This window comes from Gemmatirosa kalamazoonensis (assembly GCF_000522985.1).
In the GTDB taxonomy this organism is placed as follows: domain Bacteria; phylum Gemmatimonadota; class Gemmatimonadetes; order Gemmatimonadales; family Gemmatimonadaceae; genus Gemmatirosa; species Gemmatirosa kalamazoonensis.
On record NZ_CP007129.1, the window covers coordinates 905,536 to 963,206 of the forward strand.

Annotated in this window: 48 protein-coding genes (2 of these 48 only partly in view); 14 read left to right on the forward strand and 34 right to left on the reverse strand. The window is 72.2% G+C overall.

What is annotated here, in order from left to right:
- The 3 genes in view from J421_RS27165 to J421_RS27175 are tightly spaced (at most 37 nt apart) and all read left to right on the forward strand, a layout consistent with a single transcriptional unit that may run on beyond the window.
- On the forward strand, positions 1–73 hold the 3' portion of the coding sequence (locus tag J421_RS27165; RefSeq protein WP_148306574.1) for an alpha/beta hydrolase family protein. 1,334 nt of this gene lie to the left of the window's left edge; only the last 73 of its 1,407 coding nucleotides appear in the window; its start codon lies off the left edge, out of view; the stop codon is at positions 71–73.
- 37 nt (positions 74–110) lie between these two features.
- Positions 111–1,151 (forward strand): sensor histidine kinase, encoded by a 1,041-nt coding sequence (locus tag J421_RS27170; protein WP_025414266.1) that lies wholly within the window; start codon positions 111–113, stop codon positions 1,149–1,151.
- Positions 1,152–1,166: 15 nt separating this feature from the next.
- On the forward strand, positions 1,167–1,901 hold the full coding sequence (locus J421_RS27175; protein WP_104023417.1) for a LytR/AlgR family response regulator transcription factor: 735 nt from the start codon (positions 1,167–1,169) through the stop codon (positions 1,899–1,901).
- A 10-nt stretch (positions 1,902–1,911) separates the two neighbouring features.
- On the opposite strand, the gene J421_RS27180 is transcribed toward J421_RS27175, so the two are convergent.
- Positions 1,912–2,646 (reverse strand): SDR family oxidoreductase, encoded by a 735-nt coding sequence (locus J421_RS27180; protein WP_025414268.1) that lies wholly within the window; start codon positions 2,644–2,646, stop codon positions 1,912–1,914.
- A gap of 70 nt (positions 2,647–2,716) precedes the next feature.
- On the opposite strand from J421_RS27180, the gene J421_RS27185 reads away from it, so the two are divergent.
- Together J421_RS27185 and J421_RS27190 are read left to right on the forward strand one after the other, a co-directional pair.
- Positions 2,717–3,070 carry a PadR family transcriptional regulator gene (locus J421_RS27185; RefSeq protein WP_025414269.1) on the forward strand — a complete coding sequence of 118 codons (354 nt, stop codon included), beginning with the start codon at positions 2,717–2,719 and terminating at the stop codon, positions 3,068–3,070.
- 1 nt (position 3,071) lies between these two features.
- Entirely contained in the window at positions 3,072–5,777 is a 2,706-nt protein-coding gene (locus tag J421_RS27190; protein WP_025414270.1) for an ABC transporter permease, read from the forward strand.
- A 412-nt stretch (positions 5,778–6,189) separates the two neighbouring features.
- Here J421_RS27190 and J421_RS27195 read toward each other — a convergent pair whose 3' ends face one another.
- The 5 genes from J421_RS27195 to J421_RS27215 all read right to left on the reverse strand — a co-directional run bounded on the left by J421_RS27195 (position 6,190) and on the right by J421_RS27215 (position 11,565).
- Positions 6,190–7,260, reverse strand: coding sequence for an NAD(P)H-dependent flavin oxidoreductase (locus tag J421_RS27195; protein ID WP_025414271.1), 1,071 nt, complete (start codon positions 7,258–7,260; stop codon positions 6,190–6,192).
- Positions 7,261–7,508: 248 nt separating this feature from the next.
- The gene (locus tag J421_RS27200) at positions 7,509–7,955 is read right to left on the reverse strand and encodes a DinB family protein (protein WP_025414272.1); all 447 of its coding nucleotides are present in this window, start codon (positions 7,953–7,955) and stop codon (positions 7,509–7,511) included.
- A gap of 104 nt (positions 7,956–8,059) precedes the next feature.
- Positions 8,060–8,935: a helix-turn-helix transcriptional regulator gene (locus J421_RS27205; protein ID WP_025414273.1), complete on the reverse strand. Its 876-nt coding sequence runs from the start codon at positions 8,933–8,935 to the stop codon at positions 8,060–8,062.
- Positions 8,936–9,004: 69 nt separating this feature from the next.
- A complete protein-coding gene (locus tag J421_RS27210; protein WP_025414274.1) occupies positions 9,005–9,481 on the reverse strand; it encodes a peptidase associated/transthyretin-like domain-containing protein in 477 nt (158 codons plus the stop codon).
- A gap of 53 nt (positions 9,482–9,534) precedes the next feature.
- Complete coding sequence (locus J421_RS27215; protein WP_025414275.1) at positions 9,535–11,565, reverse strand: M13 family metallopeptidase; 2,031 nt, start codon at positions 11,563–11,565, stop codon at positions 9,535–9,537.
- Positions 11,566–11,713: 148 nt separating this feature from the next.
- Here J421_RS27215 and J421_RS27220 point away from each other — a divergent pair, with 148 nt between their 5' ends.
- The 3 genes from J421_RS27220 to J421_RS27230 all read left to right on the forward strand — a co-directional run bounded on the left by J421_RS27220 (position 11,714) and on the right by J421_RS27230 (position 15,044).
- Positions 11,714–12,502: a sialate O-acetylesterase gene (locus J421_RS27220; RefSeq protein ID WP_025414276.1), complete on the forward strand. Its 789-nt coding sequence runs from the start codon at positions 11,714–11,716 to the stop codon at positions 12,500–12,502.
- Between the two features lie 182 nt (positions 12,503–12,684).
- Positions 12,685–13,305 (forward strand): response regulator, encoded by a 621-nt coding sequence (locus J421_RS34195; RefSeq protein ID WP_025414277.1) that lies wholly within the window; start codon positions 12,685–12,687, stop codon positions 13,303–13,305.
- Positions 13,290–15,044: a sensor histidine kinase gene (locus J421_RS27230; RefSeq protein ID WP_025414278.1), complete on the forward strand. Its 1,755-nt coding sequence runs from the start codon at positions 13,290–13,292 to the stop codon at positions 15,042–15,044. The genes J421_RS34195 and J421_RS27230 overlap by 16 nt, the downstream gene beginning before the upstream one ends.
- Here the strand turns inward: J421_RS27230 and J421_RS27235 are convergent.
- Positions 15,019–15,480, reverse strand: a complete 462-nt coding sequence (locus J421_RS27235) for a hypothetical protein (protein ID WP_025414279.1) — start codon at positions 15,478–15,480, stop codon at positions 15,019–15,021. The genes J421_RS27230 and J421_RS27235 overlap by 26 nt on opposite strands.
- Positions 15,481–15,624: 144 nt before the next feature.
- On the opposite strand from J421_RS27235, the gene J421_RS27240 reads away from it, so the two are divergent.
- Positions 15,625–18,039, forward strand: coding sequence for an ABC transporter permease (locus J421_RS27240; protein WP_025414280.1), 2,415 nt, complete (start codon positions 15,625–15,627; stop codon positions 18,037–18,039).
- A gap of 189 nt (positions 18,040–18,228) precedes the next feature.
- On the forward strand, positions 18,229–18,669 hold the full coding sequence (locus J421_RS27245; protein WP_025414281.1) for a hypothetical protein: 441 nt from the start codon (positions 18,229–18,231) through the stop codon (positions 18,667–18,669).
- A gap of 18 nt (positions 18,670–18,687) precedes the next feature.
- On the opposite strand, the gene J421_RS27250 is transcribed toward J421_RS27245, so the two are convergent.
- The 14 genes from J421_RS27250 to J421_RS27315 form a co-directional block, all read right to left on the reverse strand.
- Positions 18,688–19,023, reverse strand: coding sequence for a hypothetical protein (locus tag J421_RS27250; RefSeq protein WP_025414282.1), 336 nt, complete (start codon positions 19,021–19,023; stop codon positions 18,688–18,690).
- Complete coding sequence (locus J421_RS27255; protein ID WP_025414283.1) at positions 19,020–19,937, reverse strand: homocysteine S-methyltransferase family protein; 918 nt, start codon at positions 19,935–19,937, stop codon at positions 19,020–19,022. The genes J421_RS27250 and J421_RS27255 overlap by 4 nt, the downstream gene beginning before the upstream one ends.
- Before the next feature lie 48 nt (positions 19,938–19,985).
- Positions 19,986–21,197: a hypothetical protein gene (locus tag J421_RS27260; RefSeq protein WP_025414284.1), complete on the reverse strand. Its 1,212-nt coding sequence runs from the start codon at positions 21,195–21,197 to the stop codon at positions 19,986–19,988.
- A complete protein-coding gene (locus J421_RS27265) occupies positions 21,194–22,915 on the reverse strand; it encodes an ASKHA domain-containing protein (RefSeq protein ID WP_025414285.1) in 1,722 nt (573 codons plus the stop codon). The genes J421_RS27260 and J421_RS27265 overlap by 4 nt, the downstream gene beginning before the upstream one ends.
- A gap of 145 nt (positions 22,916–23,060) precedes the next feature.
- Entirely contained in the window at positions 23,061–24,032 is a 972-nt protein-coding gene (locus J421_RS27270; RefSeq protein WP_025414286.1) for a corrinoid protein, read from the reverse strand.
- Between the two features lie 104 nt (positions 24,033–24,136).
- Positions 24,137–25,207: a uroporphyrinogen decarboxylase family protein gene (locus tag J421_RS27275; RefSeq protein ID WP_025414287.1), complete on the reverse strand. Its 1,071-nt coding sequence runs from the start codon at positions 25,205–25,207 to the stop codon at positions 24,137–24,139.
- Positions 25,208–25,261: 54 nt separating this feature from the next.
- The gene (locus J421_RS27280) at positions 25,262–26,371 is read right to left on the reverse strand and encodes a mannonate dehydratase (RefSeq protein WP_025414288.1); all 1,110 of its coding nucleotides are present in this window, start codon (positions 26,369–26,371) and stop codon (positions 25,262–25,264) included.
- Between the two features lie 41 nt (positions 26,372–26,412).
- The gene (locus J421_RS27285; protein ID WP_025414289.1) at positions 26,413–27,225 is read right to left on the reverse strand and encodes an SDR family oxidoreductase; all 813 of its coding nucleotides are present in this window, start codon (positions 27,223–27,225) and stop codon (positions 26,413–26,415) included.
- Between the two features lie 63 nt (positions 27,226–27,288).
- The gene (locus tag J421_RS27290; RefSeq protein WP_025414290.1) at positions 27,289–30,108 is read right to left on the reverse strand and encodes a glycoside hydrolase family 2 TIM barrel-domain containing protein; all 2,820 of its coding nucleotides are present in this window, start codon (positions 30,106–30,108) and stop codon (positions 27,289–27,291) included.
- A 164-nt stretch (positions 30,109–30,272) separates the two neighbouring features.
- Positions 30,273–32,825, reverse strand: a complete 2,553-nt coding sequence (locus tag J421_RS27295; protein ID WP_025414291.1) for a glycoside hydrolase family 2 TIM barrel-domain containing protein — start codon at positions 32,823–32,825, stop codon at positions 30,273–30,275.
- Between the two features lie 224 nt (positions 32,826–33,049).
- Complete coding sequence (locus J421_RS27300) at positions 33,050–34,891, reverse strand: DUF4838 domain-containing protein (RefSeq protein WP_158508924.1); 1,842 nt, start codon at positions 34,889–34,891, stop codon at positions 33,050–33,052.
- A 38-nt stretch (positions 34,892–34,929) separates the two neighbouring features.
- Positions 34,930–36,531, reverse strand: coding sequence for a RagB/SusD family nutrient uptake outer membrane protein (locus J421_RS27305; RefSeq protein WP_025414293.1), 1,602 nt, complete (start codon positions 36,529–36,531; stop codon positions 34,930–34,932).
- A 10-nt stretch (positions 36,532–36,541) separates the two neighbouring features.
- Positions 36,542–39,499 carry a SusC/RagA family TonB-linked outer membrane protein gene (locus tag J421_RS27310; protein ID WP_158508926.1) on the reverse strand — a complete coding sequence of 986 codons (2,958 nt, stop codon included), beginning with the start codon at positions 39,497–39,499 and terminating at the stop codon, positions 36,542–36,544.
- Between the two features lie 91 nt (positions 39,500–39,590).
- A complete protein-coding gene (locus tag J421_RS27315; RefSeq protein ID WP_104023339.1) occupies positions 39,591–40,322 on the reverse strand; it encodes a FadR/GntR family transcriptional regulator in 732 nt (243 codons plus the stop codon).
- A gap of 137 nt (positions 40,323–40,459) precedes the next feature.
- On the opposite strand from J421_RS27315, the gene J421_RS32350 reads away from it, so the two are divergent.
- The 3 genes from J421_RS32350 (at position 40,460) to J421_RS32360 (ending at position 42,389) form a co-directional block, all read left to right on the forward strand.
- Positions 40,460–41,158 carry a hypothetical protein gene (locus J421_RS32350; RefSeq protein ID WP_148306576.1) on the forward strand — a complete coding sequence of 233 codons (699 nt, stop codon included), beginning with the start codon at positions 40,460–40,462 and terminating at the stop codon, positions 41,156–41,158.
- Complete coding sequence (locus tag J421_RS32355; protein ID WP_025414297.1) at positions 41,158–41,403, forward strand: hypothetical protein; 246 nt, start codon at positions 41,158–41,160, stop codon at positions 41,401–41,403. The genes J421_RS32350 and J421_RS32355 overlap by 1 nt, the downstream gene beginning before the upstream one ends.
- Before the next feature lie 86 nt (positions 41,404–41,489).
- Positions 41,490–42,389, forward strand: a complete 900-nt coding sequence (locus J421_RS32360) for a copper resistance D family protein (RefSeq protein ID WP_025414298.1) — start codon at positions 41,490–41,492, stop codon at positions 42,387–42,389.
- Between the two features lie 36 nt (positions 42,390–42,425).
- Here the strand turns inward: J421_RS32360 and J421_RS27325 are convergent, their stop codons facing one another.
- From J421_RS27325 to J421_RS27340, 4 genes are read right to left on the reverse strand one after another with little or no spacing between them, the layout of a single operon-like run.
- On the reverse strand, positions 42,426–43,091 hold the full coding sequence (locus tag J421_RS27325) for a response regulator transcription factor (RefSeq protein WP_025414299.1): 666 nt from the start codon (positions 43,089–43,091) through the stop codon (positions 42,426–42,428).
- On the reverse strand, positions 43,088–44,173 hold the full coding sequence (locus J421_RS27330) for a sensor histidine kinase (RefSeq protein WP_025414300.1): 1,086 nt from the start codon (positions 44,171–44,173) through the stop codon (positions 43,088–43,090). Before J421_RS27330 ends, J421_RS27325 begins: the two co-directional genes overlap by 4 nt.
- Positions 44,170–44,838 (reverse strand): carbonic anhydrase, encoded by a 669-nt coding sequence (locus tag J421_RS27335; RefSeq protein ID WP_236646350.1) that lies wholly within the window; start codon positions 44,836–44,838, stop codon positions 44,170–44,172. The genes J421_RS27330 and J421_RS27335 overlap by 4 nt, the downstream gene beginning before the upstream one ends.
- Before the next feature lie 19 nt (positions 44,839–44,857).
- On the reverse strand, positions 44,858–46,462 hold the full coding sequence (locus J421_RS27340) for a SulP family inorganic anion transporter (protein ID WP_025414301.1): 1,605 nt from the start codon (positions 46,460–46,462) through the stop codon (positions 44,858–44,860).
- Between the two features lie 274 nt (positions 46,463–46,736).
- Here J421_RS27340 and J421_RS27345 point away from each other — a divergent pair, with 274 nt between their 5' ends.
- Positions 46,737–47,027, forward strand: a complete 291-nt coding sequence (locus J421_RS27345; protein WP_025414302.1) for a hypothetical protein — start codon at positions 46,737–46,739, stop codon at positions 47,025–47,027.
- A gap of 16 nt (positions 47,028–47,043) precedes the next feature.
- Here the strand turns inward: J421_RS27345 and J421_RS32365 are convergent, their stop codons facing one another.
- The 9 genes in view from J421_RS32365 to tssH are tightly spaced (at most 59 nt apart) and all read right to left on the reverse strand, a layout consistent with a single transcriptional unit that may run on beyond the window.
- On the reverse strand, positions 47,044–48,255 hold the full coding sequence (locus J421_RS32365) for a hypothetical protein (RefSeq protein ID WP_025414303.1): 1,212 nt from the start codon (positions 48,253–48,255) through the stop codon (positions 47,044–47,046).
- A 17-nt stretch (positions 48,256–48,272) separates the two neighbouring features.
- Positions 48,273–48,707: a hypothetical protein gene (locus J421_RS27355; protein WP_025414304.1), complete on the reverse strand. Its 435-nt coding sequence runs from the start codon at positions 48,705–48,707 to the stop codon at positions 48,273–48,275.
- A 23-nt stretch (positions 48,708–48,730) separates the two neighbouring features.
- Complete coding sequence (locus J421_RS27360) at positions 48,731–49,318, reverse strand: imm11 family protein (protein WP_025414305.1); 588 nt, start codon at positions 49,316–49,318, stop codon at positions 48,731–48,733.
- Positions 49,315–50,214 carry an AHH domain-containing protein gene (locus tag J421_RS27365; protein ID WP_104023342.1) on the reverse strand — a complete coding sequence of 300 codons (900 nt, stop codon included), beginning with the start codon at positions 50,212–50,214 and terminating at the stop codon, positions 49,315–49,317. The genes J421_RS27360 and J421_RS27365 overlap by 4 nt, the downstream gene beginning before the upstream one ends.
- A gap of 18 nt (positions 50,215–50,232) precedes the next feature.
- Positions 50,233–50,613 (reverse strand): DUF4150 domain-containing protein, encoded by a 381-nt coding sequence (locus tag J421_RS27370; RefSeq protein WP_025414307.1) that lies wholly within the window; start codon positions 50,611–50,613, stop codon positions 50,233–50,235.
- Positions 50,614–50,667: 54 nt separating this feature from the next.
- Positions 50,668–51,744, reverse strand: a complete 1,077-nt coding sequence (locus J421_RS27375) for a beta-ketoacyl synthase N-terminal-like domain-containing protein (protein ID WP_158508928.1) — start codon at positions 51,742–51,744, stop codon at positions 50,668–50,670.
- A 13-nt stretch (positions 51,745–51,757) separates the two neighbouring features.
- Entirely contained in the window at positions 51,758–52,846 is a 1,089-nt protein-coding gene (locus J421_RS27380; RefSeq protein ID WP_025414309.1) for a DUF2169 family type VI secretion system accessory protein, read from the reverse strand.
- A gap of 18 nt (positions 52,847–52,864) precedes the next feature.
- Positions 52,865–55,021 carry a type VI secretion system Vgr family protein gene (locus J421_RS27385; RefSeq protein WP_025414310.1) on the reverse strand — a complete coding sequence of 719 codons (2,157 nt, stop codon included), beginning with the start codon at positions 55,019–55,021 and terminating at the stop codon, positions 52,865–52,867.
- 59 nt (positions 55,022–55,080) lie between these two features.
- Positions 55,081–57,671, reverse strand: partial view of a type VI secretion system ATPase TssH gene (gene tssH / locus J421_RS27390; protein ID WP_025414311.1) — the 3' portion only. 181 nt of this gene lie beyond the right edge of the window; the window shows 2,591 of its 2,772 coding nt (coding positions 182–2,772); its start codon lies beyond the right edge, outside the window — the gene reads right to left on this strand; its stop codon occupies positions 55,081–55,083.

Below are 57,671 nucleotides of genomic sequence, written 5' to 3' on the forward strand. Positions count from 1 at the left end.
CACGCCGCCCATCGTGCACGAGACACTGCTGGATTTCCTGCGAGAGGCCGGAATGATGGGCGACGGGCGTTGATCGTGTGACCACATCGCAGCAGCCTGGCCCTCGCCTCGTGCCGCCGTTCTGGCTCCTGCAGACCGGTGGCTGGATCGCGTTCTCCGTCGCGATGGCGCTGTCGCGGCTCGGCATGTACCCGCTCGTGTACATGGTCGCGACGAAGACGCTGCTGGCAGTGCTCGGCGTCGTGGTGTCGCTCGGGCTGCGCGCGCTGTACCGCCGGCTACTCCCGGGCGAGCCGGGCGTGGGGCGGACGATCGTGGTGTGCGTGGTGGCGTCCTACGTCGCGGCCGCGGTGTGGACGGCGGTGTACAACGTCGTCGACGCGCCGCTCGCCACGGCGATGCTCGGCCGACGCATCCACGTCGACAACGCGCTCGAGCTGCTCGCCGGCACCGTGTACCACGCGTTCGCGCTGCTCGCGTGGAGCGTGCTGTACCTCGCCATCAAGCACCAGGCGCGCCTGCACGCGGAGCGCGAGCGGGCGTTGCGCGCGGAGGCGCATCTGCACCAGGCGCGGCTCGAGGCGCTGCGCTACCAGATCAACCCGCACTTCCGGTTCAACACGCTGAACGCGATCTCCACGCTCGTCGTCGAGGGGCGCACCGACGAGGCGACGGTGATGATCGCGCGGCTCGGCGAGTTCCTGCGCCTCACGCTGGCCGGCGAGGGTGTGCCGGAGATCCCGCTGGCCGAGGAGCTGGACTTCGTCGAGCGATACCTCGAGATCGAGCAGGTGCGGTTCGGAGAACGGCTTCGCGTACGCGTCGACGCGGCGCCGGGGCTCGCGTCGCATCGCGTGCCGGCGCTCATCCTGCAGCCGCTCGTGGAGAACGCGGTGAAGCACGCCGTGGCGACGCGCGAGACGGGCGGCAGCATCGCGGTGAGCGCGCGCCGAGCGGGCGATGCGCTCGTGCTGGCGGTCGAGGACGACGGCCCCGGGCTCGGCGACGGGCCGCCGGTCGCGCGCGGCATCGGGCTCGCGAACACCCGCGACCGGCTCCGCGAGCGCTATGGCGACGGCGCCGCGCTGTCGCTGGAGGCGCCCGACGGCGGCGGGCTGCGGGCGACGATACGGATCCCGCTGGCGGCGTGATGTGACGCGATGGAGATGACGCGTCCCACGGTCCGTGTGGTGATCGTCGACGACGAGCCGCTCGCCCGGCGCGGCCTCCGTGCGCACCTCGCGCGGCGAACCGACGTGGATGTCGTCGGCGAGTGCGCGAGCGGGAGCGCGGCCGTCGCGGCGATCCGCGCGCTCACCCCCGACGTCGTGCTGCTCGACGTGCAGATGCCGGGAATGGACGGCTTCGGCGTCGTCGATGCGGTGGGCGTGGCGATGCCGGTGACGGTCTTTGTCACCGCGTACGATGCGCACGCGTTGCGCGCGTTCGAGGCGCAGGCGCTCGACTACGTGCTGAAGCCGATCGATCCGGCGCGGCTCGCGCGCGCGCTCGACCGCGCGGTGCAGCGCGTGGCAGAGCGGCGCGCCGGCGTGCGGGGCGAGTCGCCGCTCGACCGCTTTCTCGTGCGGCGCGCCGGGCGCGTCGTCGTCGTGCCGGCGGACGACGTGGACTGGATCGAGGCCGACGGGGACTACGCGCGGCTGCACGTCGGCGCCGCGCGGCACCTCGTGCGCGAGACGATGGGGCGGCTGGAGGCGACGCTCGACCCCCGCCGGTTCGTGCGGATCCACCGCTCGATCATCGCGAACGTCGACCGGATCGCCGAGCTGCGACCGCACGCGAACCGCGAGTTCGTCGTGGTGCTGCGCGACGGCACGCGCCTCAAGCTGAGTCGCAGCTACCGCGACCGCCTCGACGCGCGGCTCGGCGCGGCGCGTTAGGCGCGAAGAGTCACCGCGCGTTCATCCGCGCGAACCACGCGTCGAGCTCCTCGCGCGACGCGCGCGCGCGCTCGGCCGCGGTGCCGTACGCGACCTCCGTCTTCCCCTCCTCGAGCTGCGCGATGACCGCGTCGGCGAACTCGTCGAGCGGCGTCGCGAACAGATGCAGCCCCGGGCCGCCGAGGTCCGTGTTCACCGCGGGCGGGATGATCTCGATCACCTCGATGCCGCGCTTCCCGAGCTCGTGGCGCATCGAGAGCGTGAACGAGTGGACCGCCGCCTTCGTCGCGCAATAGATCGGCATCATCGCCATCGGCGCGAACGCGAGCCCCGAGGACACGTTGAGCAGCGCCGCGTGCTCCTGCCGCGCGAGGTGGTCGGCGAACAGGAACGTGAGGTGGATCGGCGCCGCGAGGTTCGTCTCGATCTCCGACGCCGTCTCGCGCCACGGCTCCTGCGGCGGGGTGGCGAAGCGGCGCTGCACGCCGGCGTTGTTCACGAGGACGTTGAGGCGCGGGAACGTCGTCGTCGCCCATTCGTAGAGCGCGACGCGGTCGGTCTCGACGCTGACGTCGGCGACGTGCGTGTGGATGGCGGGGAGCCGCGCCGCGATCTCGCGCAGCCGCTCCTCGCGCCGTCCGCACACGATGACCGTGTTGCCGCGCTCGAGCAGCCGCTCGGCGAGCGCGAGCCCGATGCCGGAGGTGGCGCCGGTGACGAGGATGGTGTTGCCGCTGGGTCGCATGGGCGGAAGGTAGCGTATTGCGCACTGGCGTCCCGCGTCGCATAGTGTCCCCTAGAATTCTGGGGGAGACATGGCGAAGACCGAACGCGATCTCTACGGCACCATCGAGCTGCTCGTCCTCAAGGCGCTGAGCTGGGCCCCGTCGCACGGGTTCGGCATCGCGCGCTGGATCGAGCTCGTCTCCGGCGACGACCTCCGCGTGGAGGAAGGCTCGCTCTATCCCGCGCTCTACCGGCTCGAGGCCGAGGGGTGGATCGAGGCGGAGTGGGGCGTCTCCGCGAACGGGCGGCGCGCGAAGTTCTACACGCTCACCCCGCTCGGCCGCCGGATGCTGCGAGCCGAGGAAGGCCGCTGGCAGCGCTTCGTCGAGACCATGGCGCGCGTGCTCGCCGCGACGCCGGGCACCTCCACGGCCGCGGGGTGACGTGCCGTTAGGCCCCGACTGGCTCCGGGAGCGACGCTTCTGGCGCGCCGCGCCCGACCGCGACGTCGACGACGAGCTCGCGTTCCACCTCGCGATGCGCGCGCAGCTCAACGAGTCCGCGGGCATGGACGCGCAGACCGCGCGCGACGCCGCGCTCGCCCGCTTCGGCGACGTGTCCGAGGTGCGCGCGCGGTGCATCACCCTCAGCAACGAACGGGAGCGACGCATGCGACGAGTCGAGCTGTGGTCCGCGGCGCGGCAGCACGCGCGGTACGCCTTCCGCCGACTGCGCGGCGCGCCGGGGTTCGCGGCCGCGGTCGTCGCGATGCTCGCGTTAGGCATCGGCGCCACCACCACGGTGTTCGGCGTCGTCGACGGGATCCTCATCCGCCCGCTGCCGTTCGCCGACCCGTCGCGCCTCGTCGGGCTCACGCACTCGATCCAGATCGCGGGGCTCAGCGTGGTGCAGCAGTCGGACGCGAGCTTCCTGCTCTACCAGCGGCACACGCGCGCGTTCGACGGGATCGCCGTCTGGCGCACGCGCGACGTGAACGTCGCCGCGACGGACGCGTCCGCGGGAGCGGAGCGCGTCGAGGCGGCGGGCGTGAGCGCGACCTTCTTCCCGGTGCTCGGCGTGCGGCCGCGCGCGGGGCGCACGTTCGTCGAGGGGGAGGACCGGTTGGGCGCACCGCCGATCGTCGTCCTCTCGGAGCCGTTGTGGCGGCGGAAGTTCGGCGCCGACCCGGCGATCGTCGGCAAGCGCGTCGTCGTCGACGGGCAGCCGCGCGAGGTCGTGGGCGTCATGCCGGCCGCGTTCCGCTACCCGTCCGCGTCGATCGCGATCTGGTATCCGCTGCCGCTCGATCCGCCGCACGCGAACCCGGGGAGCTTCAACTACACCGCCGTGGCGCGGCTCAAGCCGGGGGTGACGCCGGGGGCGGCGCGTGCGGATCTCGCGCGCGTTCTCCCGCGGCTGCTCGACGAGTTCCCGAGCGACATCCCGCGCGCGATGTTCGAGCAGGCGCACGTGACGCCGATCGTGACGCCGCTGCGCGACGTGCTGGTCGGCGACGTCACGCGCATGCTCTGGCTGCTGCTGGGCGCGGTGGTGCTGCTGCTGCTCGTCGCGTGCGCGAACGTGGCGAGCCTGTTCCTGGTGCGGGCCGAGGGGGCGCAGCGCGATCTCGCGGTGCGCAACGCGTTAGGCGCGGGCGCCGGAGCGATCGTGGCGCAGTACTTCGGCGAGGCGGCGGTGCTCGCCGCGGCCGGCGGCGCGCTCGGCGTGGCGCTCGCCGCGGCCGGGATGGCGGCGCTCCACCGACTGCCGAGCGGCGTCGACCTGCCGCGGCTGGCCGAGGTGGGCGTCGACGCGCGCGTCGTCCTGTTCGCGCTCGTCGTCTCGGTGCTGGGCGCGCTCGTCGTGAGCCTCATGCCGGTGCTGCGCGCGCGCCGCATCGCGCCGGCGGTGGTGCTGAAGGAGTCATCGCGCTCGGCCACCGCGGGGCGCGACCGTCAGCGCGCGCGCTCGGCGCTCGTCGTCGCGCAGGTGGCGCTCGCGCTCGTGCTCGTGGCCGGCTCGGCCCTCATGGCGCGCTCGTTCGCGCGGCTGCGCGACGTGAGCCCGGGATTCGAGGCGGATGGACTGTTCACGATGCGGGTCGCGCTGCCGCAGGCGACGTACACCGACGGCGCGCGGGCGCTCGCGTTCTACGACCGCGTGCTCGCCGAGGCGCGCGCGATCCCCGGCGTGCGCGACGCGACGGTGACCGAGTGGCTGCCGCTGACGGGCGACCACAACGACAGCGCGATGGAGATCGAGGACCACCCGCTGGCGGAGGGCGAGGTACCGCCCGACCACCCGCTGGTGTTCGTGACGCCGGAGTACTTCCGCACGATGCGCGTGCCGCTGCTCGCCGGCCGCACGTTCACGCCCGTGGACGCGCAGCACCTGCCGCTCGAGGTGCTCGTCAGCCGCGCGTTCGCCAGGCAGTACTGGCCGGGGAAGAACCCGATCGGCAAGCGCGTGCGACAGGGGCTCACGAAGACCTGGTACACGGTCGTCGGCGTGGCGGGCGACGTGCACCTCGAGGCGCTGGAGAAGCCGGCGGAGCAGGCGATCTACTTCCCGCTCGCGATCCCCGACGACAGCGGACGCGCGGACGTGACGCGGGCGGCGACGATCGTGGTGCGCACGGCGGGCGACCCGTCGCGGCTGGCGGGCCCGCTGCGCGCCGCGGTGCGCCGCGTCGACCCGGCGATCCCGACCTACGCCGAGCAGCCGATGTCGGCGGTGCTCGGCGCGTCGGCCGCGCGGACGCGGTTCGTGCTGCTGATGTTGGGCGTGGCGAGCCTGGTCGCGCTGGCGATCGGCGCGGTGGGGCTGTACGGCGTGCTCGCGTACGGCGTGACGCTGCGGCGGCGCGAGATCGGCGTGCGCATCGCGCTCGGCGCGGGCAGGACGCACGTGAGCCGCATGATCGCGCGGCGCGGCATCGCGCTGGCATGCGCGGGAGTCGGCGTCGGGCTGGTCGGCGCGATCGCGGCGACGCGGGTGCTGCACGGGCTGCTGTACGACGTGAGCCCGACGGATCCGGTGGCGCTGGCGGCGACGACGATGGTGCTGTTAGGCGTCGCGCTGCTCGCGAGCTGGCTGCCCGCGCGGCGGGCGGCGGCGGTGGATCCGATGGAGGCGTTGCGGAGGGACTGAGGGGCTTTTCGACGGCGGGACGGCTGACGGCGGGACGGCTGACGGCGGGACGATCGACGGCGGGACGATCGACGGCGGGACGATCGACGGCGGGACGTCGGACGGCGGGAGCGGGCGCCCGATCGTAGTTACCAGGGGGGGCTCCCCCCCCTTCGCCCATAGTTCCACGCCGTCGAAGGCGTGGCGGTACCAATCCGACGCACGGCGGATACCGCGCGACGCATCGGCCCCGCCGTCGATCGTCCCGCAGTAAGCCGTCCCGCAGTAAGCCGTCCCGCAGTTAGGCATCCCGCAGTTAGGCATCCCGCAGTCAGGCATCCCGCAGTCAGGCATCCCGCGGTCAGGCATCCCGCGGTCAGGCATCCCGCAGTCAGGCATCCCGCGTCCCGCAGTGGATCGCAGTACCGCCGTTTCAGGACAGCACCCCCCGCGCCTCCTCCCACAGCCCGCGCGCCACCTCCGCCGCTGGCGCGGCCTTCGCGAGCGCGGCCGACTGCCCCGCCCAGGGTTGCATGCGATGCACGTCCGCCGCTTGCTGTCCGGCGACGCGCATCGGGGTCGTGAGGCCGCGCTGCACCGGATACGGCGCCGGCGACGGCGCGTCCGGCGCGACGGCGGCGCGTGCGTAGTCGGTGGCGATGCTGCGGCCGGTCCGCCCGCTGAACGCGCGGCTCAGCATCGTCTCCTCGGGGAGCGTGTGCGCGAGCGCGTCGGCCCACGCGTGGTGGATGCCGGCCTCCGGACAGCGCAGGAACCCGGTGCCGACCTGCGCGGCCGATGCGCCTAACGCGAGCGCCGCGACCACGCCGCGTCCGTCGGCGATGCCGCCCGTCGCGACGACGGGCACGCGCACGGCGTCGACGACGGCGGGGACGAGCGCGACGAGGCCGACGAGGTCACGCTCGGCCCGCGACGCGTCGAACGCGCCGCGGTGGCCGCCGGCCTCGGCGCCCTGCGCGACGATGACGTCGGCGCCCGCCGCCTCCGCCGCGCGCGCCTCGGCCACCGTCGTCGCGACCGCGAACCACGCGATGCCGCGCTCCTTGAGGCGACCGACGAACGACGGCGGGTACAGCCCCATGATCGACGAGACGACGGCCGGCTTCACGTCGAGCAGCGCCTCGCACTGGGCGTCGAAGTCGGGGAGCGGCATGTCGCCCGCCTCGGGCGGCACCGGCGGGCCCCAGCGTCCGAGGAACGCGCGCACGCGCCCCTCCGCAGCCGCGTCGCGCGTCGGCGGCGGGTCGGGGGTCCAGAGGTTGATCTGGAACGGTGCGTCGGTCTCCGCGCGCACGGCGTCGGCCCACGCGACGATCTCGTCGCGTCCCATGAGCAGCGCACCGCACGCGCCGAGCGCGCCTGCGCTCGCGACGGCGATGGAGAGCGCCGGCGGGCTCGCGCCGCCCATCGGCGCGAGCAGGATCGGGATGCGCAGGCCAAAGCGCGCGCAGAACGCGTCGGTGCGGTCGAGGATCGTCGACATGCCGTACGGGTCGGAGGATCCTCATTCTAGCAGTTGAACCGCGGAGGACGCAGAGGGCCGCAGAGGACATCGATGGGGCGAGGTGCCAGGCGAGTACTCCGGGGATCCAAGTGCGATCGAAAAGATCTCGAGATCCTGCTCATCGCCGTTCGATCCCCAGGGTACTCGCCCAGCACCTCGAACCTGTGGTTCAATTCGAAGAGGCAGTCCTCTGCGGCCCTCTGCGTCCTCTGCGGTTCAACCGATAGTTAGGCGAGGGCCTCCGCGGGCGCGGCACGTGAGGCGGGCGGCACGACGCCGGCGAGCCGCGCGTAGACGGCGAGCTGGCCGTAGTGCTCCCCCGCGTGCTCGAGGAAGCTCACCATCGTGTCGAGCGACGGCGCGTCGACGGCGCGCGCATCGCCGCGCGCGATCTCGTCGCCCACGCCGCGGAAGCTGTCGCGCACGGCGGCGAGCACCGCGGCCTTGTCCGGGTACGCGTCCCGCGGCAGCTCGTTCGCCTCGCCGTCGGGGGACGCGCCGCGGAGCGCGTCACGCGCGTACAGGTTCCAGAACGCGAGATGGCGGAGCTGCTCCGCGAACGTGCGCACGTCGGGCGCCGGACGCCGCTCGTACGCCGCCTCGGGCACCGCCTCCGCGAGCTGCACCACCTTGTCGCCGATCTCGTTCCACCGCGTCGCCAGCATGTCGCGCATCGTTCGTCGCCTCCCCGTGCGGGTCGTGTCGCAGGCCTTCGGGACGGCGGCAGTCTACGGGCGCGCGCGGCGGCGGCGCTTGCGGCTTTTTGCGCTTCTCGCGACTAACTCCGTCCCTCCCACACCGGCGCGGCGAGCGCGGCGCGCAGCGCGGTCGGACGTCGGCGCGCGGCGGGGAGCGCCGACGGCGAGACGCCGAAACGGCGGCGGAACGTGGTCACGAAGTGGCTCAGCGACGCGAAGCCGACGGCGTAGCAGGTCGCGGTGACGCTCATGCCGGCGTCGAGCCGCCGCACCGCCTCGCGCAGCCGCACGGCCATCACGTAGCGGTGCGGCGGCAACCCGGTGAGTCGGCGGAAGACGCGCGCGAAATGATACGGGCTCATCCCCGCGGTGCCCGCGAGATCGCGCAGGGCGAGCGGCCGCGCGAACTCCGCCTCCACGCGCTCCGCCGTACGGGCGATGCGGCGCATCACGTCGGTCGGCGCGCCGTCGGCACGGCCGCGCGTCTCGTCGGGCGCGGGATCGAGCGACTCGAACAGCGCACCGGCGACGAGCTCGAGCCGCAGCGCGTCGGCACCGTCGCGCGCGCACGCATGCAGGCGGTGGCGGAGGAAGCGGTGGCGTGCGGAGCCGCGCACCGCCGCCGGCCGCAGCCCCGCGACACCCGCGCTCAGCAGATCTTCCACCGCGTCGGGCGCGTACGCGACGGAGAGGCAGCGGTCGATCGGCCGCTCGCAGGCGTGCCGGCAGGCGAACTCCGCGCCGCGCGGCATCGCGAACAGCATCCCCGGCGCGAACCTCCACCGCTGCGCGTCGCGCCCGGCGGGACGGATCTCGAACGTCCCCGCCTCGACGAACGCGATCGCATCGACCGATGCGCGCTCGCTCGACGGGTCGGCGTGCGCCTCGTCGCTCGGGTGGTCGAAGACGGAGAGCGTGACCTCCGGCGTGCGGAGCAGGACCTCGACGCGGTTCATGCGCTCACGCTACGCCGGCTCTCCCGCGCGCGCGAGTGGCAAGGAATCGCAAGCCGCACGATCCCGCGCTCACCCGCCGTGCGTGCTGTCGCTCGGCGCAGAGCCGATGCCGATCCTGATGTCGACGCGCACCTCCGCGGCGGTGCCGAGCGCGTACGCGACGAGGTCACCGTACGGCCGCGAGGCGGTGACGTTGAGCGCGAGCACGTACGGCCCGCCCACGACGTCGGCGAACGAGAACGCGCCGTCGGCGCCCGTCGTCTGCTCGCCGACGCGGATCGACACGCCCCTGCCGTCCTGGAGCACGTTGCGGTAGAGCGTGACGCGCATCCCCGCGACCGGCGCCGAGCCCGCGAGCACGCGTCCGCTCACGTGCACGCGGCTCGCGTAGGTGATCGTGCTCCCCGTGTCGCCCGGCTGCGCGAGCACCGCGCCGGCGGGTGCAGCCGGCCGGTCCTGCGCCGCGTCCGGCGTCGGTGAGGCGATGCGGTCGGCGCAGGCGGCGAGCGTCGTGACGAGGAGCGCGGGGACGAGCCTGGTTCGCATGTGGGTTCTCCCGGACGGTGACGGACGTGCAACCCCCACGCCCGGCGGCCGCGTCACCAGATGCGGATCCGCGTGCTGTCGGGGCGCACCATCGGGTCGCCCCGCTTGCAGCCGAACGCCCGCGCGAACTCCTCCATGTTCGACAGCGGCCCGTTGACGCGGAACTCGTTAGGCGAGTGCGGGTCGGTGGCGATCTGCAGCCGCGCCTGCTCGGGGCGCAGCGCGCCGCGTCGCGCCTGGGCGTAGGCGAGGAAGAACCGCTGCTCGGGCGTGAACCCATCGATGAGATTGCGCGGCCTGCCGGCGAGCTCGCGCTCCAGCGCCTCGTACGCGATGCTCACGCCGGCGATGTCGGCGATGTTCTCGCCGAGGGTGAGGCGGCCGTTCACGTGCAGCGAGTCGAGCACGGTGTACGCGTCGTACATCGACACGACCATGTCCGCGCGCTCCCTGAACCGCGCCGCGTCGTCGGCCGTCCACCAGTCGCGCAGGTTGCCCTTCGCGTCGAACTGCCGGCCCTGGTCGTCGAAGCCGTGGCTGATCTCGTGGCCGATCGTGCCGCCGATGCCGCCATAGTTCGCGCCGGGGTCGTACGTCGGATGGAAGAACGGCGGCTGCACGCGTCCGGCGGGGAACGCGACCTCGTTGTTCTGCGGGCTGTAGTACGCGTTCACCGTCGGCGGCGTCATCGCCCACCGCGTGCGGTCGGGCGCCTTGCCGACGCGCGAGAAGCCGTCCTGCTGGAAGTACTCGCGCACGCGCGCGACGTTGTGCACGAACGCGCCGGGCGCGACCTCCAGCCCGTCGTAGCTGCGCCACTTCTCGGGGTAGCCGAGCTTCTGGTCGAGCGCCTCGAGCTTGCGCAGCGCTTCCTGCCGCGTCGCCTCGCTCATCCACTCGAGCTTGCCCAACCGGTCGCGCAGCACGCCCCGTAGGTTCGCGGCCATGCGCTGCATCTCGCGCTTCGCGTCCGGCGTGAACGCGACCTTCACGTACTCCCTGCCCAACGCGTCGCCGAGCGTACCGTCGGTGGTGCGGAGGCAGCGCTGCCAGCGCGGGAGCTGCTCGCGCGCGCCGGTGAGCGCGCTGTTCATCGCGAAGTTGGCCGACTCGAACGCGGGTCCCATCACTCCCGCGTTGCCGGCGAGCACGCGCATGCGCAGATATGCGCGCCAGTCCTCGAGCGGCCGCGACTCCAGCTCGGTCGACAGCGCGCGCATGAACGCGGGCTGCCGCACGATGAGCCGATCGACCGCGGGCACGCCGGCGGCGGCGAGGAACTCGCGCGCGTGCAGCGCCGGCGCGAGCGTGTCGAGCGCCTCGAGGCTCATCGGGTTGTACGACGCGTTCGGGTCGCGCAGCTCGACGGGGCTCTTCGACGCGGTGGCGAGCGCGGTCTCGAGCGTCATGACGCGGGCCGCGTCGGCACGCGCGCTGTCCCCGGGAATTCCGGCCAGCTCGAACAGCCGCGCAGCGTAGGCGAGGTACGCGTCGCGGGCGCGCTGTCCGGTGGCGTCGGTGCGCGTGTAGAAGTCCTTCGTCGGCAGCCCGATCCCGCCCTGCCCCACCGACACGACGACGACGGTGTTGTTCTTCGCGTCGGGCCCCGCGCCGAGCCCGAGACCACCGCCCACGCCCATGCGGTGCAGCCGCGCGAGCTCGGCTCGCAGCGCGTCGCGGTCGGCGATGGCGTCGATGCGCGCGAGCTCGGGCCGCAGCGGATCCGCGCCCGCGCGCTCGGCCGCGCTGGAGTCCATGCAGCTCGCGTAGAACGTGCCTAACAGCCGCTCGTCGGCGTCGCGCGTGCTCGCGGCGCGCGCGGCCGCCGTCTCGAGGATGCGGCGCAGCTCGGCGCGGTTGCGCTCCTCCAGCTCGTTGAACGAGCTCCAGCCGGAGAACGCCGCGGGGATGGTCGCGCGCTTCAGCCATCCGCCGTTCGCGTACTTGTAGAAGTTCTCGCACGGCGCGCACGTCGTGTCGAGGTTCGCGCGGTCGAGCGGCGGCATCGGCGTCGTCTGCGCACGGAGGGCCGCGGGGGCCAGCAGGAGCGCGAGCGCGGCGCGGCGGAGGGCGAGACGGAGCATGAGAGGGGCGCTGGGGTGGGACGCGGGCACCGGGAGAGGGTACCCGCGGTGGGACAGCGCGCCAGACGTCGGGGGTTTCTCGTCGCGGGGCGGGGGCGAGGCGCGACGCGCGCGGGACGAGGCGTGTGAGCGCGGTTAACATCACGCCATGCGCCGACGCCTCGTCCTCACTCTCGCTCTCGTCGCGTGCCGCGCCCCGGCGCCCGCGACCACCTCGCCGCCGCGGATGCAGCTCGTCCTGCTCGCCGGCCAGTCGAACATGGCCGGCCGCGGCACGGTCGAAGCCGAGGACCGCGTGCCGCATCCACGCGTGCTGATGCTCGACCGCGACGGCCGGTGGATCCCCGCGGTCGACCCGGTGCACTTCGACAAGCCGATCGCCGGCGTGGGACCGGGGCGCAGCTTCGGGCTCGCGCTCGCGGCGCGCGACACCACCGCGGTCGTCGGCCTCGTGCCGACCGCCGTCGGCGGCTCGTCGATCCGGGCGTGGGTGCCCGCCGGCTACGACTCGGCCACGCGCACGCACCCGTACGACGACGCGGTCGCGCGCATCCGGCTCGCGCGCTCGTCGGGCGCGTTCGTGGCGATTCTGTGGCACCAGGGCGAGAGCGACGGCGACGCGCGCGGCGTGGCCGAGTACGAGGGGCGGCTGCGCGAGCTGATCGCGCGGCTGCGCGCGGAGACCGGCGCGCCTAACGCGCCGTTCCTGATCGGGGAGCTCGGCCACTTCCCCGAGAAGCCGTGGACGCCGGGGCGCGCGGCGATCGACTCCATCCACCGCCTCGTCGCGGCGACGACGCCGAACGCGGCGTACGTCTCGGCCGAGGGGCTCACGCACCGCGGCGACACGCTGCACTTCTCCTCGGCGGCGGCGCGGGAGCTCGGCCGACGGTACGCGGCGGCGTACGCGAGGTTGGAGTCCGTGGAACGACATTGAACCGCAGAGGACGCAGAGGACGCAGAGGAGAACCAAACGCACCGAGCTGGTTTCCTCTGCGTCCTCTGCGTCCTCTGCGGTTCAATGTCTCTTCCTCGGCTGTGTCGTTCGACCCACGCGCCGCTCTATCCCGGGAGAGACATTGACGCCACCGTAGAATCGTCCAGCGCCGCCCTGCCCCCATGAAGCGCATCCTCGTCGTCGAAGACAGCACCGACCTCGCCGGCGGGCTCCAGCGGAACCTGGAGCACGAGGGCCACCGGGTGCGCGTCGCCGGGACCGCCGCCGACGCGATCACGCTCGCGCTGGGCGAGGTGCCGGACCTCATCGTGCTCGACCTCGGTCTCCCCGACCGCGACGGCTACCACGTGCTCGCCACCCTGCGCGAGCGCGGCTGCCAGAGCCCGGTGCTCATCCTCTCCGCGCGCGGGCTCGAGGCGGACAAGGTGCGCGGCTTCCGGCTGGGCGCCGACGACTACGTCACGAAGCCGTTCGGCGTGGTGGAGCTCATGGCACGCATCGGCGCGCATCTGCGGCGGGCGACGGGGAGCAGCGCGGCCGCGGAAGGGGGCACGCTGAGCGACGATGCGCTGCGCGAGCGCTACGGGCTCACCGACCGCGAGATCGAGGTCGCGCGCCTGCTCGCCCTCGGCGCGTCGAACGCGGAGATCGGTGAGGCGCTCGGCATCGCGGCGATGACGGCCCGCAACCACACGGAGCGCATCCTCCTCAAGCTCGGCGCGTCGACGCGCGCGCGGGTGGGCGCGGTGCTGCGCGGACAGGTGCCGTGGGGCGCGGCCTGACGCCGGCGTTCGTTAGGCGCCTGCGGGCGCGCGGATGGCGCTCGCTCGTCGTGAGCGCCGCGCTGTTCGGCACGACGCTCATCTCCGTCGCCGGCGCGTGGGCCGCGCGGCAGGCGTGGGTCGAGCATCAACGGTCGGTGGACGCGGCGCTGCGCGAGTACGCGCGCTACGCGGCGCGTGCCTACGGCGAGCAGATGACCGCGGCGCTCGGCCTCCTGCGTGCCCAGGCGGCCGCGGCGGCGAGCGTCCCGGCGAGCTCGCATCCGCTGACGCTCGCCGAGTTCGCGGCGGCCGCTGGCGCGGTGCTCGATCGGCGCGCGTCGTACGCGGGCGACCGGTGGCGCGGCTTCTACCGCATGGACCTGCGCGACGGACGCTACGAGGCGACCGGCGCCGCGGCGGACGACGCGGTGCTGCGCGACTCGATCCCGGCGATCGCGCGCCGCACGACGGCGCACGCCGAGCCCGCGGGCCTCCCGCCATTCGCGTTCCTCCGCCACGGCGGCGAGGTGCTCATCGTCGTCGTCGCGGTGCAGCGCGACGCGCGCGACGTGCCGGTGGCGGCGTTCGGCTACGTCGGGTCGCGGCTCCGCATGTACGCGGCGGCCACCGCCGGCGTCGCCCGTCGATCGCCGATGCTGCTGCCACCGTCGACCATCACGACGTCGTGGCTCTACGGCGAGACGACCAGCGAGGACACGCTCGTCGCGCTCCAGGTGCTCGGCGACGCGGGCGAGGAGTACTATCGCACGCCGCGGCAGTACGTGTCCGACGCGAGCGGCGAGTTCGTGTTCCGCGGGATGTCGACGAGCACCATCCGCGCGACGCTCCACCCCGCGCTCGCGGCGCGCATCCGCGCGAGCTACCTGCACGACGACCGACGCGCGCTGCAGCTGCTGCTGCCGCTGCTCGCGTTGGGCCTCGCCGCCGCGGGGGTCGTGCACCTGCGGCGCGAGCGCGAGCTGCAGCAGGCGCGGCGCGACTTCGTGGCCAGCGTGTCGCACGAGCTGCGCACGCCGCTCGCGCAGATCCGCATGTTCAGCGAGACGCTGCTGCTGCGCCGCGAGCGCGACGAGGAGGAGCGCGCGCGCTGGCTCGGCGTGATCGGCCGCGAGGCGCGCCGGCTCGGCGATCTCGTGGAGAACATCCTCCTGTTCTCGCACGCCGAGTCCGCACGGCTGCGGCTCGAGCCGGAGCGCACGGACCTCGGCGAGCTGGTGGAGGAGGTCGTGGAGGCGTACGTGCCGATCGCCGCGTCGCGCCACATGCGCATCGTCGCCGACGCGCCGTCGCGGATCTACGCGCTCGTCGACCCGCGCGCGCTGCGGCAGGTCGCTGTCAACCTGCTCGACAATGCGCTGAAGTACGGCCCCGCGCGGCAGACGGTGACGGTGGAGGTGGAGCGCGTCGCGCGCGACGACGCGCAGCGCGACGAGGCACAGTGGGCACGCATCGCGGTGACCGACGAGGGACCGGGCGTTCCCGCGGCCGAGCGCGAGCGGGTGTGGCGCCCGTTCGTGCGGCTCGGCGACGAGGGCGGCACGTCCGGGGGCAGCGGCATCGGGCTCGCCGTCGTGCGCAGCCTCGTGGACCAGCACGGCGGCCGCGTGTCGATCGAGGACGGGCCGGCCGGCCGCGGGGCGCGCGTCGTGGTGCTGCTTCCTCTCGCCGCTCAGGCGCCGCCGCTCGGTGCGCCGCCTAACGGCAGCCGCGTCACGGCGTCCGGCGCGCCGGCGTGACGGCCGACGACACGGTCGCCGACGGAACGACGGTGACGACCGCCGAGTCCACCCAGGTGCCTAACGTCGCGTAGACCTTCGTCGTGCCGAGCGTGACGCCGGTCACGGCGCCGCTGTCGTCGACCGCGAGCACGGCGGGGTTCGCGGAGCGGATCGCCGGCGGCGTCGCGAGGAGCGCGAGCGACGGATAGCCCTGCGCGTTCACCGGCACCACCGGCAGCCACGCGCGCGCGCGCAGCGGCACCGTGAGCGCGGGCGACATGAAGCGGATGCCGGCCACGGCGGCGCCCGCGGAGTCGGCGCCGCGGGACGGCGTGGTGATGTGCGGCACGTCGGTGGGCATCGCGTCGGGATCGGTGACGCGGTCCGCGCACGCGGCCAGGCAGGCGAGGCCGAGGGCGGCGACGGCGGTGAGACGGGCGGGAGGGAACGACACGGCGGGGACCTCGAGGCGGGTGCGGCTCTTCCCTACCGAGTACCCTGGCCATCGCCGCCGCGTCACCGGGACGGGACAAACCCGCGCCGCGGCCGCCTGTCCCACCCGCGCGGGTCCGAAGCCTCACCGTCCACCGCCGCCGCCATGCACGCGCTGCTCGTCGACCTCCGCCTCGCGCTGCGCTCCCTGCGCGCGCACCGCGCCACCACCGCCATCGCGCTCGCCTGCCTCGCGTTAGGCACCGGCGCGTCGACGGCGATCTTCTCCGTCGTCCGCGCCGTGCTGCTCGAGCGGCTCCCGTACGCGGCGCCGGAGCGGCTGGTGCGCATTCACGAGCTGCGCACGCGGCAGGGCGTGCGCGACCGCTACGCGGCGTCGGTGCCGAACTTCCAAGACTGGCGCGCGACCAACCGGACCCTCGCCGACGTCGCGGCGTACGCGCTCGCCAGCCGCAACCTCGGCGGCACGGAGCCGCTGCGCGTGCAGGTCGTGCGCGGCACGTCGAACCTGTTCACGGTGCTCGGCGCGCGTCCGCAGCTCGGGCGCGCGTTCCGACCGAGCGACGACGAGGGCACGGCGGTGCTGAGCGACCGGCTCTGGCGCGCGCGCTTCGGCGCCGACCGCGGCGTGGTGGGCACGACGGTGCTGCTCGACGGCGTCCCGCACACGGTGCTCGGCGTGATGCCGCCGGGGTTCGACTTCCCGGTCGCCGCGGAGCACACCGACGCGTGGATCCCGCTCGCGCTGCCGCCGACACGCGAGAACGCCGACCGCACGAGCTACTGGCTCTCGGTCGTCGCGCGGCTGAGAGACGGCGTCACGCTCGACGCGGCGCGCGCGGACCTCGACGCGGCGACGGCGCGCATCCGACAGGACCACCCGGAGCTCGGCGCCTCGTTCGGCGCGCTCGTCGAGCCGCTGCGCGACGGCGCGGTGCGCACGGTGCGGCCCGCGCTGCTGCTGCTCTCCGCGGCCGTGTCGCTCGTGCTGTTCGTGGCGTGCGGCAACGTCGCGAACCTGCTGCTCGCGCGCGCCGAGGGGCGGCGGCGCGAGGTGGCGATCCGGTCGGCGTTGGGCGCGGGGCGCGGGCGGCTCGTGCGGCAGTTCCTCACGGAGAGCGTCGTGCTCGCGCTGACCGGCGCCGCACTCGGCGTGCTGCTCGCCCTCGCGGGCGTGCAGGGCGTGGTGACGCTCGGCGCGGCGAGCCTGCCGCGCGCGGACGCGGTGCGCGTGGACGTGCCGGTGCTCGCGTTCGCCGCGGGGCTGGCACTGCTCACCGGTCTCGTGTTCGGCGCGGTGCCGGCGCTGCGCGCGACGCGCCGCGCGGCGGGGCGCGAGCTCGCGGAGGCGTCGGTGCGCACGAGTGCCGGGCGTGCCCAGCGCGGCACGCTCTCCACGCTCGTCGTGGCGGAGATCGCGCTGTCGTGCGTGCTGCTCGCGGGCGCGGGGCTGCTGCTGCGAAGCTTCGCGCGCGTGCTCGCGGCGGACGCGGGGTTCGACGCGCGCGGCGTGCTCACGTTCCGTGTGAATCTCCCCGAGGAGCGCTTCGCGGTCGACGAGCGCTACTCGCGGTTCGTCGCCCCGGTGCTCGCGCGCCTGCGCGCACTTCCCGGCGTGCGCGCCGCGGCGATGACGAGCGCGCTGCCGCTCCAGCCGTCGAGCGGCAACGGGTCGTTCCGCATCGTGGGGCAGCCGTGGGACGCGGACCCGCAGCGCCGACCGTTCGCGGAGTTCCGCGTCGTGAGCGATGGCTACTTCCGCAGCCTGCGCGTCTCCGTGATCGAGGGACGCGAGCTCGACGCACGCGACGCGGCGGGCGCGCCGAAGGTGGCGCTCGTGAACGCGGCGTTCGCGCGCCGGTACTTCCCCGGCGAGAGCGCCGTGGGCCACGCGCTGTACGCGTGGGAGAGCGCGCCGAGCACGATCGTCGGCGTCGTGCACAGCGTGCGGCAGCTCGGCATGGACCAGGACGCGCGGGCCGAGGTGTACGCGCCCGCGGCGCAGGTGCCGCAGCGGCTCCGCGCCATGACGTTCGTCGTGTCGACGACGGGCGACCCGCTCGCGCTCGCCGCCCCGGCGCGTGCCGCGGTGCGCGACGCGGCGAGCGACCTGCCGGTCTACGCCCTGACGACGATGGAGCGCGTGGTCGCGGCGTCGCTGCTCACGCGGCGGCTCACGCTCGTGCTGCTCGGCGGCTTCGCGGCGCTCGCGCTGACGCTCGCCGCGGCGGGGCTGTACGGCGTCGTCTCGTACGGCGTCGCGCAGCGCCGGCGCGAGATCGGGGTGCGCGTCGCGCTCGGCGCGCGCGGCGTCGACATCGGGCGCATGGTCGTGGGCGATGCGCTGGCGCTCGGCGCGTGGGGTCTGGCGTTAGGCATCGCCGGCTCGGCGGCGGGGGCGCGGCTGCTCGCCGGACTGCTGTACGGCGTGGATGCGGCGGATCCGCCGACGTTCCTCGCCGTCGCGGCGGTGCTCGCCGTCACGGTGCTCGCGGCGAGCGCGGTGCCGGCGCTCCGCGCGGCGCGCGTCGATCCCACGGTGACGCTGCGCGCGGAGTGACACGCTTCGGCATACGCCTGTCACGTTTCGTTACGGCCGTCGGCGGCACGGGATCGGCGACCGGATCGCGCAAGCCGAGGCGTGGCAACGCGTTAGGCAGCCGGACGGGGAGGCGCGGCACGGGGCGCGCGGCCTGCCTTGGAGAGAGGCGTCACCGGACGACCGGGACGTTCCCTCTCATCACCGCCAATGTCCATCACGCATCGCCTGCTCAGCCTCACCGCTGCCGTCGCCCTCGTCGGTGCCACGGCCTGCTCCAACGACGGCCCCGCGGCCCCCGCGCTCGGCGCCCCCTCGCTCTCGAAGAGCGGCACCGCGGCGAGCGGCGGGAGCGGCGGCGGCGGTGGCGGCGACAACAGCACCTCGACCACGTCCGGTCCGCCGGTCGCGCCGTCGTACACCGCGCGCATCGACTCCATCGGCGTCGTGCCGACGGCGATGTACTACGGCACGCCGTCGGAGTGGACGATCGGCGGCTACCGCTTCGAGGCGAACTCGCTGACGCATCTCAAGGCGCCGGAGGGCCCGCTCGTCGTCGGCGCGTGCGTGAGCGTCACGTTCTCGGTCACCTACACGGGCGCGTACCTCGCGTCGGAGATCAAGACCGAGCAGCAGTCGCGGTGCGGCTGACGGACCGTTAGGCGCCCGTCACCCCGGCACGTCGAGGTAGATGGCGCCATCCTCCACGCTCAGCTCCAGGCCGGCCGCGCGCGCGGCCTCCTGGAGCGCGGCGTCGAGCATCACCACCGGGTCGGGGCTCACGTCGAGTCGACGCATGAGCCCCTCGCCCTTTCGCGTGCCGACGGTGAGCGTGAGCTTGAGCCCGCGCCGCTTGCACTTCACCGCGGTGCCGTCGGGGAGCGTCGCGTTCATCGGCTTCACGTACGCGTCGATGTAGTGCACGCCGATCCCCGACTTGTCGCCGGTGTGCGCGGGGAGCTTGGAGGTGGCGACGGCGTTGACGTCGCAGAGCTTCTGCTTCATGCGCGCTGGGTGAGGTACTGGTCCATTGCGGCGCGGAACGCGCGGATGTGGTCGGGCGTGCTGCCGCAGCAGCCGCCGATGATGCTCGCTCCCGCCTCGAGCAGCGGGACGACGCCGGCCACCATCTGCTCCGGCGTCTCGTTGTACACGACCTTCATGTTCACGAGGCACGGCTGCCCCGCGTTCGGCTGCGCCATCACCGGCAGGTCGGTCGCCTGACGGTAGCGCTCCACGGCTTCCTTCGCGCGCGTCATGTCCATGCCCGTGCCGCAGTTCAACGCGACGACGTGGGCGCCGTTCTCCTGCATGAACTCCGCGGCGCGCTCGGGATCGATCCCCATCATCGTGCGGAACGTGGAGCCGTCGAGCGTGACGTCGTAGGCGAGCGAGCCGATGATGCACGGCGCGCCCGCCTCGCGCGCGGCGGCGATGCCGAGCCCCAGCTCCTCGAGGCTCGTCTGCGTCTCGACGATGATCGCGTCCGCTCCCGCGTTCACGAGCGCCGCGGCCTGCTCGGCGAACGCGTCGCGCACCTCGGCCTCGGTGAACTCGCCGTACGGCTCCATCAGGCCGCCGAACGGCCCGACGTCGCCGATGACCCATCCCTCCCGCCCCGCGGACGTGAACGCCTCGCGCGCGATCTCGACCGCGGCGCGATTGATCGCGTCGACGTCGCCCGACGCGCCGTGCCGGTTCAGCATGATGCGCGAGCCGCCGAACGTGTTCGTGAGCAGGCAGTCGGAGCCCGCCTCGACGTAGCGGCGCTGGATGCCCAGCACCTTCTCGGGGTGCGTGAGGTTCCACTGCTCGCCGCAGCGTCCCTGCTCGAGCCCCGCGAGCATGAGCTGCGTGCCCATCGCGCCGTCGGCGAGCAGCGGGCGCTCCTTGATCGCGTCGAGTAGTGCCGTCCTCATTGGCGGTGCCCTCTGAATGTTGTCCGCGGATTACGCAGATTACGCAGATTACGCAGACGCTCGCTCTCGCTCGCGCGCGGCGAGCGCGTAGTGAATGGTCTCCAGCACGATGCCCCACTTGTGGTCGCGGCTGTCGCGCTCGCAGTAGCAGCCGGCGCCCATCGCGGGACGGCTCCACGTGAGCACGTCGTCGAGCGGACGGCCGGCGAGCGGCGCCTCCTCGTCGATCGCCGTCATGAGCGCGGTCGACGCGGCCCGGTAGCGGCACATGAACCGGTAGCCGTCGTCACCCGGGGCGGGAGCACAGCGCTGGCTCAGGATGGGGTAGCCGTCGTCGGCCGCGCCCAACGTCACGGCGTACTCGAAGTACAGCGGCCGGCCGAAGTTGCTGCACGTCGTTCCCTCGTAGCGGAAGCGCGCGTCGGTGGTGCCGTCGGCATTGTCGACGAGCGTGAGCCGCTCGGCCGACCACCGGCGCAGCGCGCGTGCGCTCGTCGCGTACTGCCCGTCGACCGTGAGGCGCACGACGCGTCCCGGTGCGCCGCGCCGACGCCGCTCGCCGTACGGCGCGCGTCGGTACTGACAGCCCACGAGCGCGCACCCGCGACACGGAACGAGATCGGTCGCGCGGCGCACACGCTCCACGTACGGCGTGACGCCGAACACGGCGAGCAGCGACTTCTTCGGCGACAGCATCCCCGACTCCAGCACGTCGAGCGGGCCGGGGAGCGCGCCTAACAGCGCACGCAGCCGCGCCTGCTCGGCGATGTCCCACTCCGGATAGCCGGGGCTGTAGTGCGGCAGCACGGCGAGCCCCTCCGGCTCGGCCGACGCGCACAGCCGCGCGCCGGCCGACATCACGAGGTGCTCGACGACCGCGGAGCCGTACATCTCGAGGAAGAAGTACTCGTCCGGCTTCTCGTCGCGCCACCGACGCTGCGCCTCGCGCTCGATCTCGGGCCCCGCGCTCGCTCCGACGAGCACCACGCGGTCGGCGCCCGCGTCGCCGAGCGTGCGGTGCAGTCGCGGGCTCGCGAACGGGACGGCGTCGATCGCGACGACGCCGTTCGACACGTCGAGCGCCCGCGTCTCGCGCGCGACGATCCACGGCCGCCCGTGCTCCGCGTACCACGCGCGCGCCATCGCCGCGAGCTCCGCCGCGCGGTCGTCGAGCGTGTGGCCGCGCGGGTAGCCGAGCAGGCGCACGTACTCGGCCGGATCGACGGCGACCGGGGGCGCGGTGTCGACGAACGAGATCATGGCCGTTCCGTCTCACGCGGAGACGCGGAGTACGCGGAGAACGGCCCATTCATGTCGGCGTTCTCCGCGTTCTCCGCGTTCGCCGCGTCTCCGCGTGAGCCATGAAAGGCTTCGAGCCGCCTGAACTGACAGCCGTCGACGAAGAAGTCGAAGAACGACGGGTGCGTCTCGAGGCGGCAATGCTCGACGCGGCGCACGAGATCCTCCAGCTCGCGCCGCTTCGTCATGGAGAGCAGCGCGATGCACGCGCCCTCGATCGCCGCATTGCCGACCTGCACGACCTTCTCGGCCGGCAGGTCCGGCACGAGCCCGATGCGGCGCGCCGCGTCGAGCGAGAGGTGGCGTCCGAAGCCGCCGGCGAGGTAGAAGACGTCGACGTCGTCGAACGACACCCCGTACTCGCCGAACACGACCTGCAGGCCAGCGACGTTCGCGCCCTTCGCCTGCGCGAGCTCGTTCACGTCCGCCTCGGTGAAGTACACGCCGGGCGCGAGGTCCACGCGCTCGCCGTCCTCGAAGCGTCCGAGCTCGTTCATGCGCCCGGTGCGCAGCAGCTCGCTCAGCAGGTCGATGAGCCCGGAGCCGCAGATCCCCTGCGCCTCTCCGTCGCCGATGACGCCCAACGACACCGTGCCGTCGGCGCCGAGCGACACGCGCTCCACCGCGCCGTCGAGCCCCGGCATGCCGCACGCGATCGCGCCGCCCTCGAACGCGGGCCCCGCGGGGCACGACGCGGCGAGCACGCGCGTGCGGTTGCCGAGTATGAGCTCCGTGTTCGTGCCGATGTCCATCACGCACACGAGCCGGTCCTCGTGCGCGAGGTCCACGGCGAGCATGCACGCCGCCGCGTCGGCGCCGACGTGGCCGCTGACGATCGGCGCGCCCCACACGCGCGCCTTCGGGTGGATCGGCAGCAGCGCGCGCCGCCCGGTCGTCGCGAGGCTCGTCGTCGCGCGCTTCCCCTCCGCCATCTCGATCTCGGTGATGGAGCGGTACGGGTTCTGGCCGATCGTGTACACGCTCTGCCGGAAGAACAGGTCGCGCATCGTGGCGTTGCCGACGACGACCAGCTCGTAGATCGTCTGCGGATCCACCGGCATCGCCTCGATGGCGTGCGCGAGGTAGCCGGCGAGCGTGCGCATGAGCACGCGCTTCCCCTGCCGCGTGTCGTAGTCGATGCGCGACATCACGTCCGACCCACCGAACCGCTGCGGGTTCTCGAAGCTCGCGTCGGCGATCTGCTCGCCGGTCTCGAGGTCGAACAGCCGCAGCACGACGGTGGTGGTGCCGAGGTCCATCGCGAGCCCGTGCAGCGGACCGGCGGCGCGCGCGATCTCCTCGCCGTCGAGCAGCACGCGGTCGCCGTCGCGGGTGACCGCGGGATCGAGCCCGCGTGCGCCGCCGGGAAGCCCGTACGCGTGCCGCTCCACGCGCATCTTGCCGCGCCGCATGGTGTGGCACACGACGGCGCCGCCGGCCGCGGCGACGCGCGCCTGGCACGACAGCCGGAAGCTCCCCGTGAGGTGCGACTCCGGCGGCGTGGGCGGCGTGAGCGCGTCCGCCCCGGCGGTCACCTCGACGATGCACTCCTTGCACTTCCCGTTCTTCTGGCACGACGTCGGCACGCGCACGCCTAACGACTCGGCGAGCTCGAACAGCGACGGGCCGCCAGGCTCCGCCGCCGCCGTGCGACCGTCGATCGTGATGGTTACAGACATGAAAGCTGGTGCTGTTCGTCTTGGACAGGATGAACAGGACGGACAGGATGAAGACCAACACCGAAGGCACTGCTGTTCGTGTTGGTTCTCATCCTGTCCGTCCTGTTCATCCTGTCGAAAGGAAAGGCCACCAGTATCCTGTCCTTCATCCTGTCACGCCCTGTTCGAGCTCGGACCGCACGGCCTCCACCACGTCCGCCGCCGACCCCGCGCGCTCCATCTCGTCGCCCCACGTGTACTGGGCCGAGTAGTCGTCGCCGCCGGAGAGGCCGCGCTGCGCCGCGAGCAGGTCGACGCGCGCGACGGAGCGCGGGAGCTCGACGCTCACCTCGTTCCCGGCGTCGTCCTCGCCGCGGATCTGCACCGGCACCTCCTGCCAGTACAGCACCCTGTACGTCGTGCGCGTGCCGGGCCGCGCGGCGGGTGCGTCGGCGTCGCGCGCGGCGACGGTGGGAGCGGCGGACGCGGCCTCGTCGCGGGCAGCGCCGGAGAGCTTGAGGAACAGGTCGACGGCGGCCGACGCGTTCTGGCCGTAGCCGTCGGCGCCGATCTCGTCGGCGAACATCTGCGAGATCGGCGCGCCGCCGACGGCGAACTTGACGTCGGTGCGTCCCGCCGACTCGAAGCCGTCGATGACGGTCTTCATGTACGTCATCGTCGTCGTGAGCAGCGCGCTCATGCCGATGATCGTCGGCTTCACGCGGTCGGCGGCGGCCATGAACTTCTCGACGCTCTGGTCGACGCCGATGTCGTGCACGTCGAACCCCGCGCCCTCGGCCATCATCGCGACGAGGTTCTTGCCGATGTCGTGCAGGTCGCCGCGCACGGTGCCCATGAGCAGCGTGCCGACGCGCGGCGTGTCGCTGTCGCGCGCCGAGAGCAGCGGCTTCAGCACGGCCATGCCGGCCTTCATCGCGCGCGCGGCGATGAGGACCTCGGGCACGTACAGGATGTTGTGCTTGAAGTCCTCGCCGACGACGCTCATCCCGGCGATGAGCCCCTCGTTCATCACCTCCTGGAAGTGCCGCCCCTCCGCCAGGGCGTCCTTCGTCATCTGCTCGACTTCCTTCGCCTTCCCCTCGTAGAGGTACTGATTCATCAACGCGTAGTCGACCATCGGCTCGGGCTCCTCGGTGAATTAACCGCAGAGGACGCAGAGGACGCAGAGGATGCAGGGAAGAACCAGAGGCAGTCCTCTGCGTCCTCTGCGTCCTCTGCGGTTCATTTCGTTGCAGCCAGTCGCTTCGCGTTGAACTCGGCGAGCGCGTCCTGCATCGCGATCCAGTTCTCGTACGGCATCCCCGGGCTCACGCCGCCCCCGACGCTGAGGATCATGCCCGAGCCGTCGGGGCCCGTGCCGCCCTCGAGGACCTCGAGCGTCGCCTCCTTCACCTCATCGGGCGTGCCGCGCACCGCGACCTCGAGCGGGTTCACGTTCCCCATGAGGCACATGCGGTCGCCGACGCGCTGCTTCACCTCGCGGATGTCCTTCTGCTTGCCCCAGTTCAACACGTTGAACCCGGCGTCGGGCAGGTGGTCGAGGCACGCGTCGACCTCGGCGTCGTTGTGATACAGCTTCACCCAGTCCTTCGGGAACGCGTCGCAGATCCGCTTCAGGTACGGATGGCAGAACTCCAGGTAGTGCTCCTCGTTCACGAAGCCGACGATGTCGTCGAGGATGAAGATCCCCTCGACCGTGTCGCCGATGACCTTGTGCTGCGCCTTGAGCCAGTCGATGACGACGCGCGTGCACAGGTCGAGCAGGCGGTGCACCTCGTCGGGCTTCTCCACGAGCTCGATCATGAGGTTGCTCGTGCTGCGCACGAAGCCCGCGGTGCACATCGGGCCGCGCGCCGTCACGAACGGGATGATCTCGCCCATCGCGCGGATCTTCGGCAGCGCCATCTTGTAGCGGTGCAGCGTGAGCGCGGCGAAGCCGTCCGCCTCGACCTCGTACTCGGGGAACTCGTCGATGTCCTCGAGCCGGTAGAGCGTGTGGTACTCGCTCGGCGTGTTGTTGTCCCAGAACTTGATCTTCGCGCCGAGGATCGACGGCTCGGCGGCCATGCCGTACTCCATCCACCACGACGGGATCATGATCACGTCGGGGAAGTCGCGGATGACCTTCACGTTCGCGTTGAACCACGCGTCCGGGTCGAGGTAGTAGTCCATGTGCGGCACGCCGACGTAGCCCGGGATCCACGGGCTGTCGACGATCATCGCCATCGGGATCTTGTCCTGCGGCTCGAGTCGCGCGGCACGCTTGTACGCTTCCCACTGTTCCGGACGCATTCGGATCCTCTCAGAGTACGTGGCTGGTGGCTTTCACGTGGAGACGCGGAGACATCAAGTGGAAGCGAACACGGGAGCCAGGGCCCCGCGCTCGACGGCCTGCAGGGCGCAGCGAATGTAACCCAGGGCGTACGCCATGCCCGCGTGCCAGGGGGCGGCACACGTCATCTCCGGGGTGTGGTCGGGGATCAGGACGCCGTCGTAGCCCGTGTCGTGGAGGATCTGCACGACGCGCAGCATGTCGATGTCCCCCTCGTCGACGAACACCTCCTGGTAGAGCGGCACCTTGCCGCGCACGTTGCGGAAGTGGACGTAGGCGATGCGCCCGGCCCGCGCGAACTTCTCCGTCGCCTCGTACACGTCGAGCGTCGCGCCGTCGGTCGGCATCTCGGACAGGGAGCCGAGGCAGAACTCCAGTGCGCTCGCGCGGCTCGGCACAAGGTCGAGCATCTTCTGGTACTTGTCGGGGCGGTTCACGAGGCGCGCGCCGCCGCGGAGCTGGTCGGTCGGCGGATCGTCGGGGTGGAGCGCCATGCGCACGCCGCACTCCTCGGCCACCGGCAGGATCTCGGAGAGGAACCACTCGAGCCGCTGCCAGATCTCCTCGCTGGAGATCGGCGCCACGGTCCCCTCGGGCGCGTCGGGATCGTAGACCATGTTCCACACCATGCCGTTAGGCAGCGGCGTGCTCTTGTCGATCTTCGACTCGTCGTACACGAGCGCCTTCGCGCCGCCGCGGCCGAACGGGCCCTTCGTCCATCCCCACACGCCGGCGATGGAGAAGTTGTAGCCCATGATCGGGATGCCCGCCTTGCCGACCGCCTGGATCGTGCGCTTGAGCTGCTCCATCTGCTGTCGCTTCTTCGGGCCGTCGAGCAGCACGTCGTGCCAGTGCGACGGATCGAAGTTCTCGATCGCCTCCCACGTGAGGCCGTTCGCCTCGATGTCCTTCTTGATCGCGGCGAGGTCCTCGTACGTCCACGGCCTGTCCTGGTTCTGCGTCACGCCCCACCCGAGCCGGTTCGGGCCGCTCGCGAGCACCGGGTTCGAGCCCTTGAAGTAGTCCACGAGGTGCACGACGAGGTGCGTCACCCCCGCCTGCTTCGCGAACGCGTAGTTGTCCTGCGTGAGCAGGCTGCGGTACAGACCCAGGCCTAACTTCATCGGAGGGTTGGTGAAGTGTGTGCTGCGTGGAGGTGTCGGGGTCAGACGCCGCTGTACGCGCTGAAGCCGCCGTCCACCGGGATGACCACGCCGGTGACGAACGACGCCGCGTCGCTGCACAGGAACACGACCGCGCCCACCAGCTCGTGCGGCTCGCCGAACCGGCCGATCGGCGTGCGGTTGACGATGGTCTTCGCGCGATCGGTGTAGCTGCCGTCGGGGTTGATGAGGACCGCGCGATTCTGCTCCGCGACGAAGAACCCCGGTGCGATCGCGTTCACGCGGAGCCCCGGCCCGCAGCGGCGCGCGAGATCCACGGCGAGCCACTTCGTCGCGTTCTCCACCGCGGCCTTCGCGACGGAGTAGCCGAGCACCCCGCTGATCGCCTGCATCGCGGCCATCGACGAGATGTTGACGATGCTGCCGTGTCGCCCGCGCGCCATCGGCTCGCCGAAGACGAGCGACGGCCCGACGGTGCCATGGAGGTTGAGGCTCACGACCTCGTCGAACGCCTCCATCGACAGCGAGAACGGCGTCGTCTTGTCGGTGCGCGCGCGCGCCACGTTGCCGCCGGCCGCGTTCAGCAGGATGTCGACGCTCCCCCATGCGGCGAGCAGCTCGTCGCGCGCAGCGCGGAGCGACTCCTCGTCGAGCACGTCGGCGACGAGCGGCATCGCCTCCGCGCCCGCCGCGCGCAGCTCGTCGCACTTCGCCTCCGCGCGGTCGCGGCTGCGGCCGAGGATCGCGACGCGCGCGCCGGCGGCCGCGAGGCCGGTGGCCATGGTGCCACCCAGCACGCCGTAGCCGCCGGTGACGACGGCGGTGCGGCCGCTCAGGGTGAAGGTATCCAGCATCGGTCGCCTCTCAGGGTTGGAACGTGCCAAGCGTTAGGCGCGAGGAGCGAGCCGGCCGCTCGCTCACTGGAACGCCGTCTCGCGCAGCACCAGCCGCCGGTCGCCGCGGAACGTCAGCGCGAGATCCGGCGACGAGACCGGCGTCTCGCACCGCGCGGTGGCGTTCGCGCCGACCGGGCACACCGAGCGCGCGCCGTTCACCGTGATCTCCAGCGCCAGCGCCCGCGGCGCGGGATTCTCCACCGTCGTCACCATCGCGCGCGTGCCGTCGGGCGCGCGCAGCCACACGCGCCCCTCGCCTAACGGTCCCGCGTCCTTCGCCAGCTGCACCGAGCCCCCCGAGGTGAAGCCGTACGGCCCGAACGGCCGCCGTCCGCGGCCCACGTACTGGATCGCCGGCCGCGTGTTCCAGCCGCCGCTCGACCCCGCGAACCAGAAGCCTAGCGAATCCACGTGCACGGGGTACTGCTCGCCCAGCTCGCGCGGCACCACCGGCACGGTGTTCAGGAGGAGCCCGCTCTGGATGCCGACGACCGCGCCGCGCTCGGACGCGTAGTCGCCCCACGTCACCGTAGGCGCCACGCGCACCTGCGGCTCGTGCGGCAGGTCGCCCGCCGCGTAGCGCACGAGGTTGCGCAGGAACCGGTCGGCCACCGGATCGCGCCCCACGCGCGGCACGACGTCGAACCCGGAGACGAGTACCGACCCATCACCGACGAAGCACTCCGCGAGCGCGACGCCCTCGAGTCCGTGATCGTAGTCGGCGAGCAGCGCGACTCGGCCGAGCTCCGCGGGGCGCGTGACGGCGAGGCCGTGCGTCACCGGATAGACCGCGGGGAAGCCGGGCTTCGACTCGTCCCAGCCGGTGTGGTCGGACCAGAGGAAGAAGCGGTCGCGCGACAGCCCGTCGAACACCGGGTGCGCGGGGCGCTCGGGGTTGATCGCCATCCCCTGCGCGAACGGCCGCCCGCCGGGGAAGACGAGCGGATGGTCGAGCGCCGACGTCTGCACGCGCAGCCCGCCGGGCAGCCACGCCGCGTCGAGCGCCGTCTGCTCCAGGATCACCGCGCGCCCGCCACGCTCGACGAACGTGCGCAGCGCCGCCGAGTCGTCCGCGAGCCGCGCGTCCCACGAGCCGGCGCCGACGACGAGCGCGTCGCGCCGCGGATCGAGCGCGCCGATCGACGTCACCGGCTGCGGCGCGAGGCCTAACGCGACGAGCGCGCGCGTCGTGCGGCCGCTCGGGTCGTAGACGCGCACGCGGCGCGCGAGCGTGCCGGTCTCACCCGCCGCACCCGCGTCGCCGCGCGCCGCGACGAACAGCCGCGTGTCGTTGCGCGAGACGGTGTCGGCGCCGCGCAGCAGCGCGCCAGCCAGCGTGTACGTGCCCGTGGGAAGCGCGGCGGGGAGCGCGACGGGGACCGCGCGGCTCGTCGCGGCGTAGTAGGCCACGTCGCCGAACGGCTGCGTGCCGCTCGCCCGCACCGTGCCCGCGCTGTCGAGCAGCGTCCAGCGCACCGCGACGCCGCGCAGCGCGCGCCCCGTGGTGTCGTCGTTCACGACGTGCGCGACGGGATGGATCGTGCTGCCCGCGTAGACGTTGGGCGTCCACGACTCCCAGCTCAGGAGCACCGGCTGATAGCTGCGCGCATACTGCGCGACGACCGGCTTCGCGCCGAGGTCCGCGACGCCGGTGGCGCGGTGCCAGTTCGCGAACGCGATGGTGAACGGGCTGAGGCCCGAGAGAGACGGGTTGCGCTCGCGCAGCCGCCGCGTGATCTCGATCGCCTGCCCCGCCATCCACGCCTGGTACGCGAGCGCGCGCGCCGACTGCTCCGCCTCCGGCGCGTGGCCGGTCCAGTTCAGCTGCGAGTCGGGCTGCTTCGTGTCGCTCGCCAGGTTGAAGCGGCCGTCGGGCCCCGTGTAGTTGCCCGTGTTCTCGGTCAGCGTCATCGGCTGCATGGCGCTCGACCGCCAGCAGATCTTCGGATCGCGCAGCGTGTAGAAGCTGAGGAACGAGTTGTAGTACCAGCCCCAGTACCGGTGCAGGTCGCACACGTTGCCGGCGCGCCCGAAGCCGTAGCCGGCGTTGCCGATGTAGAGTCGCGTATCGTCCCACCGCGACAGCGTGTCGTACGCGGTCTGCAGGAACGCGGTGACGGCGGCGTTGTTCTTCGACAGGTAGTGGATGTCGGGCGACGACTGCTCGTTCGACAGCGCGTAGATCACCACGCTCGGGTGGTTCGCCTGCGGCGCGACGACGGAGTCGCGGTACCAGCGGAGCGCGGCGCGCGTGTCCTTCGGGGGGCTGGTCGAGGTGCCGCCGCGCGGCGTGCCGTAGTGTCCCTGAAAGATCAGCATCCCCGCCGAATCGGCCGCGTCGAACCACGTCTGGTTCGGCTCCGTGAGGCGGATGATGTTCACGTTGTGCGCCTTCATGAAGCGCATGTACTCCAGCGCGAAGCGCGGGCTGTCGTCGAGCGAGTCGGGGAGGTTGCGGCCGGGCGGGTTGATGGCGTTGCCGCGCAGGAACACGGGGCGGCCGTTCAGCACGATGCGGCCGTTCTCCGCGCGGATGGTGCGGAACCCGAAGCGCACGAGCTGCGCGCCGGCCCCACGCGGCCCGTCGGCGTTCACCTCCGCCAGATACAGGCTCGGCGACTCGGGGCTCCACAATCTCGGACGCAGCCCATCGACGCGCTTCACGAGCTTCGCCGTGCCGGCGGAGTCGGCCAGCGTGCCTAACGTGCCCCGCCAGAGCACGGACCGGTCGGCGGTGCTCGTGATCTTCGCGATGACCGTCGCGCCCGTGAGCGCAGCTCCGTTAGGCGTGCGGACCTCGAACCGCACGCCGCTCGTGTCGGCAAACGCGAGCACGTTCATGGGCACGAGACGCTGCGCATGAACCACGGAGGAGCAACCCAACGACAACGAGAGCAACAGCGCAGTCCTCTGCGTCCTCTGCGTCCTCTGTGGTTCATGCTCTTGAAAGGCACGAACCACAGAGGACGCAGAGGACGCAGAGGAAACCTCTTTCGTGAACTTCTTCATTTCCGTCGAATCCGGATGGCGTTCAACACGGCCTGACCCGCGATGGGCCTGAACGTCACGACGACGCCCGACCCGTTCGTCGCCGAGACCTCGGTGGTGATCGGGCGGGCAGGTGCGACGTTGCGGCGCGTGGCGAGGTCGAGTCGCTCGACGAGCGTGCGGCCATTCACCGCGACGCCGAAGGCGTGCGCGCCCGGCGCCTCGCCCGGCGGCAGCGCCCCGCCCGCGGCGCCCGCTCCCTGCGCGCCGCCCGGCTCGGCGAACCGCAGCTCCAGCTCGTAGTCGCCGTCGGGCACGTCGAAGCGGTACGCGTCGAGCCCCGCGCGGTACGTGACGTAGAGCGGCGTCTGCTTCGTGTCGGTGATCACGATCTCGCGCGCCATGAGCGCCGCCTTGCCGCCGACGTAGCCGAAGCTCCCCGGCGCGTACGCGCGGTCCTCGAGCCACACCGGGCCCGTGTCGTCGAAGTACTGCGCGTTGGAGCCCACGTTCACCGCGATCTCGCGCCACGTCGTGTCGCGCAGCGCGCGCGGCACCACGTCCATGCGGATCACGAGGCGGTCGACCACCTTGCCCGCGCGCGCCTCGATCACGTTGTCGCCGGCCGCGAACGGCACCTGCCAGCTCGCCTTCGTGACGTCGTCCGGCGCGCGGGTGCCCAACGACTTTCCGTTCACGAGCAGCTCCACCGGACCCGCGTTCGAGTACACGTCCACCGGCTGCGTCACCGTGCGCGCGCCGGTCGAGTCGATGCCGGCGCGGTGGCGCCAGTCGCGGCTCGCGACGTACACCATCGGCGTCGGGTTCCAGTTCGCCTTGTAGAGGTAGTAGACGTCCTTCGGCTGCCGGTCGAACGTGAGCAGCCCTTTCTTGTTCATGTTCGGCGTCGACTCGCCGATGTGCGGCTGCGCGAAGTCGAACTCGTTCCACACCGCGGTGCCGGCGAGCCACGGCCGCGCGCGCGCCTGACGCAGGTAGCTCTCGTGGTACAGGCGATGATACGCGCCCGAGTGGTCGAAGCGCTCGGGCACCACCGCGTTCAGCCGCAGCTCGCTCCCCGACCCGTACTCGCTCACGACGATCGCCTGGCTCGGGCTCTTCGCGTGGCGCCGGTCGAGCGTGGGACCGAACTCGTCGAGCGTGCCGGAGTACCAGCCGTTGTACAGGTTGAGCCCGAGGATCTGCGTGATCGCCGCGACGCCGCTCTCGTCGTACGACGTCGCGCCGTGGATCGCCATCGTCGTGAAGCGCGACGGATCCTCGGCGCGGGCCACGGCGTCCATGCCGTGCGCGAAGTCGCGCACCTCGCGCATGTACGTCGTGTCGCTCTGCCGACCGATGCGCTCACCGGCCTCGCTCCACAGAAACACCTCGTTCATGATCCCCCACGTCACCACGGACGGGTGGTTGCGGTGCTGGCGGATCATCTCCCGCAGCATGGTCTGCGCGTTGCGCGTGAACTCCGAGTCGACGGTGATGTGGTTCACCACCGGTACCTCCTCCCAGATCAGGAGGCCGAGCCGGTCGGCGGCGTCGAGCACCGCGGGGTCCTGCGGGTAGTGCGCGAGCCGCAGGAAGTTCGCGCCCATCGTCTTGATGATCTCCAGGTCGCGCACGTGCTGCGTGTTGGAGAGCGCCGAGCCGAGCCCCGCGTAGTCCTGGTGACGGTTCGTGCCGCGCAGGAACGTCTTCTTCCCGTTCAGGAAGAACCCGTCGGGCCCGAACCGGAACCAGCGGAAGCCGAGCGGGCTCGTGACGCGGTCGGCGAGTCGCGCGCCGTCGTAGACGTCGGTGTACACCGCGTACAGGTACGGGTCGTCGGGCGACCAGAGGTGCGGACGCGCGACCGGCGGGAGCGCCGTGTCGAATCCCGCGCTCGCGTTGGGCGCCGCCGTCACGCTCGTCTCGCCGCGCGCCACCTCGCGCCCCGCGGCGTCGAGCACGGTGCTCACGACGCGGAGCTGCCGCGCCGGCGCGCCGTCGTTCGTCACCGCGCCGCGCACGCGCACCGTGCCCCGCTCCGCCGACACCTCGGGCGTCGTCACCGCCACGCCGCTCGAGCCGAGGTCGCTCGTGGTGACGTGCACCGGGTCGGTCGCGACGAGCCACACGTCGCGGTAGATGCCGCCGTACAGCGCGAAGCCCACCGACAGCGGCGGGATCATCGGGTCGTGCGAGTTGTCGACCTCCACCGCGACCAGGTTGTCCGCGCCGAACCGCGCGTGGCGCGTGAAGTCGACGGTGAACGCCGTGTACCCGCCCTTGTGCTGCCCGACGAACGCGCCGTTCACGTACACGCGCGCCACCTGGTTCGCGCCCTCGAAGTGCAGCAGCAGCCGGCGTCCGCGGAGCGAGTCGGCGAGGGTGAAGTGCTTGCGGTACCAGCTCGCCCCGCGGCGATAGCTCTCGACGTCGTCGAACGGGTCGGTCGCGTTCCACGTGTGCGGCACGTTCACGCGCTGCCATCCCGCGTCCGACAGCCACGCCTTCTCGGCGAACTCCACGCCGTCCGGCAGGAAGCGCCAGTCGTCGTTCAGCGTGTAGCGCACGCGCGGGTCGGGCTGCGACGCGGCGACCGCGGGGACGAGGATGCAGAGCGCCGCGAGCAGCGAGCGGAGGCGCGCCGTGGCGGAGCTCCACGTACGAGGTCTCGAAGGACTGAAGAAGGACTGAAGAAGGACTGAAGAAGGACAACGACGGGTGTTCTTGCAGTCGTCCTTCTTCAGTCCCTCTTCAGTCCCACCAGAAATTCGTACGTGGAGTCGTCCCACGGTCATTCCCTGGTCCCGTAGTGTCGAAGGACGCGCGCGCGGTCGCTGCGCCCGGTGTGGAGGAACACGCCGCGTCCGCCGTTCGCGAGATAGAGATCGGCCACGCGTTCCACCGCCGCGCGCGCCGCCGCGGAATCGCCCGCCACGCGCGCGGCTTGCACGTCGAGGTCGCGCCGCGCGTAGTCGAGCATGAGCCGCAGCCGCGCGATCGCCGCCGTGTCACCGCGCGCGGTGCCTAACGCGGACTCGGCGGCGGCCAGCCGGGAGCGCGCGTCGTTCACGCGCTCGCGCGTCGGCGGCGCGGAGTACGGCACGGTGCCGGCGACGCGCACGGTTCCCTCCAGCGCGACGATGGCGTTCAACGCGGCCGGGCCCGCCGCGCCGTAGCGCGCCGCGACGTAGCGCTTCAGCAGCGAGTCCGCGGCAAGCGTCGGATCCCACGCGAGGTGCGCGAGCATCCAGTGGTTCGGCTCGTACGTCGCCCAGTCGCCAGGCTCCGCGTACGTCGTGATCCCCCGCAGCGACTGGCCCGCGTACCAGCGCAGGTCGTGCTGCAGGTAGTGCGGCAGGATCACCGGCAGCGACATCCACGCGTACTTGCGGTAGTAGGAGTAGATGGCGACGTCGCCCGCGAACGCCGCGCGCCAGCGGCCGAGCGCCTCGACGTACTGGCGGTTGTTCGCGCCACGCGGGTCGTCGATCTGCACGTCGAAGTTCTGGCCGATCGGGCAGAAGTCGACGAGGATGCGCGGATCGAGCATGACGCCGGTCGGCGGCTCCTTCGCGCTCGCGTAGGCGATGACCTCGAGCCGCACGCGCGAGCCGCGGCCCGCGAGCGCCGCCTGCACCGCGTTCGCGAGCGCCGCCTGCCGGTCGGCCGGCGTGCCTAACGCCGTACGCTCGGCCGCGCACTCGGCCCACTTCGCGCCGTCGGGCGGCCAGAAGTCGAACACGTCGATCTCCGGACGCGCGTCGAGATACGCGACGACCGCATCGACGACGTGGCGCACGGCGTCCGCGTTGCGCGTGTCGAACACCACGCTCGGGTCGCGGCTCGGTCGGCAGGCGGCGTCCTTGCCGAACCACTCGGGGTGGGCGGCGAACAGCGCGTCGTCCGTCGGCGACAGGAAGTTCTGCCACCCGTGGCCGCCGACCTCGATCGTGACGCCGCGCCGCACGAGCTCCGGCGTGAGCGCGGCGCGCCACGCGTCCCACCGCACGCGGCCACTGCCGCCGTAGTCGAGCGGCACGACGAGCGTGTTGAGCCGCGCCTTCGGCATCCACCGCGCGATCGCGGCGAGCGACTCCGAGTCGTGGGACAGGCCCTCCTCCACCTCGAGCGCACGGCGCGTGAACGCCGGCCGCACGACGACGTCCGCCGGCCCCGCGTACGCGAGCCGCTCGACGCGCGGCACGACCTCCGCCGCGCCGTGGTAGAACGCGAGCTCCGGCGCGAGCCACGCGCAGCCGAGCCGCTCGAGCAGGTCGTACGCGGCGAACAGCACGCCGCGCGGCGTGGCCGAGGCGAGGATGATGGAGTCCCGACGGACGCGAATGGCGTATGCGTCGCCCGCGACCGCCGAGTCGTTAGGCAGGCGACGAAGCGCGATCACCGGGCCGCGCGCGTCGCGTACGACGGGATGCGCGCCTCCCGTCATGCGCGACAGGTATGTCGACAGCTCGCTCGCCGCGAGCCGCACCGGCGCCGCCGTGTCGGATACGACGATCGCGCGACCCGCAATGGGAACAGGACGCTGCGCGAGGGCCTCTTGGCTCGGCAGTGTGGACAGGATGAACAGGATGGACAGGATGTGAACAACAACACCAAGGCGGTCGTTGTTCACATCCTGTCCATCCGGGTCATCCTGTCCAGAGAACGGCATCAGAAGCCGGGGTTCTGCTTCATCGGCTTCCCCGTGTTCGCGTCGATCACGTCCTGCGGGATCGGCAGCAGCGTGTCGCGCGCGGCGATGAGCGGGGCGCTGATCGGGTTGTACTTCTTCACCCGGTCGAGGAGGGTCCCCGTGCGGATCAGCGTGTAGCGCCGCTGCTCCTCCGTCACCAGCTCGCGCGACCGCTCGTCGAGGATGAAGTCGAGCGTCACCTGCGCCGGCTGGATCTGCGACGCGCCGGCGCGCGCGCGCACCTTGTTGATGCTCGCCGCCGCCTCGGCCAGCTTGCCCTGCTTGAGCTGCGCCTCGGCCAGCAGCAGGTACGTCTCGGCGAGCCGGATGTACGGCTGGTCGTTGTACTGCTCCGCGACCGTCGGGTCGACGGGGCTCGCCCAGTCCCACTTGCGGGTGCTCGGCCACAGCGGGTCGTTCGCCTTCTCCGCGCCGACGACCGTGAACAGCGTGTCGCCCACCTTCTTCCCGGGCGGCAGGTTCGACGCGTTGTTGTACTGGTAGAAGCGGCGGATCGCGAACGGGCCGCCGCGCACGTCGCTCGGCTCGTACAGGTTGATCGCGTAGCGCGTCATCGCGAGGCGCCCGATGCCGCGGCCGCCGTAGTCCGCCGACACCGCCATGCCGCGGTTGCTCTCGTAGCGCGTCACCCAGCTGCGGCGCATGATGCTCGCGCCGCCGCCCGCGGTGTTCATCGCGTACTCGAACGCCCACAGCACTTCCGTGTTGCCCTGGCTGCGATTGACGTTGCCGTCCTTGAACTGATCCATGAACGCGACGCCCGGCTGCGCGGCGGCGGGGCCGTAGCGCGCGGTGACGAGCGAGTACTGCCCGCTGTTGATCACCGCGGCGGCCTTCGCCTCCGCGTCGGCCGGCCGGTTCATCGCGAGGTACAGCTCCGCGAGATAGTGGTCGGCGACCGCCTTGCTCACGTGGCCCGGCACCGTCGGCACCATCGGCAGCTTCGCGTCGGCGTAGAGCAGATCCTGCTCGATGATCCTGCGCACCGAGTCGCGCGGGATGCGCTCCCAGTCCGTCTTGATCGCCTCGCCGCTCGATTCGGTGAGCGACACCGGCACGTCGCCCCAGAGATACGTGAGATGGCGATAGGCCCACGCGCGGATGAGGCGCGCCTCGGCCACCACGCGCTCCTTGTCCGCCGTCGTCCACGCGACGTCCGGGTTCTCGGCGCGGCCGATGATCGTGTTCGCCGCGTTGATCGTCTGGTACAGCCAGTTCCAGATCGAGTTCGTGAAGTCGTTCGTCGACGCGTTGCGCACGCCGAACTCGGTGAACGTGCGCTCCGGCGGCGACAGGTACATGCCGTAGCCGTTGTCCACGCCGATCGAGTACGCGGTGGACATGATGTTGTTCACCGAGTTGTCCTGCCCGAACCGCTCGCGGCGCACCTGGAAGTACAGGCCGTTCAACCCGGCCTCGAAGCCGGCCGCGTTCGTGAACAGGTTCTCGGCGGCGATGATGTCCTTCGGCGTCTCCGTGAGGAAGTCGTCGGAGCACCCCGCCGCGAGAACGGCGAGGCCGAGCGTGCAGACGGCGGCGGCGCGCAGGCGGCGTCTCATCGTGTGTTGGTCAGAACGTGACATTGATCCCCCCCGTGACGGTGCGCTCGAGCGGGATCGCGCGCTGGTTGGAGAGCTCGGGGTCGAGCCCCGTCCACTTCGTCCACGTCTTCAGGTTGCGGCCGTTCACGTAGACGCGCGCCGAGCTGGCGCCGAGGCGGCTCGCGAACGTGCGTGGCAGGTCGTAGGAGAGCGACAGGTCGCGCAGGCGCACGAAGCTCGCGTCCTCGTAGAACGGCACGCTGAGCGGGTTGCTCACGTTGCTGTTCTCCGGGTACGTGTCGATCGGGTTCGCGCGCGTCCAGTACTGGCGGAACACCGTGTTGCGCCGCACGTCCGAGAAGACCTGGTTCGTGCCCAGCAGGATGTTCGACCGCGTGACGCCCTGCACCGTGTAGACGTACGCGCTCAGCGTGAAGCCGCGGTACCGGAAGGAGTTCTGCAGCCCCGCGATGTAGTCCGGCTGCAGGCTGCCGATGAGCGTGCGATCGGTCGGATCGATCTTGCCGTCGCCGTTCGTGTCCTGGATGCGCACCCAGCCCGGCTTCGCGCCGAAGCTCGCGGCGAGCGCGGAGTCGGCCACCTGCCAGATGCCGGCGAACTTGTAGCTGTAGTTCACGTCGATCGGCTGGCCGATGAACCACCCGTTCGCGAGATCGTCCGTCGCGTCGCCGTACAGGTCGACGATGCGGTTGCGGTTCGCCGAGATGTTGAAGTCCGACTGCCAGCGGAAGCCGCCGCGCGTGCCGTTCCGGTCGACGTTGATCGTCGAGAGCTGCAGCTCGATGCCCTTGTTCGCCGTCTTGCCGATGTTCTGGGTGATGCTCGTGATGCCGTGCACCGACGAGATCGTGCGGCGGAGCAGCAGGTCGCGCGTGTTCGCGCGGTACGCGTCGAGCGTCGCGTGCACGCGGTCGTTCCACAGCCCGAGGTCGACGCCGAGGTTGCCGGACGTCGTCGTCTCCCACTTCAGGTTCGGGTTGCCCAACGACACCGGGATGTAGCCGGCGGCGGGCGTGTCGCCGTTCAGGTACGAGCGGTCGTCGAGCTGCGCGAGCGTCTGGTACGGGCGGATCGCCTGGTTGCCGTTCTGCCCGTACGTGAGGCGCACCTTGAGCGTGTTCACCGCGTGCTTCCACGGGAAGAACTTCTCGTTCGCCGCGTTCCACGCGAGCGCGGCCGACGGGAACACGCCGTACTTGTTGTTCGCGCCGAACCCCGAGTAGCCGTCGCGGCGCACCGTGAACGTCGCGAGGTAGCGCTCGTCGAAGCCGTAGTTCAGGCGCCCCATCTGGGACACGAGGTTGTACTGCGTCACGCTGGCGACCGGCGTGGCGAGCAGCGGCACCGTCGAGCGGAAGTTCAGCACGTCGTTCGGGTAGCCCGTGCCGTTCACGCCGTTCACCTCGAGATCGCTCCCCTGGCGGCTGAGCAGCCCCGTGAAGTCGAGGTTGTGCTTCCCGAAGCCGCGCTGGTAGCGGAGGATGTTCTCCCACGTCCAGTCGGTGCGGTCGGTGTTCGCGACGCTCGACTGGCCGTTCACCGAGCGGCCCGTGTTCGTGTTGAGCCCCCAGTACGTCGCCTGCTCGCGGGTCGCGACGTCGAGGCCACCGTTCATCGTGAACGTGAGCCCCTTCACGCGGGGCACGGTGAGGCGCAGATAGTTGCTGGAGAACAGCCGCTTGTTGACGTCGTCGTCGACCGCGTTCAGCGCATCGAGCGGGTTCGTCGTCACCGGATCCTCGGGCCACGGCACGACGGCGATGTTGCCGTTCGCGTCGTACGGCGTGAGCAGCGGGTTCGCGAAGAACGCGCTCTCGAACGTCGCCGCGCGGCCGCCGCGGTCCATGTCGGAGACCTGCGTGTTCGTGCCGATGTTGAGCCACGACCAGAGCTTCTGGTCGAGGTTCGCGCGCACCGTGAGGCGGTCGATGCGGTCGCCGAGGCCGATGCCGTCGACGCCGAGGTACGAGCCGCCGAGGAAGTACTTCGTGTCGGTGCTGCCGCCGCGCACGCTCACGTCGTGCTGCTGCGTCTTGCCCGTGCGCATCGCGACGTCGAGCCAGTTCGTGTTCACGCCCGCGGCGAGGTTCTTCTGCTCGGTCGCGGTGAGCGCGGTGCTGCAGTTCGCGCCGGCGTTGATGCGCACGCACTTGAAGTCGGCGAACTCCTGCGCGTTCATGAGCCGCGGCACGTTCGTGTAGTTCGCCGAGCCCACGTAGCCGGAGTACGACACCGTCGGCTTGCCTTCCGTGCCGCGCTTCGACGTCACGAGGATGACGCCGTTCGAGCCGCGCGCCCCGTAGATCGCGGTGCTCGACGCGTCCTTGAGGATCTCGATCGACTGGATGTCGTTCGGGTTCAGCTCGGAGAGCGACCCGTTGTACGGGATACCGTCGACGACGACGAGCGGCGCGGTGCTCGCCGAGATCGAGTTGCGGCCGCGGATCTGGATGTCGATGGTCTGCTCGGCGCCGGCGCCGCTCGTCGTCACGTTCACGCCGGGGAGCGCGCCCTCGAGCGCCTGCGCGACGTTGACGTTCGGCTTGTTCTCGAGGCGCTCCTGGTTGATCGACGTCACGGAGCCCGTGATGTCGCTCCGCTTCTGCGTGCCGTAGCCGACGGTGACGATCTCGCTCAGCACCACCGCGGTGCGCTCGAGGCGCACGGTGACGAGCGTCTGGCCGCGTAGCGGCAGCCGGCTCGGCGCGTAGCCGAGCCGCGTGACGACGAGCGTGTCGTTCGGGCCGGGGACGCGGAGCGTGAACTCGCCCTGGTCGTTCGTCTGCGTGCCGACGCGCGTGCCGGCGACGGCGACGTTCGCGTTAGGCACCGGCTCGCCCGTCTGGCCGACGACGACGGTGCCGCGCACCGTGACCTGCGCTCGGCCCTCGCGCGCGGCGAGCAGGAGAACGGCGGGCGCGAGGATTTGCAGGACCCGCCAGAGACTGCGTGGGGAGAAGATCATCATGGGGAGACGGGAGATCCGCGTTAGGCGGGGTCCGTACAGACGTCGTACGAACGGCGCACGACCGCGCGCGACCGACCGACCGGCATCGTCAGTCGCGCTCGGGTTCCCAACGGCGCAGCACGTCGCGCACGCCGTCGAGATGGGCCTGCATCCGCGCCGCGGCGAGCGCGGGGTCGCGACGCTCGAGCGCGTCGAGGATCGCGAGGTGCTCGTCGTGGTCGCGCCGGCGCGAGCCGAAGATGTCGATGATGAGCCGCTGCTCCTCGCGGAACAGACGCGAGAGCACCTCGAGCAGCTGGCGCAGCACGACGTTCCCCGACGCGGCGGCGATGCGGCCGTGGAACGCGAGGTTCGTCGCGTTCAGGACCATCGCGTCGTCGAGCGACGCGCCGGCGTTCGCGAGCAGCTCGCGCATCGCGTCGAGGTCCGCCGCCGTGGCGTGCGTGGCGGCGAGCGTCGCCGTCGTGACCTCGATCGGCGTGCGCGCCTCGAGGAGGTCGACGAGCAGCTTCTTCGTCGCGCGCCCCTCGAACACCGGGTTCGAGATGACGAGCGAGTCGGCGGTGCCGGTGACGTAGACGCCGGAGCCGTGCCGGATGTCGACGACGCCGACCGCCTCGAGCTTGCGGAGCGCCTCGCGCACGGTGGGCGACCCGACGCCGAACTGCCGGGCCATGGACGTGATCGCCGGCAGGCGGTCGCCGGCGTGGTACGTCCCCGCCTGGATGAGGCGCGAGATGCGCTGGGCCAGGTCGTCGGCCAGGCGCTGCCGCGCGATCGGGGTGAGGCTCGCTTCCACAGGACCTTCAGGATTGCTCATGTGAGCAAGTCATCGGATGACTTTGACGGCATGCTACGGCCCGGACCGGGGACTGTCAACGGCGCCCTCGGCGGCCCGCAGGCTCACGGGGCGGCCCGCATCCGTATAGACTGCGCACGCATCCAACCGACCACGACGTGCCGCGACGCGCTCCCGCTCCCCCTTCCGTTCCCGCCTCGCCGTCCGCCGGACCCGGCGGCGTCGCCCGCTGGGCACTCGCCCTCGCCGCGCCGGCCGTCCCGCTCGCGGTCGCGATACTCGGCCACCTGCCGGTGACGGCCGAGGTCCTGCGGCTCCTCCTGATCCTCGTGACCGCGATCGTCGGCGTCGGCCTCGGCGGCGGGCCCGCGGTGCTGACCGCGCTCGTCGCCACGGCGCTCGCCTGGTACCGCACCGACGTCGGCCGCTGGGTCGTCGATCCCGCCGTGGACGGCCCCGCGATCGCCGCGTTCGCCGCCACCGCGATCGTCGTGGCCGTGACGGCCGGCGCGCGGCGCGGCGCCGCGGTGAGCGCCCGGTGGCTCCAGCGTGAGCTCGAGGCCGCGGCCGAGGATGCCGAGGCGCGCCAGGAGACGATCGCCCGGCTCACCGCGGAGACGGCGGCGCTGCGGGCGGAGTCGACGCGGACCGCAGGCGAGCTGGCCTCGGCACGTGCCGCCGCCGACCGGGCGGAGCGGTCGCGGAAGGCGATCCTGGACAGCCTGCCGCCCGAGCTCCGGGCGCCGCACGTCATGCCCCCGGCGGCGCTCCAGCTCTTCCCGCCGCTCCTCGCCGCCGCGCCGATCGGCATCGCCCCGCCGCCGGTCGGCCCCGCGGCGGCGGACGAGGTGGCCTGATGGCGCGAAGCTGGCGCCCGCTCGTCCAGGGGTGGCTCGGGACCGCGGTCCTCGAGCTGCTGCTGTACGGGTTCGCGCGGTTCCTGCCGCCGGTGGAGGACATGCTGCGGCCCGTGTACGTGATCGCACTGCTGCCGGGGCTCGTCGGGACGTGGCGCTGGCTGCGTCCGCGCGGCTCGCGCGACCGCCGCACCACCGACCGTCGGGTCTCGCCGCGACGAACCGACGAGCCGCCGGACCGTTAGGCGCCAGGCCGCGCCCGCCCGAACCGGCCCCGACGGGCGTGGCGAGCTCCTTGCGCACCGCCCGCCCGACCAGCGACCGATCGTCCATGCTCTTCCAGCCACCGCCACCGCCCGAGCCGGGATTCACCTGGGCGCACGCCGCGACCGAGCTGCTCGGCTTCATCGGATCGTTCGCCCTCTACGGCGCCGTCGGGTTCGGCAACTTCGTGCTCCCCGGCGCCGGGCCGACGCCGAGCGTCGTGCGGCGCGCGACGAGCGTGGGGATCGTCGGCGTGCTGGTGACGTTTCTCACGCAGCTCATCGCGCTCGCCCGCACGGCGACGGAGAAGCACCTCACGTTAGGCGCCGCGTTCGAGGCCGGCGGCGGTGCGCTGCTGGCGCGGCTCGCGTTCCTCGTCCTCGCGCTCGTGGGACTCCTGCTCGCGCGCCGTCGCGGCGGCCACACGGCCGCGGCGCGTCCCGGGTGGGCGCTCGCCGCGCTCGCGGCGCTCGGCCTCGCGCTGCGCGGCATCGTCACGGGCCGGCTCACGGCGGTCGTGAACCCGCTCCACGTCCTCGCCGGCGGGCTGTGGATCGGATCGCTGTTCGTGCTCGCGTTCTCCGCGCTGCCGCTGACCGTGAGCCGGTGGTGGCCGGAGGGGAAGCACGCCGCCGCGGTCGCCGTCATGGTGCGCCGCTTCTCGACGCTCGCGCTCGCGTCGTCGGCGCTGCTCGTGGTGACCGGCGTGACCACGGCGTGGCGCCACCTGCACCGGCTGGACGCGCTGTGGACGACGCCCTACGGCCGGACGCTGTGCGTGAAGCTCGTGTTCGTGCTCGCCGTCGCGGGACTCGGCGCGTACAACTGGCGGCTCGTCTCGCCGCGGCTCGGGCACGACGATGCGACGGAGACGCTGGTGCGGTCGGCGCGCACGGAGCTCGGGCTCGCGCTGGTGGTGCTGGTCATCACGGCGATCCTGGTGAGCATTCCGGCGCCGAAAGGGTGATCGCCGGGCCGAGCCTCGCGGCGCCGACCCCGCGCCTCACTTCTCCCCGCCTAACACCCCCAGCGCCAGCGCCAGCTTCACGTAGTCCGCACGCTCGCCGATGCCGAGCTTCTCGTTCACGCGCCGCCGATACGTGTCCGCCGTCTTCGCGCTGATGAACAGCCGCTCGCCGATCTGCGACGTCGAGTACCCCTCGGCGATGAGCTGGAACACCGACTTCTCGCGGTCGCTGAGCGACTCGTAGCCGGCCCGCGCCTCGTCCTCCGCGCTGCGCTGCCGCCACCGCTCGGCCAGCACGCGCGCCGCCTGCGGACGCACGAACGTGTCGCCGCGCGCCACCGCGCGTACCGCGCGCAGCAGGTCGGTGCTCGCGCTGCTCTTCACGACGTAGCCCGCGGCACCGGCGTCGAGCGCCGGCACGAGGTACTCCTCCTCGTCGTGCATCGTGAGCACGAGCACGCGCGTCGGCGAGCGGCGGCGCACGAGCTCACGCGTCGCCGTCACGCCGTCCATGCCCTTCATCGTGAGATCCATGATGACGACGTCGGGCGCCGTCGCCTCGACGCGCGCGAGCGCCTCCACGCCGTCCGACGCCTCGGCCACCACCTCGACGTCGGGTGCCGCGCCGAGCAGCGTGCGCAGGCCGAGCCGCACGACGTCGTGATCGTCGGCGAGGACGACGCGGATCTTGGCGTCGCTCACGCGTCTGCCGCGTCGGACGGCGCGCACGCGATCACGCGCGTGCCCACGCCGCGCCCGCTGTCGATCGTGAGCGTGCCGTCGACGAGCGCGAGCCGCTCGCGCATGACGAACAGCCCGAGCCCTGCCCGCGCCGCGTCGGTCGCCGCGACGTCGAATCCGACGCCGTCGTCGGCGACCGTGAGGCGCGTCGCGCGCGCGTCGGCCTCGAGCCGCAGGTCGATGCGCGACGCGCCGGCGTGTCGCAGCGCATTCCGCAGCGCCTCCTGCGCCACGCGGTACAGCACCGACGCCACCGGCGCCGACGGCGGCGAGTCTCCCGATGCGGTGACGTGCACCGCCACCCCGCTCTGGTCCTGCGTGCGGCGGGCGAGCGTCTCGAGCGCCGCGGCGAGCCCGAGATCGTCGAGCACGCGCGGGTGCACGGTGTGCGACAGCGTGCGCACCTCGCGCAGCGCCTCGGTCACGATGCCGTGCATCACACGCAGCCGGCCACCGAGAACACGCGGAATCGGATAGTGTGGGATCGGCACCGGGGGAAGCGGGTGTGGCGGCGGAGCCGATTCCGCCGCATCGGCTTCCGCCGCATCCGCTTCCGCCGTCTCGTTCATGGTTGCGGTCACGAGCATTTCGAGCGCGGAGAGCTGCTGCGCCGTGGAGTCGTGCAGCTCCCGCGCGATGTGCGCGCGCTCCTCGTCGCCGGCCCGGATCACCTGCGCGGCGAGCGTGCGGACGCGTGCGCGGTCGGCCACGAGGCCGTCGAGCACGCGGTTGAACGTGTGGCCGATGCGCGCGACGTTGCGGTCGGCGAGGCGCGACGGCGGCACGCGCACCGACAGGTCGCCGCGCGCCACGCGGTCGGCGGTGAGCTCGAGCGCGCGCAGCGGCAGCAGCGCCCAGTACACCATCCCCGCGTTCAGCACGAGCGTCACGAGCAGCGCGACGACCATGATCTCGTCGGCGTACTGCGCCCGCGCGTTCCGCATCACGACGAACGCGAGGATGTTGATCAGCAGGTCGGCGACGACGAGCTTCTGCAGCAGCGGGACGCGCAGCAGCCCGCGCCACCCGCCCGGCGCCGTCATCCCGCGCGCCGCGCGCGCGCCACGTCGTCCCGCGCGACCGCCTTCACCTTGCCGAGCGCCGCGCGCAGCGGCGCGCCGTCCATCGTCACGCCGAGGTCGCGCAGCAGCCCGCTGCCGATGCCGTACACCCACCCGTGCACCCGCAGCGTGCGCCCGGCGGCCCACGCCGACTGCACGATCGGTGAGCGGCTGATGTTGAAGACCTGTTCCATCACGTTGAGCTCCACGAGACGCGTGAGACGCCGCTCGAGATCGGGGATCCGCGACAGCTCGTCGGCGTGCAGCCGCACGATCGTGCGCACGCCCGCCACCCACGTGTCGACGAGCGGCGGCGCCTCCTCGTGCATCGCCGCGCGCACGCCGCCGCATCCCTCGTGGCCGCACACGACCACGTCCTCCACCGCGAGCGCCTCCACCGCGTATTGTAGCGCCGCGTTGAGGTTCGTGTCGGTGGGGTGCGCCTGGTTCGCGATGTTGCGGTGCACGAACAGCTCCCCCGGCGTCGCCTGGGTGATCACCTCCGCCGGCACCCGCGCGTCGGAGCAGCCGACGAACAGCGCGTGCGGGCGATGCTGGCTGGCGAGCCGGGGAAAGTAGTTCGGGTCCTCGGCGGCGCGCGCGCGCGCGCCCAGTGGCCGTTGTTCTCGAGCAGGGTGCGATGGCACATGGATCGGATCTCCGTGGTCAGTGGGCGGCGGCGAGCGTCGGCGGCGTCGGGATGTTGCGCAGCAGCACCGTGATGCCGCGGCGTCGCGCCGACTGCTGGAAGTCGTGTAGGATCTCGACGACGTCGATGTCCAGGTGGCGCGTGCGGCCGCCGTCGATCGTGACCGCGCTGCCCGACGGGAGCGCGGTGAGCTCGCTCAGGATCTTCGCCTTGTTCAGGAACGTGACCTCCTCCGCCAGCGTGAGGCGCACGTGGTGGTGGTCGGCCGACTCGCGACGCTCGTACGAGTACGCGTTGCGATAGCTGTCGCGCAGCACGAAGAACACGCCCGCGGCGAGCCCCACGCCGATGCCGACGAGCAGATCCTCGACGACGATCGCGATCGTCGTCACCGCGAACGGCAGCAGGTACGACCACCCGCGCCGCCACGCATCGCGCACCACCGTCGGCGCGGCGAGCTTCACGCCCGTGGCGATGAGCACCGCGGCGAGCGCCGCGAGCGGGATGCGGTTGAGCAGCGTCGGCACCGCGAGCACCATCGCGGCGAGGATCACGCCGTGCACGAACGCGCTGCGCCACGACCGCGCGCCGGCGTCGACGTTCGCCGCGCTGCGCACGATGACGCCCGTCATCGGGAGCCCGCCGAGCAGCCCGGCCACGACGTTGCCCGTGCCCTGCGCGAGCAGCTCGCGGTTCGCCGGTGACGTGCGTCGCTCGGGATCGAGCTTGTCCGTCGCCTCGAGGCTGAGCAGCGACTCGAGCGTCGCCACGATCGCCAGCGTCGCGCCGACCTTGTAGACCGCGGGATTCGCGATCGCGCTCCAATCGGGCCACGTGAGCAGCGCCGCCACGTCGCCGAGCCCCGCGGGCACCGGCAGCTTCACGTACGCCCCCGCGGGCAGCGCGAGCGACGGCAGCGCCGCCGCGACGATGGTGGCGATCACCGCGGCCCCCACCACCACCGCGAGCGGCCCCGGGAGGAGCCGCCGCACCGCCGCCGGCGCCACGCGTCCCCACACGGCGAGGAGCGCGAGCGACGCCGCGGTGATCGCCACCGCCGTGAGCGAGAGCTCGCGCGCCGCCGCGACGACGGGCGCGACGAGCCCCGGCGGCGTGCCGCCTAACGACGCGCCGAGCGCGTACGGCAGCTGCTTCATCACGAGCAGCAGCCCGATGCCGGCGAGCATGCCGCGGATCACCGACGACGGGACGAAGTACGCGATGAGCCCCGCGCGCAGCGCGCCGAGGGCGAGCTGGAACAGTCCCGCGAGCACCACCGCGAGCAGGAACGTCGGAAACGATCCGAGCTCCGCGATCGCGGCCACGACGATCGCCGTGAGCCCGGCCGCGGGCCCGCTCACCATGAGCTGCGAGCCGCTGAGCCGCGACACGAGCAGCCCACCGACGACGCCGGTGATGATCCCCGAGAACAGCGGCGCGTTCGAGGCGAGCGCGATGCCGAGGCACAGTGGGAGCGCCACGAGCGCGACGACGAGCCCGGCGCTCACGTCCTGGCGCCAGGTGGAGGGCTGCGGCCGCGCGGGCGTCGGGCCGGCCGGCCGGGGTGCCGCTGCGCGGGCGGGCGCAGGGGCGGGCGGGTCGAGGGGATGCGGGAGTGACATGGCGCGGACGATAGGCCGCCGCCGCCGCGCCGTCTGTCAGAGCGCGGCGCGTCGTGTGTCAGACCGCGACGTACCGCGGCGTGCGACCGGCCGGGGCGCGGGCCTAACGAATTCGTCATGGTCGCCACGCGGGCGGCGCGCCCGTTACGTTCCCCGCGATCGGTCGTCTGCGGCGTGGTCGGGCACCTCGCATCGGCCGTGCGCTGCGTCACACTCCCGCCCCGCGGCGCGTCCCGACTTTGCGATGGCACTGGACGCACCGACGTCCCCGCGCATGTCCGAGCTCTGCATCCCCCGCGCACTCGACCGGCACCTGGTGAGCACCGCCCACGCGGCGGCCACCGCGGGCGACTTCGCGCTCGGCGCGTTCGACGCCGTCGTCGAGCAGATCACGCTCGCGCTGCGGGACCAGGGTGCCGGGCGCGCCGACGTGGAGGCCGCGCTGCGCGACGCGTTCGCCGGGCTGGCCTACCCGTACCAGCGCACCCCCGTCGCCGACCGCTACGCGCGGCTCGAGGAGCGCGCGGTCACCCTCGCCGCCGGCGCTGCGGCGGGACGCGGTTAGGCGCGGTGAGGCGCCGTTAGGCGCGCGGCGCGAGCACCTCGAGCTGGGCCGGCAGGCCGTGCCACGTGTTGAGGTAGCGCGCCCGGAGGAAGAGGTCCCAGCGCGACTCCATGTCCATGCGCGCCGCCGCGTCGGCGTCGATCGGGCGCGCCACGTCGATGCCGCCGCAGATCCGCTCCGCGCCCGCGAGCGCGGGGGCGAGCTTCCCCCACACGGCGCGCGCGCGCTCGGGGTCGGGCAGCGCCACCGTGTCGGTGAGATCCTCGTCGACCGTCACCTCTGCCGTGCGCGTCGACGTCACGTCGTGGCCCGTGAGCTTCGCGAACGTGGCGCCCGCGGCGACCGCCGTGGCCGCGTCGTCGCCCGCCATCTCGGCGATGAGCGGCTCGACGAGCTCGGGGCGCCCCGACGCGCCCGCGCACGCGAACCGCGCCGGCCCGAGCTCCGGCACGCGCACGACCGCCGCGACGCGGCGCGCGTCGTCCGGCCCGCCGAGCACCGCGAGCAGCCGCAGGGCGTCGAGCGTCTCCGGCGCCGGCCGCGCGGCCGCCTGCCGCGCGTACGCGACGACGCCCGGCACGCGCGCCCACGCCGCCGCCTCGAGCGCCGCGACGCGCAGCCCCGGCGGGTCGTCGGCGAGCGCCGCGCTGTAGTGCTTCGGGTCGACCGGCGCGCAGAGGTACGTCGCGACGCGCCACGCGGCGGCACGCACCGCGCCGTCGTCGTGCGCGAGCAGCGCGTCGAGCGTGGGACCGACCGCCTCGGCCTGCAGCGCGCCGCGGAACGCGAACACCTCGAGCGCGAGCGCCACGTGCGCCGGCTCGCCGGAGCGCGCGAGCGCGGCGAGCGACGCGTGCACCGCGGGGTTGTGCGCGTGCCGCAGCGCCTCGGCGAGCCCGCGCCGCGCCTTCGGCGACGCGTTAGGCACCGCGTCGACGACGCGCGCGGCGAGCGCAGGATCGCCGGCGCGGAGCAGCGCGTACGCGGCGGCGAACGCGGCGTCGGGGCCGCCCTCGGTGAGCGACGGCTCGACGAGCGGCAGCATCTTCGCGCCGACGACGAGCATCCCCTGCGTGTGCGCTTCGACGCGCTCGTCGAGCGCGGCGAGCGTGCGCGCGGTCTGCTGCGGGGAGCGCAGCGCGGCGCGGCGGCGCGCCCAGAGGAACTGGAGCTCCTCGAAGTGGAGCTCCAGCAGGTCGGGGATGAACGTGAGCGGGGGGGCGGTCACGACGGCTGCTGGCTGTGTCAGTTGATCGAGACGGCGCCGCCCTTGATGCGGTTCAGGCGTTGGGCGTGGGAGATCAGATCCTTGCCCTTGATCTGGATCTTGCCGTCGGCGCGGAGCGTGATGGAGCCGTCGCCGACACGGAGCGTGAGCTGCTCCTTGGCCTCGAGCACGAGCTCGTCGGGGGTCTCCTCCGGACGCGCGACGGCGGCCGGGGCCACGCGCCCAAGCACCACGCCGCGTGTGCTCGCGTCGCCGTCGAACCAGACGAGCACCTCGTCGCCCTGCTCGTACGACCGCGACGGCCCGGCGCCCGGGTGGAGGGCGTCGCACGGGCGCGGGCGCTCACCGGGGGCGAGGCGCACGTGCAGCGTGCCGTCGGCCGTGGCGTACGCGACGACGGCACGCGTGATCTGTCGGGCGTCCGCCGCGGCGGCGATATGATCGATGGACATCGGATCTCCGGTTAGGCGGGCGTTCAGTACGCGATGCGCTCGTCCAGGGGGGCAGCGATGACGCCCACCAGCCCGACGGCGTCGAGCGCGTCCTTCACGCCCTGCGCGACGAGAATGTACGACGGGTTCTCCGCGAGCCGGAACATGCGCAGCTCGCCCACCGCTGCGGGGTCGACGACGACGCGGTCGAACTCGATCATCGGGAACTCCGACGCCGCGTCGTAGACGGAGCTCGTCATGTCGGCGGCACGCGCGAGCCCCACGACGTTGACCGCGCGGTAGTCGCCGACCGGGGCGCCGGTGCGCGGATCCACGAGTTGCGCGTCGTACGCGTCGAGGTTGTCGGCGCCGGCCGCGCGCAGCGCGTCGACGAGGCGCGCGGACATGATCGGGATCGCCTCGGCGAGGAACGCATCCGGCAGATCCGGTCCCCCGCTCTCGTCCAGCGTGCAGCGGATCGGCGTCGCGGGCGGCGCGGCGAAGCGGGCGCCTACCCACCACGGCAGATCCGAGTCCGCCTGTCTGTCGATGCGCGCCAGATGCAGCCCCTTCCGGCGTGCGAGAGGGTCGGAGCGCAGGCGGTAGAAGCGCGACGCGTCGTGATCGCTCATTTGCGCGAGACCACGCCGCGGGAGGTCAGCCCGACGTGGTCCTCCATCAGGTCGTGGGTGAACTCCTGCGCGAGCGGCGACACCCACGAGCTCCAGTACCGCGGGTTGCCGGTGATGCGACGGCGCAGCCAGTTCGCCTGCCCGTAGAGGCGCCCCACGAGGCCGTACGGCGGGTAGTACTTGCCGTCCAGTGGGTCCTTGCCGTCCGGGCACTTCGGCGCGTGGAAGGCCGTCATCACGTTCGCGAGCAGGTTGCAGCGCGTCTTCGCCTCGTTGTTGTAGTTCTCGTCGTCGTCCACGTACTTGTACGAGCCCTTGTGGTCGGTGTAGTGCATCTGCAGCCACGTCTCGCTCATGATCACGTACCCGACGGCCTTGCGTCGATAGTCGCTGAGCGAGCTCCAGGTGCCGAAGACGTCGCTGAACCTCGTCTTCGTCGCCTTGTTCATGAAGCGCGTCCAGTGGATGTGCGGCAGGTGCGGCAGCCAGATCCCGTTCGGCGCGCCGTCGATGTTGTAGCCGATGTCCTCCTTGATCTTCCCCTTCGACTCGCACGTCCACTGCTCGATCTGCGTCTTCGCCATCACCGCGTCGCCCGGGATCAGGTGGTGCGCCGCGGGCGGGATGTGGACCTCGATCTCCTCGAAGACGTTCTCCTGCACCACCCACCCGTCGTGCGGCTGGTTGCCGCCCGGGGCGGGATAGACGGGGCCGACTGCCGGGTCGCTCGTCACGTCGTTTTCCGCGGCGAGGTTCTTCTCGAGCTGATCCTCGTCCTTGAGCTCCCCGTGCTTCGTCTTGTAGTGCAGCAGCTTGGGCGGCTCGCCCCCGCAGAACGGGCACGACTTGTCGTGCAGCCCCAGCGCCGGCGGGGCGACCGATTCGAGCATCTCCATGATTCGTCGCGCTCCCGCTCAGCCCATGATGTTCTTCTTGTTGTGGAACAGCGGGTCACCCATGCGACACACGTTGTTCCCCTCGAACTTGACGTCGAACGAGTACATCATGAACTCGCACTCGCTCATGTTCACACTGGAGACCACGCCGCCTAACGTCCCCGCCTCGTCGCCTGAGGAGCGCGAGTACTTCGCGCCCTTCACCATCGGCATCTGTCCGTCGGTCTTCACCGACGACGGGCCCTGCGAGGTGTCCGACGCCTGCCCGATGTTCGGGTAGGGGATCGGAATGGGACTCGGCGCCGCGGGGGTCTTGCACACGTCGGGGAACGCGATGCTCATCCCGCCGCTTCCCTTGTGCGCGACCCCACGCATGTTCGCGAACGTCGTCTGCCCCACGTCATCCTCCGTGTCGGTCCCACTCCACCATACGCGCCGGTCCGGCGCGCGCCATCACGCCGCCAGAACCCCCACCGCCGCGCGCGGACCGTCGTCCGACGATCCGTAGACCAGGCACGGGCTGCGGCGGTAGCCGCCGGCGAGGCCTAACGCGGCCAGCCCCACCATGAGCGGCCCGCACGCCGCACCCGTGTCGCCGGTGCAATCGGCCGGGTGGTGCACCTCGTGCCCAGGGTCGAACGCTGTGTGGTTGCGCGTGTGGCTCACCCCCCACTCCTTGGCCCAGTGCTGCTCGCCGTTCATCGACGAGTAGACCTCGCGCACTGGAAGCGGCAGCGCGCCGCCGCCGACCAGCGCGCCGACGGTCTGCGCGAGCCCGTCGCCGCGATACGGCGCCTCGCTGTAGAGGTGCCCCGGCTCCTCACCGAACGCGCCCGGTGTCACGGCCGCGAGCGCCGGGACGCCGGCCCGCCTCGCGGTGTCGCGCGTGGCGAGCAGCACGAACGCGGCGGCCTCCCCCGGGATGAATCCATCGAGGTGCGTCGCCGACTTCACGCGCTTTTCGAGGTCGAGCGTGCCGAGCACGTAGGCGTCGCGGAACGTGTCGACGCCGCCCGCCACCATGAACGGCGCGTGTCCCGCGCTCACGTAGGCCGCGGCCATGTGGATCGCCGCGATCCCGCCGGCGCGCCCCGTCGGCGATGCGTCGCTGCGGCCCAGCTCCACGGCGCCTCCCACCTGCGCCGACAGGCGCGCGAGAAACGCGACGGGGTCGAGCGGTCGCTGCCCGCTGGTGAGGCGTGGCGCTGGCAGCGCGACGACCACCCCCGGCTTGGGCGCCTCGGCGGGTAGCACCGTGAGGCACTCGCGCAGCGGCTGCGTGGCCAGCCGCAGCAGCCGTGCCTCGCGTGCCGTCAGCCCCGCGTCCACGGTCCCGAGCCCTGCCATCCCGTCGTCCGGCACCTCGCCGAGCACGAATGGCTCGAAGTGGTGGTCGAGGAGGCTCGATTGCGCGAACAGCGCCAGCCCCGCGCGCACCGCCGCCGCGGTCTCCGCGGCCGTGAGCCCCACTGGCGTCGTCATTCCGACGCCCACGATCACGGCATCGGTCGGTCGCGGCTCGGTCGCCATGGATCGCCCCTCCTTACGCGCGGGCCACGGCTGCCGGCGCGGCATACGACGCTCCGCCACTTGGGGGCGCCGCCACGCCGGGTGCGGCCCGCCGCGCCGCGACGCGAATCTCGCTCACCCGGAGCACCTGCTTGTCGCACCGCAGCGCCGCGCGCCACACCATCGTGAGCCGGGCCGCATCGGCGTCGATGAGCACCGTGTCGAGCACGGCCGCCCGCGGCTGTTCCGCGCCGTCCAGGACGAAGCTCACACCCACCTGCGCACGCGGCAGGACGAAGCGCACCGGTCCCCACGGCGACACGCCGTGCAGCTCCACCGGCTCGCCGCCTAACAGATGGCCGGGCGCGATCTGGTCCGCTGGCGCGAGATGGAAGAATCGCGGATCGAAGTCGGTCGGGAGGTACGGCGCGCGCGTCGACTGCCACCGCTCGTCGTACGTCCCCGCCCACCGCCGGCGCGGCATCCAGTGCGCGCACAGCGGCGCGAAGCACGCCGGCGTGTGCCCCGACTTCCACGACGTCACCGGGTCCGCCGGATCCTCGAGGTTGGGTAGCGGCATGCCGACGGTCGGGCCCGGACCGTTAGGCGCGCGGAGTCCCGCGCCGACCGGGTTGCGCGGCTCCTCGTGCCGCACGCCCTCGACCTCCTCCGCGCCGCCGAACGCGCGCTCCCACACGAGGGGCATCTTCGTGAACGGCGCCGGTGCCGACGGGGTCCACACGGCATCGTGCAGCCACACGCGGTCACCGAACACGCGGACCACCTTGCGAATCGGGCCTACCGCGAGGCCCACGTCCATCCACGTGGTGGGCCGGCCGTTAGGCGCGTGCGCGTGACCCACGAGCAGCACGTCGGTCGCCGGCTTGAGCAGGGAGATGTCCGACGCCGCCTTGAGGCTCGACGTCGCCGGATCGCCCCAGTGCTCGGGGCTCACCGTGACGGGAATCTGCTCCGCGGCGAGCGGCGGCTCGCCGGCCGCGTCGAGCGGCTGGTCGAGCGCGAACGTCCCCTTCACGACGGCGTAGAGCGTGTCCACGCCGTCGGGGTCGGGGCTCAGAAACATCGTCGCGGCGAGCCCGGTGGGGTTCTTGAGCTGGAGCACGGAGGGCTGTCAGGCAGCTCAGTTCATCGCGACCTTGCTGCCCTTCACCACCACGTCCGACGACGCCTTCACGTTGATCTTGCCGGAGCCGTCGATCGTCACGTCCTTGCCCTCGATCTTGATCGTGCCATCCTTCTTCATCGTGATCGTCGCGTCGCCGGTCTTGAACACGATCTCGTCGGCGGCCTGCACGAGCAGCTTCTTTCCGACATCGAGCTTGTCGTCCTTGGCGACGCTCGTCGTCCGCGCCTCGCCGACGGTGTGCTCCTCGTTCTTGCCGATCGTCGTCTTGAGCTCCTCGCCGATGTCGGTCGTCTGGTCCTTCGCCACGGTCACCGTGCGATTGGCGCCGACGTCGATCGACTGGTCCTTGCCGATCGAGACCGTCTGGCCGTCGGCCACGCTGATCGACTCGGCCTTGCCCACCGACTCGGTGCGATTGCCACCGATCGTGATCGTCTCGTTGCGCCCGACGTTCTCCGTGCGGTCGCGGTCGATCTTCACCGTCTGGTCGCGCCCCACCCACTGCGTCTCGTCGTTCTCCACCTCGATGTCCTGATTCTTCTCGGCGTGGATGAACAGCTGCTCGCTCCCCTTCTTGTCCTCGAACCGGATCTCGTTGAAGTTCGCCGCCGTCCCCTTGAGCGACGACCGCGACTTCACCCCGCTCTGCGTCTTGTTCGCCGGCAGCGCGTAGGGCGGCATCTGCTCCGCGTTGTACACCGACCCGATGATGATCGGCCGGTCCGGGTCGCCCTCGAGGAAGTCGACCACCACCTCCTGGCCGATGCGCGGGATGTGGATCGCCCCCCACTGCTGCCCGGCCCACGACGTCGACACGCGCAGCCACCCCGAGCTGTTCGCGTCGTTCTTCCCGGCGCGGTCCCAGTGGAACTGCACCTTCACGCGGCCGTACTTGTCCGTGAAGATCTCCTCGCCCGCCGGGCCCACCACGGTCGCCGTCTGGCAGCCGTGCACGAACGGCCGCGGCGTGAGGCGGGGCGGCCGGTGCACCACCGCCGCCGGCACGCACGTGAACGTGTTCTCGTAGTTCTGCGGCGGCGCGGCACCCGCCGGGCCGCCCGTCGGCGGCGTCGCCTCGACGCGCCCGACGTGCGTCACCGTGAGCAGCAGGTAGTCGCCGTCCCCGTTCGCGTGGTTCGTCAGCGTGAAGCGGAACCCCGACGCCAGGTTCCGGCAGTTGCTCATCCCGCGGATCACCACCGCGCCCGAGTCCATCTGCCGCGCGCGGATCTTCGCCGTGCGCGCGTTGTCCTGGAAGATCTTCTGCACGTCCGCCGGCCGGTCGCCGCCGCCCGGCGCGGTGCCGGAGAAGCGCTGCGCGTACTCGCCCGGGTAGTCGTAGAGCTCCAGCTTGTCGGAGACGGAGAGGTGCAGCTTGTGGGTCACCTTCCCCGCCGTCACCGAGTCCACGACCGCCGCGTCCGCCGACAGGTTCTTGTGCGGCAGCTCGAACGTGTGGTCCCACAGCGTCACCTTCCCCGACGTGATCGTCTGCCGCTTCTCCCACAGCTGGATCCGATCGTCGGTGCGCGTGCCGCCCGTGAGCGGCTCGAACTTGATCGTCGCGCCGGTCGGGAGCGTCGGGTGGCCCTGCGGCGTGTCGCCGACGACGAGCGTGTGCGCGCCGTCTTTGTGCTCGAAGAAGTAGAACATCCCTTCCTCTTCCATCAGCCGCGACGCGAACGCGAGGTCGGTCTCGCGGTACTGCGTGCAGTAGTCGCGCGGCTCGTACGTCCCGTTCAGCTCGAAGCGCACGTCGAGCCCCGTGAGCACCTGCTCGAGGATGTCCGGCACCGTGACGTGCTGGAAGATCCGGCTCTGCGTGCGCCGGCCGAGGAGCCACAGGTTCGGCACGATCTCGAGCCGGTACGGCACCTTCGCGAACGGCCCCGCCGAGACCGTGACGCCCCCCTCCTCGACGCTGGCCACGATGCCGTTGAAGAACCGGTGGTCCCCGCCCGGCAGGTCCACCACCACGGTCGCGCTCTTGCCGAGCACCGCGTCGAACGTCAGCAGCCCCGGGCCCGACTTCGCGTCGCGCGGCGCGGACGCCAGGATCGACAGCTCGAACAGCTGCGACACGCCCTCGCGGCACGTGAAGTCCTGCACGTCGAGCGGCACGTCCGCGGTCGGGAGCTTGAGCGTGATCATGGCGATGGACCCTCGGAGACGGATACGTGAGCCGTCGTTAGGCGTTCGTTAGGCAGCTGTCACGCCGGTGCCGCGGCGGCCGCCGCGGGTGCCAGCGAGAAGCCGTCGGCGCGCGCGGCGGGCGTCACCTCGTACGAGAGCTCGCCGGCGTCGTCCACGGTCACCCGGATCGCGCCCGGCTTCGTGCCGTCGGCGATCGCCTCCAGCAGTCGGCGCCCGATCTCGGGGAGCATCGTGTTCGTGAGGATGTTGTCGACGTTGCGCGCGCCGCTCTCCACCTCGGTGCACCGCGCCGCCACGGCGTCGATCAGCGTGTGGTCGTGCACGAGCGTCACCTTGTGCGTCTCGCGCAGCCGGCGCTCGATCTTCCCGAGCTTGAGCCGCACGATCTTCTTCAGGTTCTCGTCGCGCACCGGGAAGTAGGGGATCACGACCATGCGGCCGAGGAACGCCGGCTTGAACGTCTTGTCGAGCTCCGGCTTCAGCGCCTTCGCCAGCCCGTCCACCGACGGCATCGTCTCCGGGTCGCCGGTGAGCGTCATGATCGTCTCCGTGCCGGCGTTCGTCGTCAGCAGGATGATCGTGTTCTTGAAGTCGATCTCGCGCCCCTCGCCGTCCTCCATCCGCCCCTTGTCGAACACTTGGAAGAACAGCTCCAGCACGTCGGGATGCGCCTTCTCCACCTCGTCGAGCAGCACCACCGAGTACGGCTTGCGCCGCACGGCCTCGGTCAGCACGCCGCCCTCGCCGTAGCCGACGTAGCCCGGGGGCGAGCCCTTCAGCGTGGAGACCGTGTGGGCCTCCTGGAACTCGCTCATGTTGATCGTGATGACGTTCTGCTCCCCGCCGTAGAGCAGGTCGCCTAACGCGAGCGCCGTCTCCGTCTTGCCGACGCCCGACGGCCCGACGAGCATGAACACGCCCTTCGGCTTGTTCGGATCCTCGATCTTCGCCGCCGACGTCCGGATGCGCTTCGAGATCGCCTCGAGCGCGTGGTCCTGTCCGATGACGCGCGCGCCGAGGTGCCGCTCCAGCTCGAGCATCGTCGACAGCTGGTCGCGCACCATCTTGCCGACCGGCACGCCGGTCCACCCGGAGATCACCTCGCCGATGATCGACGCGTCCACCGCGACGCGCATGAGCGGCGTCTCGCCCTGCACCGCCTCCAGCTTCGCGGTCAGCTCCGCCAGCTCGGTGCGCAGCTCGTCGGGACTCGGGACTCGGGACTCGGGACTCGAATCCGTCCCCGAGTCCGGAGTCCCGAGTCCCGAGTCCCCATTCGTGTGCGCCTCCTCCAGCTGCGCGCGGATGCCCCGGATCTTCTCCACGAGCCCGCTCTCCTCCGTCCACCGCGCCTCGAGCGCGGCGAGCTGCGCCTCGACCTCGGTGCGCTGCGCCGCGATCGCCGCGAGCCGCTCCGTGTGGTCGATGCCTAACGCGGCCTCGCGGTCCAGCACGCGTGCCTGCACCCCGAGGTCGTCCAGCCGCCGCCGCGCATCCTCGATCGGCGCCGGCGTCGCCTGCTGGCCTAACGCGAGGCGCGCGCACGCGGTGTCGAGCACGCTCACCGCCTTGTCCGGCAGCTGACGGTCGGGCAGATACCGGTGCGACAGCCGCACCGCCGCGTCGAGCCCGTCGTCGGTCACGCGCACCGTGTGGTGCGCCTCGAGCGCCGGCACCACGCCGCGCATCATCAGCAGGCACACGTCCTCGCTCGGCTCCTCCACCTTCACGAGCTGGAAGCGGCGCGAGAGCGCGGGATCCTTCTCGAAGAACTTCTTGTACTCGGCCCACGTCGTCGCGGCGAGCGTGCGCAGCTCGCCGCGCGCGAGCGCGGGCTTCAGCAGGTTCGCCGCGTCGCCCTGCCCCGCCTGGCCGCCGGCGCCGATCATCGTGTGCGCCTCGTCGATGAACAGGATGATCGGGCTCGCCGAGTTCTTCACCTCCTCGATCAGCCCCTTCAGCCGGTTCTCGAACTCGCCCTTCACGCCGGCGCCCGCCTGCAGCAGCGCGAGGTCCAGCGTGCGCACCGTCACGTTCTTCAGCGGCTGCGGCACGTCGCCCTGCACGATGCGCAGCGCGAAGCCCTCCACCACCGCGGTCTTGCCCACGCCCGCCTCGCCGACGAGGATCGGGTTGTTCTGCCGGCGCCGCGTGAGGATGTCGACGACCTGCCGGATCTCGAAGTCGCGGCCGAGCACCGGGTCGATCTTCCCCGCCTTCGCGCGCGCCGTGAGGTCCACCGTGTACTGGTCGAGGTTCGGCGTCCGTCCGCCGACCTTCGGGGTGCCGTCCGCGTTAGGCGCGCCGGCGGCCGCGCTGCCGCCGCCGCGCGCGATCCCCAGCTCGCCGGCCGCCTCGGTCGACGGCGCGGTGACGGTCGCGAAGTCCTTCTTCAGCGCCTCCGCCGGGATCTTCTCGAACTCGCGGCTGACGTCCTTCGCCAGCCGCGACAGCTCGTCGTTCGTGAGCAGCGCGAGCACGCAGTGGCCGATGCGCACCTGCGGCGCGGTGAAGTCGATCGAGCCGATCGTCCACGCCTCGGTCAGCATCTTCACGAGCGAGGGGCTCAGGCTCGGCGTGCGCGCGTTGCCGCTCTTCAGCCGATCGAGCCCGCGCGCGAGGTCGTCGGCGAGGCGCGAGCGATTGA

Coding starts and splice junctions, on each gene's coding strand:
- J421_RS27175 (WP_104023417.1), top strand. CDS start 1,167: ATGACGCGTCCCACGGTCCGTGTGGTGATCGTCGACGACGAGCCGCTC.
- J421_RS27180 (WP_025414268.1), bottom strand. CDS start 2,646: ATGCGACCCAGCGGCAACACCATCCTCGTCACCGGCGCCACCTCCGGC.
- J421_RS27185 (WP_025414269.1), top strand. CDS start 2,717: ATGGCGAAGACCGAACGCGATCTCTACGGCACCATCGAGCTGCTCGTC.
- J421_RS27195 (WP_025414271.1), bottom strand. CDS start 7,260: ATGTCGACGATCCTCGACCGCACCGACGCGTTCTGCGCGCGCTTTGGC.
- J421_RS27200 (WP_025414272.1), bottom strand. CDS start 7,955: ATGCGCGACATGCTGGCGACGCGGTGGAACGAGATCGGCGACAAGGTG.
- J421_RS27205 (WP_025414273.1), bottom strand. CDS start 8,935: ATGAACCGCGTCGAGGTCCTGCTCCGCACGCCGGAGGTCACGCTCTCC.
- J421_RS27210 (WP_025414274.1), bottom strand. CDS start 9,481: ATGCGAACCAGGCTCGTCCCCGCGCTCCTCGTCACGACGCTCGCCGCC.
- J421_RS27215 (WP_025414275.1), bottom strand. CDS start 11,565: ATGCTCCGTCTCGCCCTCCGCCGCGCCGCGCTCGCGCTCCTGCTGGCC.
- J421_RS27220 (WP_025414276.1), top strand. CDS start 11,714: ATGCGCCGACGCCTCGTCCTCACTCTCGCTCTCGTCGCGTGCCGCGCC.
- J421_RS34195 (WP_025414277.1), top strand. CDS start 12,685: ATGAAGCGCATCCTCGTCGTCGAAGACAGCACCGACCTCGCCGGCGGG.
- J421_RS27240 (WP_025414280.1), top strand. CDS start 15,625: ATGCACGCGCTGCTCGTCGACCTCCGCCTCGCGCTGCGCTCCCTGCGC.
- J421_RS27245 (WP_025414281.1), top strand. CDS start 18,229: ATGTCCATCACGCATCGCCTGCTCAGCCTCACCGCTGCCGTCGCCCTC.
- J421_RS27250 (WP_025414282.1), bottom strand. CDS start 19,023: ATGAAGCAGAAGCTCTGCGACGTCAACGCCGTCGCCACCTCCAAGCTC.
- J421_RS27255 (WP_025414283.1), bottom strand. CDS start 19,937: ATGAGGACGGCACTACTCGACGCGATCAAGGAGCGCCCGCTGCTCGCC.
- J421_RS27260 (WP_025414284.1), bottom strand. CDS start 21,197: ATGATCTCGTTCGTCGACACCGCGCCCCCGGTCGCCGTCGATCCGGCC.
- J421_RS27265 (WP_025414285.1), bottom strand. CDS start 22,915: ATGTCTGTAACCATCACGATCGACGGTCGCACGGCGGCGGCGGAGCCT.
- J421_RS27270 (WP_025414286.1), bottom strand. CDS start 24,032: ATGGTCGACTACGCGTTGATGAATCAGTACCTCTACGAGGGGAAGGCG.
- J421_RS27275 (WP_025414287.1), bottom strand. CDS start 25,207: ATGCGTCCGGAACAGTGGGAAGCGTACAAGCGTGCCGCGCGACTCGAG.
- J421_RS27280 (WP_025414288.1), bottom strand. CDS start 26,371: ATGAAGTTAGGCCTGGGTCTGTACCGCAGCCTGCTCACGCAGGACAAC.
- J421_RS27285 (WP_025414289.1), bottom strand. CDS start 27,225: ATGCTGGATACCTTCACCCTGAGCGGCCGCACCGCCGTCGTCACCGGC.
- J421_RS27290 (WP_025414290.1), bottom strand. CDS start 30,108: ATGAACGTGCTCGCGTTTGCCGACACGAGCGGCGTGCGGTTCGAGGTC.
- J421_RS27305 (WP_025414293.1), bottom strand. CDS start 36,531: ATGAGACGCCGCCTGCGCGCCGCCGCCGTCTGCACGCTCGGCCTCGCC.
- J421_RS27310 (WP_158508926.1), bottom strand. CDS start 39,499: ATGATCTTCTCCCCACGCAGTCTCTGGCGGGTCCTGCAAATCCTCGCG.
- J421_RS27315 (WP_104023339.1), bottom strand. CDS start 40,322: ATGAGCAATCCTGAAGGTCCTGTGGAAGCGAGCCTCACCCCGATCGCG.
- J421_RS32355 (WP_025414297.1), top strand. CDS start 41,158: ATGGCGCGAAGCTGGCGCCCGCTCGTCCAGGGGTGGCTCGGGACCGCG.
- J421_RS32360 (WP_025414298.1), top strand. CDS start 41,490: ATGCTCTTCCAGCCACCGCCACCGCCCGAGCCGGGATTCACCTGGGCG.
- J421_RS27330 (WP_025414300.1), bottom strand. CDS start 44,173: ATGACGGCGCCGGGCGGGTGGCGCGGGCTGCTGCGCGTCCCGCTGCTG.
- J421_RS27340 (WP_025414301.1), bottom strand. CDS start 46,462: ATGTCACTCCCGCATCCCCTCGACCCGCCCGCCCCTGCGCCCGCCCGC.
- J421_RS27345 (WP_025414302.1), top strand. CDS start 46,737: ATGTCCGAGCTCTGCATCCCCCGCGCACTCGACCGGCACCTGGTGAGC.
- J421_RS27355 (WP_025414304.1), bottom strand. CDS start 48,707: ATGTCCATCGATCATATCGCCGCCGCGGCGGACGCCCGACAGATCACG.
- J421_RS27360 (WP_025414305.1), bottom strand. CDS start 49,318: ATGAGCGATCACGACGCGTCGCGCTTCTACCGCCTGCGCTCCGACCCT.
- J421_RS27365 (WP_104023342.1), bottom strand. CDS start 50,214: ATGGAGATGCTCGAATCGGTCGCCCCGCCGGCGCTGGGGCTGCACGAC.
- J421_RS27375 (WP_158508928.1), bottom strand. CDS start 51,744: ATGGCGACCGAGCCGCGACCGACCGATGCCGTGATCGTGGGCGTCGGA.
- J421_RS27385 (WP_025414310.1), bottom strand. CDS start 55,021: ATGATCACGCTCAAGCTCCCGACCGCGGACGTGCCGCTCGACGTGCAG.